Origin of the sequence: Reyranella sp., from assembly GCF_004297405.1 — a bacterium.
GTDB lineage: Bacteria > Pseudomonadota > Alphaproteobacteria > Reyranellales > Reyranellaceae > Reyranella.
In genome coordinates this window covers 1-55,606 of sequence record NZ_SCVC01000006.1, presented here as the reverse complement: position 1 = coordinate 55,606, position 55,606 = coordinate 1, and the positions used below count along the sequence as shown (strand labels likewise).

Below are 55,606 nucleotides of genomic sequence, written 5' to 3'. Positions count from 1 at the left end.
TCGGCGGTCGACCTGGCGCGGGGGATTCGCAGCGGCGCGATTTCGAGCGAGGAAGCCACGCGCTCGACCCTCGACCGCATCGCCGCCGTCAATCCGACGCTCAACGCCATCGTCGAAGTCCTGGCCGACGAATCGCTGACGGCCGCGCGCACCGCCGATGCGCAGCGCCGCAGCGGCCAGCCGCTCGGGCCGCTGCACGGCGTGCCCGTCACCGTCAAAGTGAACATCGACCAGAAGGGCCACGCGACGACCAACGGCGTCGAGGCCTTCCGCGACGTCATCGCGACCGAGGACAGCCCGCCCGTCGCCAACCTGCGCCGCGCCGGCGCAATCATCGTCGGCCGCACCAACACGCCCGCCTTCTCGCATCGCTGGTTCACCGACAACGCGCTGCATGGCGCGACGCGCAATCCGTGGAGCGCGGCGCTGACGCCGGGCGGTTCGAGCGGCGGCGCGGCCGCGGCGGTCGCCGCCGGCATGGGCGCGATCGGCCATGGCAACGATTTCGGCGGCTCGATCCGCTATCCCGCCTATGCCTGCGGCGTCGCGGGGCTCCGGCCCACGCCCGGCCGCGTGCCGGCCTACAATCCTTCGGGCAAGACCGAGCGCCCGATCACGGCGCAGATGATGTCCGTGCAGGGACCGCTTGCCCGCACCGTCGCCGATGTACGTCTCGGCCTGCTCGCCATGGCCGCGCCCGATCCGCGCGATCCCAACTGGGTGCCGGTACCGCTGCAAGGCCCCGCCCCGCCGCGACCGATCCAAGTCGCGCTGGTGCCGGATCCGTTCGGCGACACCGCACCCGAAGTAAGCGACGGCATCCGCGCTGCCGGCCGCGCTCTAGCCGATGCAGGCTATACCGTCGTCGAGACGCCACCGCCGCGGCTCGGCGAAGCCGCCGATCTCTGGCATCGCCTGGTCGTCGGTGAAGAGCGCCGTGGGCTCGCGCCGCTGATCCGCCAGTTCGGCGACAAGACCAGCCAGATCAACCTCGATGGCCATCTGCGCTATGCGCCGGAGATGGACAGCGATGCCATCCTCGATGGCTTCGGCACGCGGCTGGCCATGATGCGCGAGTGGTCGCTGTTCCTCGACCGCTTCCCCATCGTCGTGCTGCCGGTGTCGCACGTGCTGCCGTTCCGCAACGGCCTCGATCAGGAAGAGGATGAAGCGACCATTACGGCGATGATGGATGCGCAGCGCTCGCTGCTGGCGATGCCGGTGCTCGGCCTGCCCTGCGTCTCCGTGCCGACCGGCGCCGTCGGTAACGTCCCGGTCGGCGTCCAGATCGTCGCCGGCCGCTTCCGCGAAGACCTCTGCCTCGGCGCCGCCGAAATCATCGAAGCCCACACGCCGAAGCTGACGCCGATCGACCCGCGTTAGCGCTGGGGGCGCGCCGCTCTAGCGGCGCGGTTCATGACGCGCCAGTGGACTGGCGCGCCCCCAGCGAACCGAGTGCCTTGAGCGCGGTCGCGACGATCTGCGGGGCGTTGAGGCCGGCCCAGTCGTATTGCTTCGCGGGCGAAGCGTGGTCGATGAAGCGGTCGGGCAGGATCATCGGGCGGACCTTCAGCCCGTGGTCGAGCAGGCCCGCGGTCGCGAGATAGTTCAGCACGAAGCTCGAGAAGCCGCCGACCGAGCCTTCCTCGATGGTGATCAGCACCTCGTGCTCGCGCGCAAGGCGGCGTATCAGGTCGGTGTCGAGCGGCTTGGCGAAGCGCGCATCGGCCACGGTGGTGCTGAGCCCCTTGGCGCCGAGATCCTCAGCCGCCACCAGGCACTCCTGCAGGCGCGCGCCGAAGTTCAGGATGGCGATCTTGGTGCCTTCCTTCAGCACGCGGCCCTTGCCGATCTCCATCGGCGTGCCCTTGGCCGGCAGCTCGACGCCCACGCCCTCGCCGCGCGGATAGCGGAAGGCCGAGGGCCGGTCGTCGATCTGGGCGGCCGTGGCCACCATGTTCATCAGTTCGAGTTCGTCGGCCGCGGCCATGATGACGAACTCCGGCAGGCAGCCGAGATAGGCGACGTCGAAGGCGCCGGCATGCGTGGCGCCATCGGCGCCCACGAGACCCGCGCGGTCGATGGCGAAGCGCACCGGCAGCTTCTGCAGCGCCACGTCGTGGACCACCTGGTCGTAACCGCGCTGCAGGAAGGTCGAGTAGATCGTCGTGAACGGCTTGAAGCCTTCCGTCGCCAGGCCCGCGGCGAAGGTGACGCCGTGCTGTTCGGCGATCGCCACGTCGAAGGTGCGTTCGGGGAAGCGCTGGGCAAACTTGTCGAGGCCGGTGCCCGACGGCATCGCCGCGGTGATGGCCACGATCTTCTTGTCGACCTCGGCCTCGGCGATCAGCGCCTTGGCGAACACGGCCGTGTATTGCGGCGCGTTGGCCACCGGCTTGGACTGCTTGCCGGTGATGACGTCGAACTTCACGACGCCATGGTACTTGTCGTCGCTCGCCTCGGCCGGCGCGTAGCCCTTGCCCTTCTTGGTGACGACATGGACCAGGATCGGCTTGTCGAGCTTGCTGTCGCGGGCGTTCTTCAGCACCGGCAGCAGATGGTCGAGATTGTGACCGTCGACCGGGCCGACATAGTAGAAGCCCAGCTCGTCGAACAGGGTGCCGCCGGCCACGAAGCCGCGCGCGAATTCCTCGGCGCGCTTGGCTGCCAGCTCGAGCGGCTTGGGCAGGTTCTCGGCGATGCCGCGGCCGAGATTGCGCAACGTCACATAGGGCCGGCCCGAGAGCAGGCGCGAGAGATGGCCCGACAGCGCACCGACCGGCGGCGCGATCGACATGTCGTTGTCGTTCAGCACCACGATCAGCCGGCTGCGCAGCGCACCGGCATTGTTCATCGCCTCGTAGGCCATGCCGGCGCTCATCGCACCGTCACCGATCACGGCGACCACGTTGTTGTTGCCGCCCGCGAGATCGCGCGCCACCGCCATGCCGAGCCCGGCCGAGATCGAGGTCGAGGAGTGCGCCGCGCCAAACGGATCGTATTCGCTCTCGCTGCGCCGCGTGAACCCGGAGAGGCCGCCTTCCTGGCGCAAGGTGCGGATGCGGCTGCGACGCCCGGTGACGATCTTGTGCGGATAGGCCTGATGGCCGACGTCCCAGATCACGCGGTCGCGCGGCGTGTCGAACACGTAGTGCAGCGCCACGGTCAGTTCGACGACACCCAGCCCGGCGCCGAGATGGCCGCCGGTGACGGAGACGGCGGAGATCGTCTCCTGCCGCAACTCGTCGGCAAGCTGGCGCAACTGTTCGCTGCGCAGGCGGCGGATATCGGCGGGCGTGTCGACAGTGTCGAGAAGCGGCGTCGTGCTCTTGGGCGTACTCTGGCCAGTCATGCGTATTACTATACTCCCGCGCGGCGGCTTGCGTCCCCGTCTCAAGTGCGGCGGGCAACGACGAAATTAGCCGCCTGTTTTAGCAAGTCTGCGGAACCGCCGAACGGTTCGAGGTGCGCGGCTGCCTGTCGCGCCAGCAGACCGGCCTGCGCCCGCGCCCGCTCCACGCCCAAAATCGACACGAAGGTGGCCTTGCCCGCCGCGGCATCCTTGCCCGTCGCCTTGCCGACCTCTGCCGCGTCGCCCTCGACATCGAGGAGGTCGTCGACGATCTGGAAGGCGAGCCCAAGATCGTGCGCGTAGGCTGAGAGTGCCGCGCGCAGATGGTCACTTGCCTTACCGAGGATTGCACCCGCCGCGCACGAAAAGGAGATCAACGCACCGGTCTTCAACCGCTGCAGGCGCGTGATAGAGCCGATCGACAACGGCTCGCCGCCCTCCTTCGCACGCTGTTCGGCCAGCAGATCGAGCATCTGGCCGCCTACCATGCCGTGCGCGCCGGAGGCCCGCGCCAGCTCGGTCACCAGGGCGACGCGCACCGCCGGATCGCCGTGCGTGTCCTCATGCGCCAGCACCTCGAAGGCCAGCGCCTGCAGGGCATCGCCCGCCAGGATCGCCGTCGCCTCGTCGAACTGCTTGTGGCACGTCGGCTTTCCGCGGCGCAGATCGTCGTCGTCCATCGCCGGCAGATCGTCGTGGATCAGCGAATAGGCGTGCAGAAATTCGATGGCGCTGGCGGTGCGGAGCGCCGGCAGCTTGCCGACCTTGAACAGGGTCGACGAGGCCAGCACGAAGAAGGCGCGCAGCCGCTTGCCGCCGCCCAGGCTGGAATAGCGCATCGCTTCGACGACACGCGCTTCGCCGGTGGGATCGCCGCCCTGATCGAGGGGCATCAGGCGGTCCATGGTGCGCTCGACGGACTCGGCCGCGAACGACAGCGCGGCGTCGAACTGGCGGTACGATGACAGGGGCATGGACGCAGCGCTCAGCCGAGATCGGCGGGCTGCGTGGCAACCGACCCGTCGGCGGCGAAGACGATCTTCTCGACCTTCATCTTGGCCTCGGCCAGCCGCTGTTCGCAGTGGCGCTTGAGCAGCGCGCCCCGTTCGTAGGCCGAAATCGCCTCGTCGAGCTTCACCTGGCCACGCTCGAGCTGCTGGACGATGCCCTCCAGTTCCTTGAGCGCATCCTCGAACGAGAGCGCGGCAATATCCTTGGGCAGCGAGGGTTCTTTAGCCAATTTCGCCTCTCATTTTTTGGGCTCGCGTGAGGGAACTCGGGGAGCTCGGGGGACGGCCGGATCGTAGTCGCCTGCTCCGAAAGGTGCCAGCGATGTACCGAAAGGTGCGCGCCGCGTCACCAATTTCGACGAAAAATGACCCATTCCGTGCGCTTTTTCGACCTTTCACAACTCTGGATAAGCGAATCCCCCTTTTGGGACATGGCCGGTCTGCATGTTCGCACGCCAAAATCGCCGTCTCACGATTGCTACATCGGCACCGCGATGGCACGTTCCGCCCCGCAAAGAAATAAACGGCCATTTACCCGAGGAGTTAAACGCATGGGCAACGTCAGCCATCTCGTCACACGCACTGCAGCCTTCGAAAGCTCCATTGAGAACGGCCTGGCCGAGGGATCCAGCTCCAAGGACCGTCAGTTCGTTACCGCGCTCGCCCGCGGCCTGGACATCCTCCGCGCCTTCCATGCCGGTGAAGGCATGCTGGGCAACCAGGAGATCGCCCACCGCACCGGCCTGCCGAAGCCGACCGTTGCCCGCCTGACCCACACGCTGACCGAGTTGGGCTACCTCAACTACATCCGCCGCTTCCGCAAGTACGAGCTGGGCGCCTCCGTCCTGGCGCTGGGCTACGCCGCGATTTCGAGCATGGACGTCCGCCGCGCCTCGCGCGCGCCGCTCGAGCAGCTCGCCCATGCCCTCAACGCCTCGACGGCGCTGGGCGGCCGCGACCGTCACTCGATGATCTACCTCGAAGCCTGCCGCGGTCCGTCCGTGGTGGCGATCACCCACGATGTCGGCACGCGCGTGCCGATGGCGAGCACGGCGATGGGCCGCGCCTACCTCTTCTCGCTGCCCGACGTCGACCGCAACAAGCAGCTCGACGCCATTCGCCGCCGCTGGCGCGACGACTGGACCAAGGTGAAGACCGGTCTGGAGCGCTCGTTCAAGGAGCTGGCGGATCGCGGCTTCTGCGTGACCTGGGGTGAGTGGCTGCCGGAGCTGTGTGGCGTCGGCGCTCCGCTCCGCAACTCCGATGGCACGGCGGCCTATGCCGTCAACGCCTCGGCGCCGATCTACCAGATCAGCCGCGACCGTCTCGAAGCCGACTGGGGTCCGCGCCTGGTGAAGATCGCGCGCGACATCCGCACCGGCATGGCCGCGCAGCCGTCGATGGTTTCGCCGCAGGGCCCGGCCGTTCGTCCGGCAATGAGCAACGGCAACGGCCATCACATGCGGCCGCCGATGTCGGCGATGGCGCGTCGCTAAGGCGCGCCCTCTCCTTCCAGACGCGATCTTCTACAGATGGCAATTCAACGACCGGCCGGCGCTCGGCCGGTCGCTCCTTATGAGTTCCGCGGCTTCAATGGCCTGATCGGCCATGAAGTCGTGGCGTGGTGCGCCGGCTTCGTCGAGATGCGCCTCAAGGTGCGGCCGGAACTATGCAACGCCAACGGCTTGCTGCATGGCGGCGTTCTGATGACGCTGCTGGATTCCGCGAGCGGCTTCGCCTGCACCTTCAACGAGACCGCGACCGCGCGCCGCCTCTCGGTAACGCTGGCTTTCACGACGCAGTTCATCAAGGCGGCCCGCGAGGGCGACGTACTCACGATCTTCGGCGCCTGGCGTCCCTCGACCAGCCAGAGCACCTTCGCCGCCGAAACCGAGATCTACGACCAGAGCGGCGACCTGATCGCCACTGGCGCCGGCACCTTCCGCTACCTCAAGGGCGAACGCAGCGACGGCACCCTCGCCTTCCTCGACCAGAAGGCCGCGGAGTAGCTGCTGGGGCGCGCCACTCCAGTGGCGCGGTCATGAATCGCGCCAGTGGACTGGCGCGCCCCCGGCGTTACGAAGCCGTCGCGCCGAGCCTGTACCGCAGCCACATCGTGCCGCCCTCCAGCACTTCGTGGCTCACGAGCGTCATGCTTTCGATCGGCGCGGGCCCCAGATCGACATCGCCCGAATTGAACACGATCGGCCCGCCTGTGCTGCCGTCGATCACCGGGCAGATCACGAGACTCAACTCGTCGATCAACCCGGCGCGTAGCAGCGCACCGTTCGCCCCGCCGCCGCCCTCCAGCATGATGCGCTCGATGCCGAGTTCGCGATTGAGCGTTTCGAGCGCGGCGGCGAGATCAATCTCGCTCTTGCCGGCGAAGATGTAGGACACGCCGTCGGCGCGCAGCCCCGCCAAATGCCGGTCGGGCACCGCTTCCGTCAGGATCGCGAGAATGGGGTCGCCGCCGATATCCTTGCGCGCCCACACCGCCTTGCCCTTGCCGTCGAGGAAGATGCCCCACGCCTTCGCTTCGCGCTGCGCGAACCAGTTCTCGCGCGGAAACACCTGGTCGGTCGGCGGATAGTGCGGCTCCGTGCCCTTGGCGAATTCCTGCGCCGTGACGCGGCCGCACAGCCACGAGCCGCCGCCCATCTGATCGTGCAGACGCTCGAACAGGTTGGGCACGATATTGGCCTTCGGCCGCCACCGGCTTCCCCAGATGCGTCCATCGACGCTGCACACCATGTGGCAAAGAACATACGGTTTCATGCGCGGCACCTTAGCCGAAACCGGTCGATCAGGCTGTGGAGCGCCGGGCCGGCTGCCAGGGAGGCGTGATGTCTGGCCAGCTCGCGGCCGGCCCTTGGCCCTAGGTTGGCCACTCGACTCCGGGCCATGCGGGTCTCACCCTGAGGTCGACTAGGCGTCTTGTCCGACCTTTGGGCGCATGCGCGCTCTCCGGAGGCGTGCGTCCATGGCTGAAGGCGTTGACGACGACGGAAGTACGCGACCGGACGTCGACTTGGTGACACTCCAACCCGGCCAGACCATAGGCCGATACCGCGTCGTTGCGGTGCTGGGCCAGGGCGGCTTCGGCATCACCTATCGTGCCGTCGACGCCGAACTCGGCCGCCAGGTCGCCATCAAGGAATACCTGCCCACCGCGCTGGCCGTGCGCAAGGACGGCGTCACCGTCGTCCCGCGCTCGCGCAGCGCGGCGGAAGATCTGGCCTGGGGCCTGGAGCGCTTCGTGTCCGAAGGCCGCACGCTGGCCGCACTTCATCGCGCACCCGGCATCGTGAAGGTCCATGACTACCTCCAGGCCAACGGCACGGCCTATCTCGTGATGGAGCTGGTCGATGGCGAGACGCTGCACGAGCGCATCGTGCGCGCTGGCCCGCTCGATGCCGCCGCGATCGACAGTATCCTCGCGCCATTGCTCGACGGCCTGGAGCAGGTCCACGCCGCGGGCTTCCTTCACCGCGACATCAAGCCGGCCAACATCCTGCTCGACGCCAAAGGCCAGCCAACATTGATCGACTTCGGCGCCTCGCGAGCCGCCATCGCCGGCCGCACGCAGGCCATGACGGCGGTGTTCACGCCGGGCTACGCACCGGTCGAGCAGTTCACCTCGGCCCAACAGGGCGCGTGGACCGACATCTACAGCCTGGCAGCTACGCTCTATCACGCCATCACGGGGGAGCCCCCGCGCAACGCCATCGACCGCATGGTGGATGATGAGCTCGTGCCGCTGGCGGGTTCGGGGCGCGCCTTTCCCAAGGCGCTTCTCGCCGGGATCGACGCCGCCCTCGTCGTGCGTGCCGCTGGCCGGCCGCAATCCGTCGCGGCATGGCGAGCTCTGCTGGCGGGCAATGCCGCACCGCCGGCAACGGTGGTGATGGCGGCCAAGGCGCCTGCATCGCCGTCGTCGCAGTCGTTGCCGCCGTCACCGTCACCCGCCACGGCGACGCCTCCTGCTTCGCCGCATGGCTCGCGTGGTGGCGTGAAGATCGCCGCCGCTGCCGCCGTTCTGCTGCTTGTCGCGGCGGGCAGCTGGTTCGCGCTGGGTACCGGTGTGCCAACGTCGACATCGCCATCGTTGGCATCATCGTCGGCATCGCCGTCTCCGGTGGCTGCCGCGGTGCCAGTGGCGCCCGCGACGCCAGCGGTGCCATTGGTGCCCGACCGTGCCCAGGAAGAAGCGGCGCGGTTGCGTGCGGAGGCGGAAGCCCGCCGCAAGGCCGACGAGGAAGCGGCGCTCCGGGCGCGCATCGAGCAGGAATTCCGCGAGAAGGCGGCGGCCGAGGAAGCGGCACGGCAGAAGGCGGCTGCCGACGCCAAACTCCAGGCCGAGGCGCAGGCTGCGGCGGACGCTGCTGCCAAAGCAAAGGCCGACGCCGAGGCGGCCGCGAAGGCACAGGAGGAAGCCGCCGCACAGTTGCGCGCGGCGGAAGCCGATCGCAAGGGAGCCGAAGCGGCTGAGACGGCGTTGCGGCTCGGCCATTCCGACCGCCAGCGCCTTCAGGTCGCGCTCACGTCGCTGGGCTTCGCGACCGGCGGCAGCGACGGCGTTTTCGGCGCCCGATCGCGCGAGATGATCGCGGCGTGGCAGAAGAAAACCGGCCAGGCCGCGACGGGCTACCTCACGCACGACCAGCAGACGACGCTGCTGCGCGAGGCAGCGCCAGCCCTTGCGCGCTACGACGAGGAGCAGAAGAGACTCGCCCAGGCTCCGGCCCCGCCTCCCGTCGCGCCACCGGCGTCGCCGCCAGCCTCGCCACCAGTCTCCGCCCCGGCAGCTCCGCCGGCATCATCGGCATCAGCACCGGCCGCGGCCGGCTCAGCGGGACAGTGCGAAGGCACCCATCGGTCGCAATGGTGCCGCGCGGCCTACCAGGGTTTTCCGCCGAGCTGCTGGTACGCGAGCATGACCGTCCGCAACGGCGAGGTCAGCGACAGCTGGGTGTCCCAGGCCGACACCACCAAGCGCAACGTCGTCAGCGGCCGCATCGATGCGGCCGGCAACGTGTCGCTGACCTACGAGGGCGTCGGCCAGCAGACGCACATCAATCAGCGCTTCACTGCGCAGATGTCGGGCCGGGTCGTCAACGGCCTGCTGACGGCCGCCGGCCGCGCCGGGGTGGGCGGCCGGGATTTCAACGTTACCGTTCGGTGCCGGTAGGCTGTGTGCGCTATCCTGCACTCATGCAGACCGCTTCCTTTGTTTCCTGCCAGAAGTGCGGCGAGAAGTTCGGCGTGACGACGTCGACCGGGCAGCCTGTCGAGAAGCTGCCCGAGCCGTTCGAGGCGACGTGCCTCTTCTGCGGCCATCGCGGCCGCTACGAGAAAGCGTCGGTCGAAACCGTTCCGGTTGGCTGAAGAAACCTACGCAGCGACCGTGAGGTCGGCGCTGTTCAGCGACCACGTGCGCCGGTGATTGTGGATCGTCCTGCCCTGCAGGCTTTCGATCAGGACGAACTCGTCGACGCGCCACGATACCGGCTGCACCGGCTGATCGACGAGAATGTTCTCGCGATGGCGCAGCGTCACGTGCGGATCGAACGTCCAGCCCCTGACGGCGCGCATGCCGACGTGGCGCAGCGCGGCGCACAGTTTCTGCTGGAACGAGAACAGCGCGTTGCACGGCTTGTCGGCCGTCAGCGCGATCTGCGTGCCACGCCGGTTGACGGCGCGGTCGAACGACACGTCGAAGGCCGCCCCGCCGATCGAGCCGGCAGCGGCGCACGCATCGGCGACCGCACCCGGCGGCGCATCGACGAACGAGCCGAGGGGAAAGAGTGTGACGTGCAGGCGGCGGGTGATGGGTGCAGGCTGCGTGTCGAACAGCCAATCCTCACACAGGCGATCGAACAGTGTGACGGTACGCTGCTGTGCCTCTGCAGACAGACAGAGGCCAAAGAACCATAGGGGCATGTGCGCATTACGCATACGCTCTCTCCTTGTTCCGGAAAGACGAACTAATTTTTTCTGGCGGGAAGTTTTTGCGGGGATCGATACCCGCAGGATTCAGGCGAGCGGCAGATGCGCCAAATGACGGTGCGTGGTGCGGCCCAACAGGCTGTGCACGAGCACGAACTTGCGTGCCGTCCACACGATCTCGTTGATGGGCTGCAGCGGCACATGCTTCTGGTCCCGCAGCAAGGTCATGTGCGGCGTGAATCCCGAGACGCCGACGGGACGGCGAAGACCGGGAATCGTCAGCACGGCACGTAAGCGGGCGTGCAGCATTTCGAGGCCGGAAATGCCATCCTCGCCGCCCAGCACGAACGCGCCGTTGCTGAAGCTCATGGCGTGATCGAAGGCGATGCGGAACGACGGCATCTCGACATAGGCGGCGCGACGCACGAGCTTGGCGATCAGCTCGTTCGACGGCGGCCAGAAGGCATCGCCGACATGCCACAGGGTGATGTGCAGATGCTGCGGCAGGATCGGCTTGCCACCAAGCCCATGCTCCTTGCGCAAGGTTTCGCCCAGCGTCGCGATGCGCACCGCCGTCGCGGGATCAGGCAGGACGGCGAAGAACAGGCGATCGGTCGGCCGTGCAGCAGTCATCTGATCCCCCTACTTTGGCTTGATCCGCGGCGTCTCAGACGGTGTCTGCGAGCGGCGGTATGTTCATGTTATGTTCCCATCCAGGACCAAGGCAAGAAGAATCAAAACGACTCTTGCACGACGCCATATCTAGCGGTCGTCACGCCAACTTTGCGTAAAGGTAGGTCTCCTGCTGCGCGGGATCGGCGGCCGGCGCGCCATAGACCTCCCAGTTGAGGCCGGCGAGCGTCAGTTTCTCCACAGCGCACCACTCGAAGAGCTTCTGCCAGGCGCCGCCCAACCCTTCGAAGCCGCCCTTCAACACGAAGTGCGCGGCGCGGCCGGCGGGCAGCTCCGACGCAACGACATCGCCGTGCGCGGCAAAGTCCTTGGCCACGATCGTGCCCGGCTCCATCGGCATCACGCCATCGACCGGCGGCCGCCAGCGCGTGCAGGTGAGTCCCACCGGCCCGACATCGAGCTTGGACAAGGCGTCGTTGATCTTCGCCCGCGCAGACTGATGCGCCTGCATCAGCTCGTTCATCGGCGCCTCGACCTTCACCACGGCCGTGAGCTGCCGCTCGACCGTCACGATGCTGCACTCGGCTGCCATGCGCCCCCCAATATGTAACCAGTCGGTTAACTATCAGGCGACACGCCGCCCCTGTCAACCGCGCGAACGATGACGTGCGCGACTGCCGGACTTCTATCCGGCAGCGGAGATGTATCTCTTCAGGGAGGTTTGCTGGGAGTGCGCCAGTCCACTGGCGCGGTCATCATCATGAATCGCGACAGTGGACTGGCGCGCCCCCGGCGACTTACTTGACGGTGATCTCGGCGCTGCCGATGCCCTTGAATTCGGACTTGGCCTTGCCGGGGCCCGGCAGGAACTGCGGCGGGTGGACCGAGCCGGTGAGGACCGTTTCGCCGGCCTTCAGCATCTTGCCGTTGGCGATCAGGCGGTTGGCGAGCCACGCAAGCGAGATCAGCGCGCCGCCCATCACGTTGGCACCGGGACCGGCGCCCAGCTCCTTGCCCTCATGCTCGGAGCGGCCCTGCACGGTGGCGAAGTCGAGCGTCTGCCAGTCCTTGATCTCAGTGCCGACGATGCAGGCGGCCTGCAGCACGTCATCGACGATGCGGCCCGGGCCGCCCAGCTTGGAGACGTCGCCGTAGCGGTTCTCGACCACTTCCATGCCGCAGTAGAGATTGGCGATGTACGGCTTGATCGTCTCGGCGGTGTACGGCGCGCTGCCCGCGGGCGCGTCCTTGGCGATGCGCGCCACCATCTCACATTCGATACCGGCCTTCAGCGGCCAGCCCTTCTCGAAGACCTCGCCGCTCTGGCGGATGCCGCCTTCGTAGATGCCGGCGAAGGCCGGACCCGAAAGCTTCAGCGGCTCGTACTGCGCCGGCACTGCGAAGGCGACCTTCCAGCCGGCGCGCTTGCCCCAGCCGATCGCTTCCAGCCGGTCCTGCACGGCGAACTGCACCTTGTAGGCGTCGGGCTCCGACAGATTGGCTGTCGCGGCAGCGAGCCAATCCATCGTCGACTTGGAGCGCCGGCCTTCGGCAATACGGTCGGCGAGTGCGGCGATTTCCTTGGCGTCCACGGCGTCGTCTCCTCTATCGGCGTTCATCGGCCTTCGCGCCGTTGTACTTCGCCGAAGAGGAAGATCAAAGCAGTTGCTGCTGGGGGCGCGCCAGTCCACTGGCGCGATTCATGATCATGACCGCGCCACTGGAGTGGCGCGCCCCCGGCATTAACTTACGCCGCTTTCGCAGCGTGATAGTTGGCGTAGAAGCTCTGGCCCTTGGCGGCCATGTCGCGCAGGAGCTTCGGCACTTCGAACTGCGAGCCGTACTTCTTGGCGAGCGCGTCGCACTCGGCCACGAAGGTCTTGATGCCCACCTGGTCGATCAGGCTGATCGCGCCACCGGTCTGCGGCGCAAAGCCCAGGCCCATGATCGAGCCGACATCGCCGTCCTGCGGGTTGGTCAGCACGTTCGACTCCAGGCAGCGTGCTGTGTCGACCGCCTGCACATAGAGCAGGCGCTTCTTGATCTCGTCCTCCTTGGCGCGCTTCTCCTCGCCCTCGCCGTAGAGGAGCTTGGGGTCGGCCGGGAAGTGCTTCTGCAGCTCGGGCCACAGGCGCTTCTTGCCATCGGCCGGATAGTCGTAGAAGCCCTTGCCGTTCTTGCGGCCGAAGCGCTCCAGCTTCTTCACCATCAGCTCGAGGATGTCCTCGGTGCCGCTGCCCTCGTACTTCTGGCCGGCCGCCTCGGCATCGCGCCGCGTCTGGTCCATGATCTTCCACGACAGATCGATGGCGACCTCGTCGTTCAGCGACAGCGGGCCCACCGGCATGCCGGCGTAGCGCGCGCAGTTCTCGATCATCGCCGCCGGCACGCCTTCCTTCAGGAGGCGATGGCCTTCGCTGATGAAGGCGCCGCAGACGCGGGACGTGAAGAAGCCGCGGCTGTCGTTCACGACGATCGGCGTCTTGCGGATCTTCTGCACGAAGTCCATCGACCGCGCCAAGGTCTCGGGCGAGGTCTTCTTGCCGACGATGATCTCGACCAGCGGCATCTTCTCGACCGGCGAGAAGAAGTGCAGGCCGATGAAGTGATCCGGCCGCGACGAGGCTTCGGCGAGACCGGTGATCGGCAAGGTCGAGGTGTTCGACGCGAACACTGAAGTGGCCGGCAGCGACGCCTCCGCCTTCTTGGTCGCCTCGGCCTTGACGTCGCGGTTCTCGAACACCGCTTCGACGACGAGCTGGCAATCCTTCAGCGCGCCGAAGTCCGGCGTCGCCGTGACCTTGGCGAGCAGCGCGTCGCGCTTGGCCTGGTCGAGGCGGCCGCGCTTCACCAGCTTGTCGAGTTCGTCAGCGATGTGCGCCTTGCCCTTGTCGGCCGCAGCCTGGTCGCGGTCGATCAGCACGATGTCGAGGCCGGCCTGCACCGAGACGGTGGCGATGCCCGCGCCCATCAGGCCCGCACCCAGCACGCCGATCTTGGTGTATTCCTGCTTGGCCACGCCCTTCGGACGGCGCACCAGCTTGTTGGCTTCCTGCAGGCCGAAGAACAGCGTGCGGATCATGCTCTTGGCGACGGGGTCGCGCAGCAGCGAGACGAAGTAGCGCGTCTCGACTTTTAGCGCGGCATCAATGGGAAGTTGCAGGCCTTCATAAACGCAGCTCAGGATCGCCTTGGGCGCCGGATAGACGCCGTTGGTCTTGCCGCGCACCATCGCGGCGCCGCCGATGAAGGTCTGGACGCCCGGCGGGCTCCACACCTGGCCGCCGGGGAAGCCCGGCGTCTTGAAGCCCTTGCGGTCCCACGGCTGCACGGCGCGGCCGTCGATCGGCTTGGCGCCCTTGCCGGCATATTCCGGCACGACCTGTTCGGTCGCCGGTGCCGTCAGCCACGCCTTGGCGCGGGCCAGCAGCTCACCCGGCGGCACGACCTCGTTGACGAGGCCGAGGCCCTTGGCGGCATCGACGGTGAGTTCCTTGCCTTCGAGCAGGATGGGTGCTGCGTTCATCACGCCGATCAGGCGCGGGATGCGTTGCGTGCCGCCGCCGCCCGGCAGCAGGCCGATCTTCACTTCGGGCTGGCCGAGCTTGGTCTTCGGGTTGGCCGCCGCGATGCGATAGTGCGTGGCGAGGCAGATCTCGAAGCCGCCGCCCAGCGCCGTGCCGTTGATCGCCGCGACGATCGGCTTGCCGCCGGTCTCCTGGTGGCGAAACATCTTCTGGAGCTGGCTGAACTGCTCCATCAGCTTCGACGCGTCGGACGTGTCGAGGGCGAGGATCATTTCGAGATCGGCGCCGGCGATGAAGCTGTCCTTGCCCGAGGTCAGGATGATGCCCTTGACCTTGTCGTCCTTCAGGGCGGTTTCGAGCGCGCCGGCATAGGCCGTCATCGAGCCTTCGTTCAGCACGTTCATGGCGCGGCCGGGCATATCCCACGTGATGGTGGCAATGCCGTCGCTGTCGACGTTGTAGTTGATCATGGTCGCTGTTCCCTGAAGACGCTTACACGCGCTCGATGATGGTGGCGGTGCCCATGCCGCCGCCGACGCAGAGCGTGGCGAGGCCGGTCGAGAGGTTGCGGCGCTCCAGCTCGTCGAGGAGCGTGCCCAGGATCATCGCGCCGGTGGCGCCCAGCGGGTGGCCCATGGCGATGGCGCCGCCGTTCACGTTGATCTTGTCGTGCGGCATCTTGAGGATCTGCATGTAGCGCAGCACGACCGACGCGAAGGCCTCGTTCAGTTCGAACAGGTCGATGTCGTTCACCGACATGCCGGCCCGCTTCAGCGCCTTCTCCGACGCCGGCGCCGGACCGGTCAGCATGATCGCGGGCTCCGAGCCGATCGAAGCGAAGGAGCGGATGCGCGCACGCGGCTTGAGGCCGGCCTTCTCACCGAACTCCTTGGTGCCGAGCAGGATCGCGGCCGCGCCATCGACGATGCCCGACGAATTGCCGGCGTGATGGACGTGGACGATCTTCTCGACCTCGGGATAGCGCTGTTGCGCCACCGCGTTGAAGCCCGGCATCATCTCGCCCTGCATCTTGAAGCTGGGTTCGAGGGCGGCCAGCGTCTGCATGGTCGTGGTCGGACGCATCAGCTCGTCGTGGTTCAGCAGCTCGACGCCGTTCTGGTCCTTGACCGGCACGATCGACTTCTTGAAGTAGCCGGCGTCCCACGCGGCCTTGGCGCGCTTCTGCGATTCGACGGCATAGGCATCGACGTCGTCGCGGCTGATGCCATACTTGGTGGCGATCAGGTCGGCCGAGACGCCCTGCGGTACGAAGTACATCGGGATCGACACGCCAGGATCGACCGCCCAGGCGCCGCCGTCGGAGCCCATGGGCACGCGGCTCATGCTCTCGACGCCACCGCCGATCGTGGCCTGGCTCTGGCCGGACATGACCTGTGCCGCCGCCATGTTGGTGGCTTCGAGGCCCGACGCGCAGAAGCGGTTGATCTGCACGCCCGAGACGCTCTCGGCATAGCCAGCCATCACCGACGCGGTGCGCGCGATGTCCGCGCCCTGCTCGCCGATCGGCATGACGCAGCCCAGCACGATGTCGTCGACCAGGTGCGTGTCGAGCTTGTTGCGGTCGCGCACCGCCTGCAGGGCGGTGACGGCCAGACGCACCGGCGTCACTTCATGCAGCGATCCATCCTTGCGGCCCTTGCCACGCGGCGTGCGAACGGCGTCGTAGATATATGCGTCGGTCATGGCTTCTCTCCTTTTTTCGCTCCCCTCCCCATTCAAATGGGGAGGTGCCCCGAAGGGGCGGAGGGGTCATGCCCCCTCCAAATTACAAAGTGCGGCCGATCAGCTCTTTCATGATCTCGTTGGTGCCGCCGTAGATCTTCTGCACGCGCGCGTCGGCGTAGAGGCGCGCGATCGGGAATTCCCACATGTAGCCGTAGCCGCCGTGGAACTGCAGGCACTCGTCGATCAGCTCGCACTGCAGGTCGGTGGTCCAGTACTTGGCCATCGCCGCGGTGGCGACGTCGAGCTCGCCCTTGAGGTGCTTGGCGATGCAGTCGTCGACGAAGACGCGCGCGATCTTGGCCTTGGTCTTGAGCTCGGCCAGCTTGAAGCGCGTGTTCTGGAAATCGATGATCGCCTTGCCGAAGGCCTTGCGCTCCTTGACGTAGGCTAACGTGTGTTCGAGCGCGGCCTCCATCGCGGCGACCGCCTGGATGGCGATCACCAGCCGCTCCTGCGGGAGCTGCTGCATGAGCTGGATGAAGCCCATGCCCGGACCGCCCAGCAGGTGATCGGCCGGCACGCGCACATTGTCGAAGAACAGCTCCGACGTGTCCTGCGCCTTCATGCCGATCTTTTCGAGATTGCGCCCGCGGGTGAAGCCCTCGGCGCCGCGCTCGACGACGATCAGCGACGTGCCCTTGGCGCCGAGCTTGGGATCGGTCTTGGCGACGACGATCACCAGGTCGGCGAGCTGGCCGTTGGAGATGAAGGTCTTGGAGCCGTTGATGACCCAGTGGTTGCCGTCCATCACGGCGGTGGTCTTGACCGACTGCAGGTCGGAGCCGGTGCCAGGCTCGGTCATGGCGATGGCGGTGACGAGTTCGCCGCTACAGGCCTTGGAGATCCACTTCTTCTTCTGCTCCTCGTTGCCGTAGTGCAGGAGATAGGGAACCACGATGTCGTTATGCAGCGAGAAGGACGGCCCGGTCGCGAGCGCGCGGCCCTGCTCCTCGATCAGGATGGCGCTGTAGAGGAAGTCCGCGCCGGCGCCGCCATATTCTTCCGGCATGGTCATGCCGAGCAGCCCCTGCTCGCCCGCCTTGCGCCACAGCTCGCGCGGCACGACGCCCTCTTCTTCCCACTTCATGTGGAAGGGCATCACTTCCTTCTCGAAGAACCGCCGGCAGGTGTCGCGGAACATCTGGTGTTCGGGCGTGTAATGGGCGGCCAAAGCAGTCACGGACTCTTCCTCCTGAACTCTTTTCGATGTCCTTCTTATAGGGACTTTGGGCCGTCAGTGGTCCACGCGCCAGCGCTCGGGATGTAGTTTACCTTTACGTAAACGTCAACCTACCTGATGGCCCCGAACGCGATCAAGATCAGAGCCACTGAGTAGAGCATCCAGCCGGGGTGGCGGCCGCGCGTTCCCCAGAGATTGCCGAGCGCGCCATAGAGATAGAGTCCGCCGACGATCAGGCTCGTGGCCAGCCGCGCCTCCGCGCCGAACCAGCCGGCCGCCGCGATTAGCGCCAGACCGCCCACGAACCAGCTCACCGTGCTGAAATGCAGGAGCAGCGGCACCAGCCGCCGGGTCGACGCGGCCGCCCGCTTCTCCGCCTGGAGAAATGCACCGACCGGTCTGACCATGTAGCGCTGGACGAGAACGCCGTGGATCACCGCGACGGTGCTGCCGATGATCCCCGCCAATACGAGAGCCGTGTCTTGCCAGTTCATGACCATACATCTCTGTATGGAGACGACGATGGCAGCCACCGTGGTGCCGGTCAATACACCTGTGTATGGTTGATGCTGTGACCAATGACACCGGGAACGACGACCGACTGACGAAGACGGACTGGATCGACCAGGGCCTGCGCACGCTCGCGAGCGGCGGCGTCGGCGCGCTCAAGGTCGGCGCCATGGCGGAAAAGCTGACCGTGTCGCGCGGCAGCTTCTACTGGCACTTCGCCGACATCGCGGATTTCAAGTCGGCGCTTCTGCGGAGCTGGCAGGAGCGGATGACCGATCAGGTCATCCAGGACGTCGCCGGCAAGGACGAACCGGATCGTCTGAAATACCTTCTGAAGCGCGCCTTTGCTGCCAGGCCGCGGCTCGATCGCGCGATAAGGACATGGGCCACCGAGGACAGGAGCGTGGCGGCAATCGTCGCTTCCGTGGACGCCGAGCGAATCGCCTACATCGCCAGGCTGCTCGTCGCGGCCGGTGTGGCCCGCAAGCTGGCACTCGCGCGCGCGACCTTCCTCTATTGGGCGTATCTCGGCCAGGCGATCGTCATGGATCCCCGCCATGCCGCGATCCCGGCCTCGGCGCTGGACGATGTCGGCGCGCTGTTCGAAACATAAAAAATCTCGAAGTCACGGCGGCAGGAGCGAGGGCAAGGACGCGCCCCGCCCTGCCGCCGTGTGTCGAGCGGCGGACAACAACCGTTAACGGTTGTTCGCGGTCTCGACGGCCGGGGGTACCGGAATCTGCGAGCGGTTGAGCGCCGCCTTGAGCTGCTTCACGCCGACCGCGAACTCGCCCTTGCGGCAATGCTCGATGCCCATGTCGGCTTCGAGCACCCTGCCGTAGCCCGAGGTGCCGTTGTGCTTGGACCACAGGCTGTAGAGCTGCTGGCAACGCGCCATGTTTTCTTCCGACGCCTGCGCGAACGTGGCGCTCGCACCGCCGACGACGAACGCAACGCCGGCGAGGGCTGAGAGAGTCTGCTTGAACATCTGAACGCATCCCTAAAGGAACAAGAGAGATGCGGCTGAGTTGGGAATCGAATCCGGCAACGACGAACGAATTTATCTTGGAAACCACATGCGAAAAAAACGTGATGTTACGTCGAAGTGAGTAACACTCGCTCGCCGGCTACACGCAGATAGAGATCAAGCCCTCGTCACGAGGCGGGGCCGCGGGCGCGGTGCTCGTACCGGTCTTTCACGGCGCCATGCTGGCATTGCCTGCATACCTGAGACAGCCCACAACAACCTATCCGTGCAAAACGCACTGGAAGAATGCTTCGACGCCAAGAATCGCGTGACCGCATTCTTCGCTAGTTGTATTCATGGCGCCCATAAGACCTGAATGGTTGCAAACACGCGCGAGGCTCCATTACTGTCGCGCGGGTTTTAATGGGGGGAGTGGGATGACTGAGGGCGTAACGATTCCGGACGTCGCGTTGATCGACAATACGAGCCAGCGACTGCCCTGCGTGCTGGTGCTCGACGGTTCGACATCCATGGTCGGTCAACCCATCGACGAGCTCAATGCCGGCCTGAAACTGCTCGAAGCCGAACTGAAAGCCGATCCGACAGCGAGCCAGCGCGTCCAGCTCCTCGTCGTCCGGCTGGGCGGCGAAGGTGTCGCCGAGGTGGTGGTCGACTGGACCGACGCCATGGCCTTCACCGCGCCCACCATCGTCGCCAATGGCACGACGCCGCTCGGCGCCGCAGTTCGGCTGGCGATGAGCAAGATCGACGAGCAGAAGGCGCGCTACAAGGCGAACGGCATTCCCTACAACCGGCCCTGGGTGTTCGCCATCACCGACGGCAACCCCAACGACGCCGATTGGGAACTCGCGGCGCAGGCCTGCAAGACTGCGGAAGCGAGCAATCAGCTGACTTTCTTTGGCATCGGCACCGGCGAGGCCAATCTCGATCCGCTGGCCCTGTTCTCGGCCCGCGCCCCGCTCAAGCTGCAGGGCCTGAAGTTCAAGGAACTGTTCGTCTGGCTGAGCCGCAGCGCGACGTCGGCCTCGCGGGCAGCCCAGGGAACCACCGCGCAGCTCCCCTCGCCGGCCGGCTGGGCCGAAGTCCACACCTGACATAGCCCCGCGATTCACCGTGCCCAGCGCCGGGTGGAAGAGCTGTGCGGTGTCGGTGCCCGGCTTCGATCACGTCGAAGCCGGAATCCCCTGCCAGGACGCCAACAGAGTAAGGCACGTCGATGCCGACCGCTTCGTCGCGGTCGGTGCCGACGGCGCGGGATCGGCAAAGTATTCCGACCTCGGGTCGACCCTGCTCTGCGAAGAGCTTTCCTGGTGGCTTGCCGACCGTCTCTCGTCGGAAGGCGACCTCGCGATCGCCGACATGGACGAGGCGCTCCTCCGTCATTGGGTCGAGGAAGGCATCGACCTCGTCCGCGCCAAGGTGATCGACGAGGCCTGCGAGAATGGCGGCGACCTCTCGGATTACCATGCAACCGTCGTTGGTGTTCTGGTCGACAAGACCGGCGGCGCCTTCTTCCACATCGGCGATGGCGCCGGCCTGGCAGCCCAGGCGGCAGACCTCGCCAGCTTCGTCCTGTCGCCGCCCGAGAACGGCGAATATGCCAACGAGACCTACTTCTTCACGCAGGACGACTGGCGCTCGCGCCTGCGCTTCCTGCGCTTCGGACCGGAGTGCGATCTCATCGCGCTGATGAGCGATGGCGTGACGCCCTTCGCACTGGCCAAAGGTGGCCAGGCGCCGTTCGCACCCTTTCTCGAACCTGTCTCCAAGTTCCTGGATCAGAACGAACACAGCGTGGCGGAAGCGGGCCTGCTCGAACTCCTGCAGCGCGATGGGCTTCGCAAGATCTCCGGCGACGACAAGACGCTCGTTTGGGTGAAGCGCACTTATTGTGATTGAGCCCAACCGTGCCTGAGATTGTCCCGTGACTGAGGTCCTTGCCGACTTCGGCGGCCGCCGCGAAGTGCTCCGGCTCGAAAAGCGGCTGGGCGGCGGCGCTGCGGGCGACATCTACCGGGTGGCCCAGCATCCCGAGCTGGTGGCGAAGATCTACCGCACACCGGAGGATCGCCGGCAATATCAGGGCAAGGTCGAGGACATGCTTCGGCGTGCGCCCAATCTTCCGCCCATCGTCGAGGGCGGCAAAACGTACGTGCAGATCGCCTGGCCGGCGGCGATCCTGAGCGATCGTGCCGGCGACTTCCTGGGCTTCGTCATGCCGATCGTCGACTTCAAGGCAGCGACGGAGCTGGAGAACGTGCTGCAGCGCTCCAGCCGGCAAAACCTCGGCCTTCCGGAGTTCTACGGCGGCCGCCTGCTGCTGGCGGCCAATCTCGCAGCACTGATGGCCGAGCTGCACGCGCAGGCGCACTACTTCATCGACATGAAGCCGGTGAACGTGCGCTTCTATCCGGGCGCCTGGTATCTCGCGATCCTCGACACCGACGGCTTCTCGATCCAAGGCACGCAGCGCTGGCCGGCGCATCAGTTCTCGTTCGAGTACATCGCGCCCGAGGCTGCCGGAAAGAAACCGGCGCAGCTCGGCATCGAGCAGGATCTCTTCGCGTTGGCCGTGATCGTCTTCCGCCTGCTCAACAATGGTGTTCACCCCTTTCAGGGCATCGACCGGCAGGGCAACGCGCCAACCGCGATCCAGGATCGCATCTTCGCCGGCCTCTACGCCTACGGCCGCGCGCCCTCGTCCCGCGTCGCGCCGGCGCGGGCCAGCATTCACGAGTCTCTGGAAGATTCGACCCGCAGCCTGTTCGACCGCGCCTTCACCGGCCATCCGGCAGCGCGCCCCACGGCGCGCGAATGGAACGACCATCTGCGCAAGCTCATCACCAGCAAGATCTTCACCCGCTGCACGGTGCGGCCGAACGAGCACGGCCACTTCAGCAAGGGTTGCGGCCTCTGCACCCTCGACCAGCAACGCGCGCGGCAGGCAGCAGCGCCCGCCGCCCCGCGGCAGATGGGCGGCCATGTATTCGGGTCACCGCCGGCGAGCGCGCCACCCCCGCCGGTACCACCCTGGTCGCCACAGCCCGCGCCTCAACCTGCACCGACACCCTGGCAGACCCAGCCCGCGCCATCGCCGTGGCCGCCCCAGCCTGCGCCACGCACCGGCCGAGCGTCGCTCGGAAAAATCCTGATGTGGATCGCCATCGCCTGGGCCGTGCTGGCGCTCATCGCCCGATGTGCCGACGGCATGAAGACGACGACGAACACCACGACGACACCGCCCCCTGCCCCGACGCAGACCGTCACGCGCAATGCCGACGACCCGACACCTGCGCAGAGCGTCGGCGTCGATGTCTGCCGCAAGGCGACGGAAGGCAGCTTCTATGGCTGGACGAACGACAGCGATCTGGCCGACTGGGCCGAAGAGGCCTGGAAGCGGGGCTACAACGCTGCGGACTGCCACAAGCTGATCGCCGATGCCCGGCCACAACCCCCACCGCCGCCGCGGTCCGCAGGCCCCATCGCTCCGCCTGCGGCACCCATCGCCCCGCCCTCGTCGAGCGCGGCGACCGGTCCGATGGCTTCCTGTCTGGTGAACGACGTGCTCGTCGTGGAGCCCGAGGATTTCTGCCGTGCCAACGGCACCGACACGGTCGCCCCCTTCAGGGACGACGAGACCTCACCCGAGGGGGTGAAGTACCTCCAATCGGGATTGAAGAGTCTCGGTTTCGATCCCGGTCCCATCAACGGCGTTTGGGGACTGGCTACCATGGCCGCGATGTCCCGTTTCACGGCGAGCCGCAATCTCGCCATGCCCGGCGCGCCGGACGGTGTAGATCGCGAGCTTCTGCGGCACGAACTGAAGACGCGCGAGACCGCTGCGCTGAAGCGCGACGTCGGCCATCCGCGCTATCAACCGCCCGTCCCTTTCTCTCCCCGGCAGGCCGCTCCCCTAACGAGGCCCGTCGCCGATCCGCCGCGTTCCCAACCGGCTTCGCCATCGCCGCGATATATCCCCGACGTGCCGCGCCCCCGGCAGACCGCGCCCGCGACGACCTATGTCCCCGACCCGCCGCGCTCCCAGCCGGCTCCACCGCCACCGAAGCTCATCCCCGACGTGCCCCGCTATCAACCGCCGGCTGCGTCGCCACCGAAACTCGCGTCCGATCCGCCGCGGTCGGCGCCGCCGGCGCCGCGACTCATTCCTGATCTGCCGACTCCCCGCGCGGCCCCACCGCCCTCCCGGCCGCCACCGCCACCGCCACCGCCGTCGAGATCCAGCCCCAGCTCCAGCCCGTCCCGCCGCTAACGTTGACCCGGCGCAGGTGCGCTTGACCGTGCCCGGCTTCTCATTTCAGATGACGCCATGCTTTCGCGGCCTTCCACCCTCTCGCAGCGACGCCGACGCACCCTCACGGTGCGGCGCGGCGAGCTGAACGTGCGAACAGGAAGGCCAGCGGGAAGTTAGTTCCCCGCCTCGTTCGTCTGCAGCACCCCCGCCACCGCGCCCGGTCGGCGGGTTTTTTGTGTCCGTTTTCTGGAGAACAGCCATGACAAGCGATCCTCACATCAAGCTTCGACCTGCCGAACCGCAGGAGGCTGCCGCCATCGCCGGCATCGTGCGCGCCGCCTATGCGCGATGGGTGCCGGCGATCGGCCGCGAGCCGCTGCCGATGCGCGTCGACTACGACAAGGCGCTGAAGGAGCATCGCTTCGACGTCATCGTCGAGGGTGGGCAGGCCGACGGGCGGATCGTCGGCGTGATCGAGACCATGCAGCGCGACGATCATATCTGGATCGAGAATGTCGCGGTCGCGCCGGAGACCCAGGGCCGCGGCATCGGACGGCGCCTGCTCGACCATGCCGAGAGCATCGCCCGCGCAGTCGGCTGCTTCGAGGCCCGCCTGCTGACCAACGCCGCCTTCGAGGCCAACGTCGCGCTCTACCGCCGCCTCGGCTACGTCGTGGACCGCGAAGAGCCGTACCTGAACGGCATCACGGTCTATATGAGCAAGAAGCTCCCGCGATGAACTATCGTTCGTGCTCCGCATGAGAGAGGAAGCGCCGTGCTCGTAGACCGCTACACCAAGATCGTCCTGACCGTGATCGCCGCCGCCCTGGTCGTCCAGACCGGCAAGGATCTCGTGTCGCCCGCCCGCGCCAACAGCATAACGAAGGTCGACATCGTTAAGATCAATGGCCAGGAGATCGACCATAGGTACGGTCCGGTCCCTCTGCCCGTCAGAGTCGTCACCGACCGCTGAGCGTCTTTCCGCCAGCAGGCCGTATCCAAAGCTACATCCTGCAGGGATGCGCCGGCAGGCGGGTGTCGCAGAGGCTGACGCCGTCGAGGTACTTCTTCGTCTGTTCGAGCTGCGCAGGCGCCGGAACGGATCGGACGGCGCGCTGCACGACGTAGAAGCTGTCGTTGCCCTTGATCGTCTTCACCATCGTCGTCTCGGGCTTGCCCGTCGAGGCCAGCAAGGGGCAGCGCAGCAGCGTCGACGCCGAGAGATAACCGTTCACCCGGCTCGTCGCGACCGGCGTGGCGACGCTGCCCTTGCAGGCGCCGGCCCATTGCTGCTGCAGGGTCGCGAGGAACTTCACCGGATCGAGATCGGTGCGGTTCAGGAAGACCTGGACCGTGACCATTTCGGTCCAGTTCTGCACCGTCTCGTTCGACGGCACCCACTCCTGCATGTTCATGCCGTTGCGCGAGTCGCTGAAGCCCACCTTGAATCCCTGAGGCAGGCCGACCAGCAGGTTCTCGTTCTTGAGCTGCGCGGTGGCTGCCGTGCCGAAGCACAGCAGCAACGCGAGCCCGAGAACGAGTGTCCGCAAAGGCAGTCGCGGCACGACCGCCCTATTCGACCGTCGTGGCGCTGAGGCCCAGCATCGCGCGGCGGCGGAGCCACTGGCTGGGGCGGTAGCGATCGTCGCCGGTGATGGCCTGCGCCTGCACCAGGATCTCGTGGGTTTCCTTGACGCCCAGCCAATCGGCCAGCGCCAACGGCCCGCGCGGATAGTTGAGGCCCAAGGTCATCGCCGTGTCGACGTCGGCGGCCGAGGCGATGCCGATCATCGCCATCTCGCAGCCGAGGTTGGCGATCATCGCGACCATGCGTTGGGCGATGAAGCCGGGCGAGTCCTTGATCAAGGTGATCTTGGCGCCGGACTTGGCGAGCAGCGCCGCTACCGAGTCACGCACCACCGGATCGGCGCCCGGTGCGGTCATGATGGTGAGGCGCTTGGTGATGTCGCCCGTCAGGTCGACGGCAACGGTGCGCTTGGGATCGAGGCCGAGTTCGATCGCCGTCGTGGTGCAATCCTTGCCGATCGGCGCCACCAGGATCGGGCTCTTGCCGTCGTCGGCGCCCAGCATCTTGGCGCCGTCGGCGCTCACGAGGCCGACGAGCTTCTTGTTATGCGTGTCCATGATGACGACGCTCTTGGCCGCCTCGACCGACGGCAGGTGATCGCTGCCGGGATCGACCTTCGCGCCCTTGGCGTCGTAGGCGTACCAGCCGCCACCCGTCTTGCGGCCGAGCTTGCCCGCCGCGTAGAGGCTCTCGTGATAGGGGCTGGGCGTCATGCGCCGGTCATGGAAGAAGCCCTCGTAGATGATCTTGCGCGCCGGGAAGTTCACGTCGATGCCGGTGAGGTCCATCAGCTCGAACGGGCCCATGCGGAAGCCGCAGCTCTCGCGCATCACGGTGTCGATCTGCGCCGGTGTGGCGCGGCCTTCCTGATAGATGCGCAGGCCTTCGGTGCCGATGGCAGTACCGCCGAGATTCACGAGGAAGCCCGGCGTGTCGCCCACGACCACGGGCACGCGGGTCTGGCGCTTGCCCAGTGCCACCATGGCATCGACGACCCACTGCGCGGTGTCGGTGGTGCGGATCACCTCCACGAGCTTCATCAGCGGCACGGGATTGAAATAGTGCATGCCGCAGACGCGGTCACGATGCTTGAGCGCGCGTGCGATCGAGGCGATGCGGATCGACGAGGTGTTGGACGCCAGGATCGCGTCGGGCGCGATCACCGCTTCCAGCTCGCCGAACAGCTTCTGCTTCACTTCGAGGTTCTCGAACACGGCTTCCACCACGACATGGCAGCCCTTGAGGTCCTCGATCTTCTCGGCGACGCCGAGATTGGCATCGGCTTTGGCGAGGTCGGCATCGGTCAGCCGGCCCTTGGCCACGAGGCCCTTCAGCGTCTCGACGATCGCGGCCTTCGCCTTGGCAGCACCGCCGGGCGCCGCATCGAACATGATGGCCTTCATGCCGCCCTGCGCCGTCACCTGCGCAATGCCACGCCCCATGGCGCCGGTTCCGACCACGCCCACGGTGAGATCCGAGCGGTTGATATCGAGAGTCATATTGCTGTCCTTCTTCACTACAAAACCAACCTCATCCTGAGGAGCGCTCCAAAGGAGCGCGTCTCGAAGGATGGGAACGAACACCCTGTCTGTTGCCCATCCTTCGAGACGGCGCCCCATGAATGATGAGGGCGCCTCCTCAGGATGAGGGCTTTTCCTTACGCTTTGGCAAACCCCGCACCCTTCAACCCGTCCTTGATTTCGTCGAGGACGACGGGGTCTTCGATCGTTGCAGGCAAGGTCCACGGAAGATTGTCGGCCATCTTCTGCATGGTGCCGCGCAGGATCTTGCCGGAGCGGGTCTTGGGCAGGCGTTGCACGACCAGCGCGCTCTTGAAGAAGGCGACGGGGCCGATGCGGTCGCGCACCATCTGGACCACCTCGCCCTTGATCTCCTCGTGCGGGCGGTTGACGCCGGCCTTCAGCACCAGGAAGCCGAGCGGCACCTGCCCCTTCAGCTCGTCGGCTACGCCGATCACCGCACACTCGGCGACGTCGGTGTGGGCGCCCAGCACCTCTTCAATTTGGCCCGTCGAGAGACGGTGGCCCGCGACGTTGATCACGTCGTCGACCCGCGTCATCACCGAGACATAGCCATCGGCGTCGATGAAGCCCGCGTCGCCGGTTTTGTAGTAGCCGGGGAACTCGGCCATGTAGCTCTGCTTGTAGCGCTCGTCGGCATTCCAGAGCGTCGGGAAGGTGCCCGGCGGCAGCGGCAGCTTGCCTGCCAGCGCCCCCACCTCGCCCGCCTTCATCGGCTTGCCGTTCTCGTCGAGCACGTCGAGCTGCCAGCCCGGCGCCGGCATCGAGCACGAGCCGAGCTTCACCGGCATCGCCTCCACGCCCACGAAGTTGCCGCAGATCGCCCAGCCAGTCTCGGTCTGCCACCAGTGGTCGATCACCGGCACACCCAGCATCTTCTGCGCCCACTCGACGGTCGGCGGATCGCCGCGCTCGCCCGCCAGGAACAGCGTGCGGAAGTTCGAGAGATCGTAGGTCTTGAGCAGCTTGCCGTCGGGATCCTCGCGCTTGATGGCGCGGAACGCCGTCGGCGCGGTGAACAGCGCCATCGCCTTGTGCTCAGAGATCACGCGCCAGAAGGCACCGGCATCGGGCGTGCCCACCGGCTTGCCCTCGTAGAGGATGGTGGTCGCGCCATGGATCAACGGGCCATAGACGATGTAGCTGTGGCCGACGACCCAGCCGATATCCGAGGCGCACCAGTAGACCTCGCCCGGCTGCACGCCGTAGAGGTTCTTCATCGACCACGACAGCGCCACGCAGTAGCCGCCGGTGTCGCGCACCACGCCCTTGGGCTGGCCGGTCGTGCCCGACGTATAGAGAATGTAGAGCGGATCGGTGGCCTTCACGGGAACGCAGGCGTGCGGCTTGGCGGCGGCGAGCGCCTCGTTCCAGTCGAGGTCGCGGTCCTTCACCATCGTCGCCTCGGCCTGCGGCCGCTGCAGCAGGATCACCCGCGGCACCTTATGCGTGGCCTGCTCGATCGCCTGATCGATCATCGGCTTGTACTGCACGATGCGATTGGGCTCGATGCCGCACGAGGCCGTCAGGATCAGCTTGGGCGCGCAATCGTCGATGCGGCTCGCCAGCTCCTTGGCGGCGAACCCGCCGAATACCACGGAATGCACCGCTCCCAGCCGCGCGCAGGCGAGCATCGCCATCACGGCCTCGGGGATCATCGGCATGTAGAGGATGACCCGGTCGCCCTTGCCCACGCCTTGCGCGGCGATCATGCCGGCGATGCGAGCCACCTGATCGCGCATCTCGCGATAGGTGAAGTGCTTCTTCGTCCCCGTCAGCGGCGAGTCGTAGATCAGTGCGACCTGCTCGGCCCGGCCGCCATCCACATGACGATCGAGCGCATTGTGGCAGGCGTTCAGCTCGCCGCCTTCGAACCAGCGGTAGAAGGGCGGGTTGGCGCCATCGAGCACCTTGTCCCAGCGCCGCGACCAGTCGATCGCTGCCGCCTGCTCGGCCCAGAATCCCTCCGGATCGCTCAGCGAGCGCGCATGGACCGCGCGATACTTGTCCCCGACCGCCATGGTGTTTTCCTCCCCTGCCAGAGGCAGGTCTTCATTCCGTGTCGAGGGCAGGCTTAACCCCGGCCATGGACCGCTGCAATCCGGATGTGAGACTATCCGTCCTGCAGTCGGACCTGGGGGAAGACATGCATCACACGACCCTGGCATTGTGTGTAAGCGTGGCGTTAGCACTCGTGGTACCGGTTGTGGTGGAAGCCCAGACGTCGGGCACTCCCACCTGGCGCGAATATCGCCCTGCGGGCGGACGTTACCGCGTCGAAATGCCGGGCACGCCTGTGATCAAGACCGACGACATACCGACCGAAGACGGCCGCACCGTGCCGCAGATCCAGGCGATCGTCGAAGAGAACGATACGGTCTACGCCGTGGCGCATACCGACTATCCTCCCGAACTCACCCGCGGCATGTCGCCGGAGGAGATATTCCGGAGCCTGCGCCAGGGCATCGCACAGAAGCGCCGGCTGCGCCGCGATGCGCCCCTCACCATCAGCGGCGCGCCCGCCCGCGAATTCATCGTCGTCGACAGGGACGGCCGCGCGTTCATCATACGCGGCGTGTGGTGGGAGAATCGCATCTTCCAGATCATGATCGCGCGCAACGAGAGCGCCAGCAGCCTCGACTCCCGGCCCGAGACCCGCCGCTTCTTCGATTCCTTCAGCCTCGTGAGACCATGACCCGTTTTGTGATGTGGTTCGTAACGGCAACCCTGATGCTCGCCGGCCTCGCTGCCCTTGCCGGTGCGGCCAGTGCGCAGACCTACAATCCGACCCGCTGGATCGAGTACAAGCCCGACGGCGGCCGCTATCGCGTCGAGATGCCGGCGATCCCCAGGACCGCGACCGTACCCGTGCCGACCGGCGGCGGCACCACCGTGCCGATGGCGGAGGCAACCGCCGTCGTCGATCGCGTGGCCTATGTCGCCTCCTATGTCGACTATCCCGCGAGCGTGACGAAGAACGCCGCGGCCGACGTGATCCTGACGCAGGTGCGCAACGGTTCCGCCGCCGGCAACACCTGGCGCGATGAGAAGAAGCTGCAGCTCGGCCGCTCCGAGGGCCGCGAGTACACGGTCGTGCAGGCCAACGGCAACGTCGCCGTCACCCGCGTCTACTGGGTCCGTGGCCGCCTCTACCAGCTCGTCGTCGACGGCAAGGCCGGCGTCGAGACACGCCCCGATACGCGGCGATTCCTGGAGTCGTTCAACCTGGCGCAGTGAGCGCTGGCGGCGCGCCACTCCGCCCACTTTGCGTCCTTCGAGTGTCCTCACTCAGCGACGTCTAGCGCGCGCGATTCAAGACAGCCACAGCCTCCGGGTAAGAAAAGAAATACACCTTGCTGAACCCATGGAAATCAAACCTGGCTGCATCCTCAAGTAGTAGTTTGCCGCTGTTGTGGAGGCGATTCGCTACGATCAGGAGACGTACATCATCTCCAACAGTGGCCCTGTACTGAGCCAACCTGTTCGCTTTTCTCTTGATCGCGGTAGCTATGGTTGGATGTGGCTTCCGGTCTACAAATCCCACGCGATCATTCACGCTGTACCACTCTGGCCGTAGTCCCTTCGTAACATATACGTGGAGCGGAGCGCGGTCGGGATACAGAGCAGTAGTATCGTACTCGAATCGGTAGCTGATTGGCTTCGAGGGAAAATCTTGCGCCACGAGCACAGGGACCACAGTCGTCAGGTTGTCGGCTTCCATGTTGCCGACAAACCGGACCGTCAGAGGAACGCCGGCAATTGCTTCATACTGACGTCGAAGGTCGTTTACGGAGCGCTGCACAAGCGACTCCTTTTCCCTTAACGCAGAACCACCCTGACGTCGCTCACCCTGGAAAATCTCGGTCACTTCCAGGCCGAATTGCGCCCCGTCTTCAGTAGTCACAAAGTCGGGCCGTTCACTGTCATTTCCCAAATCCCATATCTTGCCTAAACGCCTTGCTGCTTCTTCGACAAAGAAGCGCTCTTGCCGTTTCATCGAAGGACGGGTCACCGCTGCTCACCTGTCATCACGCATTCTCGATACCGTATCGCAGCCTGCACAACCGCACGCTAGGGGCTGCGCCCCATGCTGAAACCCGAAGCTGTTCAGTCTCGCTCAGTAAGAGTTGGCGGCTTGTGCAATCGATTGCACGCCGTTCTGATAAGGGAAGATAAAGAAACGAGGAGGAACAAACAGATGATCGGCCGTCGTACTGTCGCTCTCGGCTCGCTTGCGGCCCTCGCCTCGCCTTCCGTCCGCGCACAAACGGCGTGGCCCACCAGGCCGATCCGGCTGATCGTGCCCTACGGTCCGGGCGGGTCGACCGATCAGGTCGGGCGGCTCTATGCCGAGAAGCTCTCCACGGTGCTGGGCCAGCAGGTCGTCGTCGAGAACAAGCCCGGCGCGACCGGCGGCATCGGCGCGCAGATCGTGGCGTCGAGCCCGCCCGACGGCTACACGCTGATGGTGGCGCCCACCTCGGTGCTCTCGATCGCGCCGGTCGCGCGCAAGGTGCCGTTCGATCCCGAGGCGCTGGTCGGCGTGGCGCGGCTGTCGACGCCGATCCTCGTGGTCACGATCACCAACGCACTCGGCGTCAAGACATGGCCCGAGTTCGTGGCGCTCGTTAAGCAGAACCCCGGCAAATACTGGTACGGCTCCTCGGGCCTCGGCACGATCAGCCATCTCACCGGCGAGGTACTGACACGCACCGCCGGCATCCAGATGCAGCATGCGCCGTACAAGACCATCGTCGACGCCACCGCCGACATCTTCGACGGCCGCATCCAGATGGTGTTCGACACCTCGTTCATGCCCTACGCCAAGGGCGGCAAGGTGCGCGCCGTCTTCGTCGACGGCTCGACGCGGCTCGCCGACCTGCCCGACGTGCCGACCGCGGCGGAGGTCGGCCTCGACCTGACCAGCTTCCGCTCGCGCGGCTGGTTCGGCCTGTTTGCGCCCAAGGGAACGCCGGAGCCGGTGCTGAAGCGGTTGTCCGAGGCCTGCGCCCAGGTGGCCGCCCTGCCCGACATGAAGGAAAAGCTCCTGATGGTGGCGCAGAATGTCGAGCACCAGCCCTACGCCGCGTTCGACGCCCAGGTCCGCGACGACCGCGCCTACTTCGCGAAGCTGCTGAAGGAGCTGGATATCAAGCTGGAGTGAAGTCTTTCTTGTCATCCTGAGCAGGGCGCATTCACATGCGCCTTTAGCGAAGGATCTCATGCCGGTTGCAAGCGGCGATGAGGTCCTTCGCTTCGCTCAGGACGACAGTAGGGCTACTTCGGGGCGCGTTTGCTGCCGTAGAGGTTGGCCAGCCGCGCGACCAGGAAGGCGACGTACATCACGCCGACGATCTGTTCGAGGATGATCAGGCTGCGCGCCATGCCGGTGCGCGGCGTGATCTCGCCGAAGCCGGTCGAGGTCAGCACGGTGAACGAGAAGTACATCATGTCGATCCACGACAGGTGGCCGTCGGGCTCGACGTAGGCGAAGGCGTGCGCCTCGAAGACCTGCAGCAGCGAGAACAGGCTCGCAAAGGTGAAGGCGATCAGCACATAGGCCGAGATCGCGCCGAACACCTTGTCGACCGTGATGACATGCCAGTCGAGCACGTATCTCAGCAGGGCGATGGTGACGATGATCAGGGTGACGGTCATCGCCACGATCGAGACGTTGACGAGGAGCGATCCGCCGATGCCGCGCAGCGCCACCGCGTCGACGGCGATGAAGCCCAGCAACGCCGCACTGAGCACCGCCCGGCGGCGCACGCGCAACGCCCAGAGCGCAACCACCAGAATGGAGACCAGGGCCGCGACGAGGACGGCGCCGCCGACCGCCGAACCGCCGATCAGCGGGCTGAGCACAATGAGCAGGCAAAGCATGCCGAGCAGCACGCTGCAGCGGTTGCGGCGGACGTAGGCGATCCGCCGCAGCATCCCGCGGTTTCGATTCAGTTTCCCCGAACCGGCCGGAACCGGCGCGTCGATCGTCATACTCTTTGCCCCCAACTCTCGGCCGCAAAAATCCGCCAAACCCGTTCGCTCGGCAAGCCCTGTGCTGGAGTTGCACACGCCCAGCGGCACCAAGACTGTCGCGGGCCTTCGCAGCATGTGAGAAAGTGCCCGTCCTCGAGGAGGCAGACGGAAGCGATCATGGCAAAGCGTAAGACGGGTAAGGGCAGCGGCACGACCAGGCGTCCCGCCGGCAGCAAGAAGAAGGCTGCGAAGGCGAAGAAAGCAAGGACAGCGGCGACCCCGAAGCGGAAGGTCGCGCCGAAGAAGGCTGCGCCCCGGAAAGCCAAGCCCGCCGCCCGGAAAGTGGCCGCCCCCAAGGCGACGGTCAAAGCGACCGCCAAGGCCGCGCCGAAGTCGCTCACCCGTCCCGGCCTGCGCCGCTCGGTCAAGAGCCGGCCTTCCGTCGCGCGGCTGGCGACGCCGCGGCTGGTCTCGCACAAGACCGCGCTGGCCGCCCACAACATCTACGAGCGCGACCTCGACAAGACACCGGCCAACTACGCACCCCTCACCCCGCTGCAGTTCATCGAGCGCACCGCCAGCGTCTATCCCGACCATGTCGCTCTGATCCACGGCGAGCGCCGCCAGACCTGGTCCGAGACCTATGCGCGCTGCCGCCGGCTCGCTTCGGCGCTGGTGAAGGTCGGCATCGGCACCGGCGACACCGTGGCGATCATGGCGCCCAACATCCCCGAGATGTACGAGGCCCACTTCGGCGTGCCGATGACCGGCGGCGTGCTGAACTCGCTGAACACCCGCCTCGATGCGGCGATGATCGCCTTCATCCTCGACCACAGCGAGACCAAAGTGCTGCTGGTCGACCGCGAGTTCCATCGCGTCGTCACCGAGGCGCTGGCAATCGCCAAGGTCCAGCCGCTGGTCGTCGACATCGACGATCCCGAATGCGAGGACCGCGCGCAGATCGGCGACACGACCTGGGAGGAATTCCTCGACACCGGCCGCGATGATTTCGTCTGGACCTATCCGGCCGACGAATGGAACGCCATCTCGCTCAACTACACGTCGGGCACGACGGGCAACCCCAAGGGCGTCGTCTACAGCCATCGCGGCGCCACGCTCTCGGCCTATGGCAACGCCACGCAATGGCCGACGGGCCTGCATCCGGTCTATCTCTGGACGCTGCCGATGTTCCATTGCAACGGCTGGTGCTTCCCGTGGACCCTCGCCCTGGTCGGCGGCACCAGCGTCTGCCTGCGCCGCGCCGCGGCCAAGCCGATCTTCGATGCGCTGGCCGACCACGATGTCAGCCACATGTGCGGCGCGCCGATCATCATGCAGTTCATCATCGGCGCCGGGCCGGCAGAGCGCCGGCCGCTGAAGCGCAAGGTGGAGTTCATGACCGCGGCCGCCCCGCCGCCCGCCGCTGTGCTGGAAGCGCTGGAGAAGGAGAACTTCCGCGTCACGCACGTCTATGGGCTGACCGAAGTCTACGGCCCGGCGACGATCTGCTCCTGGCACGAGGAGTGGAACGAGCTGCCGGCACACGAGCGTGCCGCGCTCAAGGCCCGGCAGGGCGTGCGCTACACCGCGCAGGATGGCGTGACGGTGATGGATCCCATGACCATGAAGGAGGTGCCGCGCGACGGCACGACCATGGGCGAGGTGATGTTCCGCGGCAACCTCACCATGAAGGGCTATCTCAAGAACCCCGCCGCCACGAAGGATGCCTTCGCGCAGGGCTGGTTCCATTCCGGCGATCTCGGCGTGCTGCACGAGGACGGCTACATCGAGCTGCGCGACCGCTCGAAGGACATCATCATCTCGGGCGGCGAGAACATCTCGACCATCGAGGTCGAGGGCGTGATCATGGCGCATCCCGCCGTCGCCAACGTCGCCGTCGTCGCCAAGCCCGACGAGAAATGGGGCGAGACGCCCTGCGCCTTCGTGGTGCTGAAGCCCGGCGCCAAGGCCGCGGCCGAGGAGATCATCGCCCACTGCCGCGCCAACCTCGCGACCTTCAAGTGCCCGCGCTATGTCGTCTTCCGCGACCTGCCGATGACCTCAACCGGCAAGGTCCAGAAGTTCGTCCTGCGCGACTGGGCGAAGGCGGTCTGAGGTCTTAATCCTGCCGCCGACATCTTATAAGGGATAATCCAGGAAGAGATACAATCCATCCGGGTGGAACGATGCTGCGATTGATCCTGCCGCTGGTGCTGGCCGCGTCTCTGTTGGGCGCACCGGCGCGCGCCGACGTGCTCAGAGGGCCGATCGTCTTTCTCGGTTTCACGCTCGGCGACACGCTCGAGGAGGTTCGCAGAAAGGGAGTCCCCGACAGCGAACCGGGCGACGTCCGGCTGGTCTGCAGCGGCGACAGGCTGGCCAGGGAAACGGGCCAGGAGATGGGCCCGCCGGACGACCTGCGGAAGGTCGGCGTCAAGGCCTGCCACTTCATTCGGAACACCGGGAGCGGGCAATGGCAACCCGCCCGCTTCAAGTTCGGCCGGCACAAACACACCAGTCTTTTCTACTTCACGCCGAAGGCGAACGATCCGGCGCTATCGGAGCGGCTCTATCTCATGGCCCTGATCGTCGAGCCGACGACCTTCGACGACCTGGCCGCTTCTCTCAGGAAGCAATACGGCAAGCCGGAAGACGAGATCGTCCGTTCCATCCGAACCAAGTCGGGCACGCCTCGCGAGGTGAAGATGATTGCATGGTATGGACCGCGCTACGCCATCCACCTCCAGGAACAGGGCGACGAGCTGGATGTCGGTGGCGTCACCTACATCGATCACCAGACGAACAGCGCACTCAGACGTCTGGCGAAAGCGGCCGCGACCACACCGTCCCCTCGCCCCTGACGGACGCCGCCTCAACCCGCATCCGGCTTCGGCGGCATCCTGTCGAACGTCGGCAGGGCGGGATCGAGCTTGTCCCAGGCGTAGCCGCTCGCCTTGTAGAAGACCATCTGCGGCTTGTAGCGGCCGGGATCGTCGAGGCTCGCGGCGTGCACGGTGAAGTGGTCGGGCATGGCCGCGGAGGTGAGATAGACCGGCGATCCGCAGGTCGGGCAGAAGGCACGCGTCTTCATGTTGCCGCTGTCGCCGGCGAGGTCCCAGTGCGTCGCCTTGCCGGTGAGCTTCACCGACGCCCGCCCCGGAAAGGCGAGATAAGAACCGTGGCCGGTGCCGCTCTTCCTCTGGCAGTCGCGGCACTGGCAATCGACCATCACCATCGGCTCGCCGGGGATTTCGTAGCGGATGGCGCCGCAGGCGCAGCCGCCGGTATAGGGCCCGCTCGTGTTTTCTTTCATACCTTCTCTCCTCTTCCGGCGGTGCCGGCGATCAACTTCAGCCACGGCGCCGCATGGAAGGCGCTCATCAGGACGTACATCAGCACCATGCCGCTGAAGGGTGACGCGCCCTGCCCTGAGCAGAGCGCGCCCATCGCGCCGCCGCCGGATGCCGCCGTCAGCAGCGCCATCACGGCAAAGGTCGGTGCAGCCGCGAGGCCGAGCCAGTTGGCCATGGCTCAGGCCTTGTCGTACTTGTCGTGGTGGCGCCACCACACGCCGCCCGCCTCGTTGCGGCCCTTCGGTGCGCGATCGAGCCAGTGGTACATGCCCCAGATGCCATCCATGCCGCGCGCGTAGCTCGAATAGGTGTGATAGATCGCGCCGCCCTCGCGCACGAAGGCGCTGAGCCCGGGCCGGTCGCGCGCAAAGGTCGGCACGTCGACGCCGGTCATCGCCGCGGTCTGCACGACGGGCAGCGGCGGCTCGCCCGCATCCATCGAGTGGCCGGCGCGCTCGAAGTTGTAGTCGATCGTCCCGTCGCGCTGCTGCTGCTCGGTGAACGACACGTTGAAGTCGAAGTTGAAGTCGCCGCCGAGCGAAGAGGCCCAGGGGAAGGTCCAGCCCATGCGCCGCTTGAAGGCCTGCAGCGTCGCCAGCGGTGCGCGCGACACCGCCGAGAAGGCGACGTCGTGGTTTTCCAGATGGACGACGATGCCGTTGAAGCCGTCGGCGATCGACGAGCAGGACGGGCAGCCCGCCACGTAATCCGGCCCGTACATGAAGTGATAGACGAGAAGCTGCGAGCGCCCCTTGAAGAGGTCTTCCAGTGACGCCGCGCCCTGCTCCGTCTCGAACAGATACTCCTTGTCGACCCGCACCCACGGCAGCGCCTGCCGCTGCTGTGCCAGCACGTCGCCCTGCCGCGTGTGTTCCTTCTCCGCCTTGAGCAGCTCGACCCGTGCCGCCAGCCACTCCTCGCGCGTTCCCGTGCGTGCCTTGGTCTTGTGTGTCGTCGTCATTGCTCTCACTCCGTTGAAGTCTCGATGGGTGAGAGATTGGGACCGCCCCGCCGAGGGCGGGAGTGACAAGTGTGTCGGGATTAGATCGGGCGCCGATGGCAACGACAGGGGGCGGCGTGATACCAGACGGGATGCATCTCGAAGAGGACGAGCTGAGGCAGGTCACGCTCTACGCGGCAGCCTGCGCCCGCCGGGTGTTGCCGGTCTTCGAGGCAACCCATCCGCACGATTCTCGCCCGCGCGACGCCATCACCGAGGCGGAAGCCTTTGCCGCCGGCAGGAAACGCACGGCGGCCCTGCGCACGGCGGCATGGTCGGCCTACACCGCCGCGCGCGAAGCCCAGGAGGCTCCCGCCGCCAACGCCGCTCATGCCGCCAGTCACGCCGCCGCAGCGGCATTCCTCCATCCCCTCGCCAGCCCGCACCAGGTCAAACACGTTCTCGGGGCAGCGGTTCATCAGGCGCTTGCCCTCGAACTCGATGCGGCAAACGACACCAGCGTAGGCCGCGAACACCTCGATTGGGCCGCAGACCTCGCCTCCCCGGCCGTCCGAAGCGTCCTGCAGCGCCTGCCCGCCCCGCGTCGTGGACGCGGACGCTTCAGCGAGCTGCTGAGCGACCTCGACACCGAGCTGCGCAAATGAAGACGGAGCCGTTCAGGACCGCGAGGCTGATCGCCGAAAGGCTGCGCGAGGATCACCTCGCGGACCTGGTCGCGCTGCATCTCGATCCCGATGTGTCCCGCTATCTGGGCGGCGTGCGCTCGCCCGAGGCCACGAAGGCATACCTGGCAACCAACATGGCCCATTGGGAGCAGCATGGTTTCGGGCTTTGGGTGTTGAGAACACTGACGGGTGAGTTCGCCGGGCGGGCGGGACTCCGGCAGGTCGTCGTCGATGACCAAGAAGAAATCGAGGTTGCCTACACGTTCAAACGCGCTCTTTGGGGCCAGGGGCTGGCGAGCGAGATCACCCCAGCGCTGACGAGCCTCGGGCTGGTGCAACTCAAGCTGCCGTCCCTCGTCGGCCTGGTTTCTGTCGAGAACGTCGCCTCCCGCCGCGTGCTTGAGAAAGCGAATTTCACGCTCGAACGCGGCACGATCTATCGTGGCGAGAAGATCGTGATCTACCGCTCGCCGAAGCTGCCATCGAGGGCGGTGTCGCCCCTCTCGTAGAGACATTGCGAGATGTATTCGTTTCGCGGCCGGGAAAAGAGTTCGACGGTGTTGAGGCGCCTGAATCCCAGCTTGGCAAGGACCCGTCCGGAGGCCGGATTGTCGTGGGCATGTCCGGCTATCAGTTTGAGGAGTCCAAGCTCGCCGCAAGCAAAGCGCGTGACGGCACGTGCGGCCTCGAACGCATAACCCTGTCCCCACGCGGCGCGGTCGAACCAGTAGCCCAGGCTTCCGCAGCCTTCGCCGATCCCGTCTACATCGACCAGGCCCACCATCTTCCCGTCGAGCAGGACGGCAAAGCGATAGGCGTCCCCCGCCGCCCATTCGTTCGGGTGATCGGCAAACCACCGCTCGATCTCCTGCCGGTTGGGCGGGAACGACGCTAACGCCAGCATGCGCGTCACTTCCCAGTCCGATTGAATCTCGAAGGCGCGCTCCGCATCGGTGGCACTGGTCGGTCGAAGCAGCAACCGATCGGTTTTCAGGGGCTCGCGAGGAATGCGCGTTGTCATGCGATTGTCAGTCCGGGTGGCGCTCGAAAGGTTCCACGGGATTGGGATCCACTCTACCGTCTCCCGATGAACCTTTGTACGGACGCCGACCTCGGATACGCCTCTCAGCGAACACGCTTTTCATCCGGCCAGGCGCTCCTCCTCGATCAGCAGTATCGCCTCGCCCATCTGCCGCTGGTCGCGCCCTCTCACCCCAAGATCATCGCCAGCAAGGCAGGCACGCCGTACCTCATGGGTCTGCATGACACCGTGACCTCTCTCGTGCTGCCGGTTCCGGCGGCGCTGTATGACGCGCCCGCCCTCCTTGAACTCGTCCGCGAGCTGAGAACGGCATCGTTCGCCCCGAAGATTGCCTGGGGCATTCTCGAAGCCCGGCGCTCGCGGCTGCACGCAACCCTGTGCAGCAGCCCCGCGCGCGATGAGCGGTTCACCGCGCTCGCCCAACTGGGCAAGCTAAGGATCGAACTGCGAGGGCTGTTCTCCGGCTCCCTCAATCACGGCCGCCTGTATCTCAAGACCTATCCCGAGCGCATCGGCGCCGAGAACGCACTCGTCCGGATACAAAGAGCGTTGAACGCCCGCGTCACCGACCTCTATCCCGTCGGTCTCTTCAATCTCCTCGACGATCTGACCGTCGCGGAAACCGCCGATCTCGCGCGCCTGATCGACCGATGGTGGGACCAGCCGATCCTGCGATTTGACGTCGACCGTCTCTGGCTGCTGTCCGCGCGCGACGATCTCGTGCTGGATGCGGAAATCGTCGATACGATCCCCCTCAGTACTGATCGTTGCGGCGCACCCACTCCATCGTGAAGCGCAGGCGGTCCTCGTCGCGGCCCTTCGGGACCAGGTCGAGGAACTGGTAGGCGCCGTTCACCATGTCGATGCCGCGGGTGTAGCAGGAATAGGTGTGGAACACCTGGCCCGCCTCGTCCTTGGCGAAGACGCTGATGCCCGGCTGGTCGCTGCCGGTGTCCGACTGGATCTCGTAGTTGTAATAGGCCTTGTCCGCTTCCATCTCGGCCGGCGTGAACGAGACGTGATAGTCGTAGTTGAAGTCGCTGCCCTGCGAGGAGACCCACGCGAAGCTCCAGCCCAGGCGCCGGCGATAGGCGTCGAGCTTGGCGAACGGCGCGCGCGAGATCGCGGTGAAAGCGACATCTCGATGCGCGAGATGGATCGGTATGCCGTCGAACGTATCGGCCCAGAAGGAGCAGGACTTGCAGCCTTCGTCCCAGTCGGGCGCGAACATGAAGTGATAGACGACGAGCTGGGAGCGGCCGTCGAAGAGATCGGGAAGCGAGAGCGTGCCGTTCGGCCCCTCGAACCGGTAGTCCTTCTCCACCCGCTCCCAGGGCATTTCCCGGCGGCGGCGGGTCAGCGCATCGCGCCGGTGGGTGAATTCCTTCTCGGCGGCCAGCAGATCGAGGCGCGCCTTCAGCCAGTCCTCGTGCGAAACGACTTGATTGCGCATGGCCAACTCCTGTTTCTTGAGGGGACCCGAAGAGTCTAGGCACTGAGGACAACGGGCGAGAGTGACAATCGTGGCGGGCTTCTGGATGGCAATCTCGTGGACTCGCTGATCACGGCCGCAGCGCGCGCGCTGGCGGCGGGCGATCCGCTGGGCGCGCTCAATCGCGTCGCACTCCGCGAGGACGCACCGGCGCTGGCGCTGCGCGGCATCGCGATGGCCCAGCTCGGCGACTTCGCGCGCGCCAAGGCCCTGCTGCGCAGCGCCGCCCGCGCCTTCGGCCCGAAGGAAGCGATGGCCCGCGCCCGCTGCGTCGTGGCCGAAGCCGAAGTGGCCTTGGTCTCGCGCGATCTCGGCTGGCCGGAGAAGGCGCTCGATGCCGCCCGCGCGACGCTCGACGCGCACGGCGACAAAGTGAACGCCGCACAGGCGCGCTATCTCGACATCCGCCGCCTGCTGCTGATCGGCAGCCTCGACGAGGCCGAGCGCCGGCTCGACGGAATCGATCCCGCGCCCCTGCCGCCGGCGTCACGCACGGTCCACGAGCTGGTGGCGGCGGGCATCGCCATGCGCCGTCTCTCGACGAAAGCCGCGCGCGGCGCTCTCGCCCGCGCGCGCGACGCTGCCCGCGAAGCGCGCATCCCCGCGCTGACGGCGGAGGTCGAGAGCGCCGCCCTCGTGCTCGACACGCCCGCGGCGCGGCTGATCGAATGCGGCCGCGAACGCCCGCTGCTCCTCGAAGAGGTCGAAGCCCTGCTCGCGTCGAACGCGCTGGTCGTCGATGCCTGCCGCCATGTGGTGCGCGCCGGCGACACGGTGGTCTCGCTCGCCACGCGGCCGGTGCTGTTTGCGCTGGCCCGCGCACTCGCCGAAGCCTGGCCCGGCGACGCCTCGCGAGATGCGCTGGTCTCGAAAGCCTTCCGCGCCAAGGCCGCCGACGAATCGCATCGCGCGCGGCTCAGGGTCGAGATCGGACGACTGCGGGCGGAACTGCGGCCGCTCGCCGAGGTGAACGCGACCGAGCGCGGCTTCGAGCTGGCGCCGCATGACGGCCGCGAGATCGTCGTGTTGGCGCGGCCCGCCGACGACGCGCATGCCGAGGTGCTGGCCTTCCTCAACGACGGCGAATCCTGGTCGAGTTCGGCGCTCGCCCTGGCCTTGGGCGCCAGCCAGCGTACCGTGCAGCGCGCGCTCGACGCGCTGGCGGCGGCCGGCAAGGTCCAATCGTTCGGTCGCGGACGGTCGCTGCGCTGGATGACGCCGCCGGTGCCCGGATTCACGACGACCTTGTTACTCCCGGCCCCGCTGCCCGGTGGTTAGGTAAGGACCATCGTAACCCTCGACGAGGACAGTCACATGAAACCGCAGGCAGCAGAGATCGTCCAAGAGTATGGCCCCTTCCCCGGCGTCGATCAGGTCGCTGGCGTCACGTTCGACGGCAAGAACGTCTGGTTCGCGTCGGGCGAAAAACTGAACGCGCTCGATCCCGCGAACGGCAAGGTCGAGCGCTCGATCGACGTCGCGGCCCATGCCGGCACGGCCTTCGACGGCCAGCATCTCTTCCAGATCGCCGAGAAGCGCATCCAGAAGATCGACCCCAAGACCGGCCGCGTGCTGGCCACCATCCCCGCGCCGGGCGATGGCGGCGACTCCGGCATGGCCTGGGCTGAAGGCGCGCTGTGGGTCGGCCAGTATCGCGAGCGCAAGATCCACCAGATCGATCCCGAGACCGGCAAGATCCTGCGCACCATCGAGTCCAACCGCTTCGTCACCGGCGTCACCTGGGTCGACGGCGAGCTGTGGCACGCGACGTGGGAAGCCGACCAGAGCGACATCCGCCGCATCGATCCCAAGACCGGCGAGACCCTGGAACAGCTCGACATGCCGGCCGGCGTCGGTGTGTCGGGCCTGGAATCCGACGGCGCCGACCGCTTCTACTGCGGCGACGGCAGCGGCGCGAAGGTCCGCGCCGTGCGACGTCCGAAGCGCGCGAAGTAGCACGCCTGCCCTGTCATCCACCTCCCCCATCATCGGGGGAGGTGCCGCGTCTGACGCGGCGGAGGGGGCATGCGCGACGCTTGTGACCCCTCCGTCGGCGTAGGGCGCCGACACCTCCCCATTTGAATGGGGAGGTACTCATCAAGAGGCCTTATGCACCGGCGGGCGCCAGGCGATGACGCCTTCGGTGCGGGCGCGGACGTCGGGGGGAGCGAGGCAGGTGGCGACGGCTTCGTAGCCGGGCGCGCCGGGATAGGGAGAGACACGCATCGGCGGGCTGTGGTTGGCCGGGCAAAGAAGGATTGCCTCGTCAGCTCCCACCTCGGCGAGATCGAGGATCGACGAGGAGCGCGTCATCAGGAACAGCGGGCGCTCCTTCGATCCACGACGCCGCAGGTGCGCGATCAACGCCTCCTGCGTCGCCTGATCCAGCCCCTGCTCCACCATGTCGATCACCAGCACTGCCGGCGTCTCTGCTTCGAGTGGAACGAGCAGCGTCGTCAACGCGTCCGAGGGCGACGCGCCGTCTTCGATCAGCCACGCCATCGTCCGATCGACCCGCGCCTTCAGCGCCGGATCGGCGTCGAGCCGCACGCGCGCCGCTGCGCCGCCATCGGCCATGCGGTCGAGACCGATGAAGGCCGCGTCGGGAAGAGTCTCGGCAAGCCGCATCGCCAGCCGCGTCTTGCCGCTGCCCAGCGGACCGATGATGTAGCTGAGCGCGCGGATGTCGCTGAGCTCAAAGCGCTCGCCGCCCCATGGCCACGGCAGATCGAACGCCACCTCGATTTCGGCGGCGGACTGCAGCAGGCGCACCAGTTCGCCGGCCTCGGGCGCCCTGCCGCGCGCGAGATCGGCGCGCAGTTGGCGCACCTTGGCCACCGTGCCGGCGAGATCGCGCCCGCGCGCTTCCAGCGCCGCCTGATGCCGAGCCAGTGCGGGCTCCAGCGCATCGGCATCGCCGCCCTGCACGCGCGCGATCTCGGCGAGGCTGAGGCCCAGCGCGCGCAAGGCCGCGACCTCGCCCGCGCGCACCATCTCAGCCGTCCCATAGGCCCGCCATCCCGCGGCGGTACGGACAGGCGTCACCAGCCCGCGCTGCTCCCAGAGGCGCAGCGCCTTGATGGAAACGCCGAGACGCTTTGCGGCTTCGGACGGATTCAGGAACGGACCGGAAGGAGAAAAAGAGTTCACGGATCACCTCGTTGTTGCCCAGGGGCTGGGGTTGACCGTTCTCCTTGTCGAGGCGGCCCCTGGGTCCAGGTCAAGAGGTGATGTGCGTCTAGCGACCGCCGGCCAGCCGCTTGGAGTATTCCAGCAACGACTGCAACGACGGCAGGGTCTCCTGCGCGTAGCGGCGCAACGGCCCGCTCTTGCCGTTCTGCGAATAGGCGCCGTACTGCTCGTTCGCCGCGGTCTGCACGCGCAACTGAATGTTGGCGTAGGCGGTGTCGAACTGCGCGCCCTGAAGCGTGTTGAGCTGGTTCAGCGCATCGTTGGTCATGCGGGCGGTTGCGTCGTGCGGCGCCATGGACACGCCGGCTTCGGAGCGGTTGCGGCTCAGCGACTGCGCGGCCTTGGTGTGCTCGGCAATGGAACGCGTGGCGAAGCCACGGACGAGTTCGTTGTTGGACTTGGAAAGCGCCAGCTGGCCCGACTTGATCTCGAAGTCGTTGATCGTTTCGGCGAAGCCGACGAACCGCGCGTCGGGCAGCGCATCCACGGCATGCACCGCCGCGGCATACGAGACGGGCGCGACGGCAGCGGCTGCAAGAAAAGTGCGACGAAGAATCGTGGTCATATGCATCTCCCTATGGGACGCACGACCCTACCTTACTTCGTCACGATCAACCATCAGTTGCCCTGACTTTTCAGATCCGGGATGACTTCAAATGCCTGGAGGAGAGCGGCTTGCCGGAGGGTGCCGGCATCACGGCTCGAAGCTAGCAAATTCGCACAGCGCTTCGACATCCAGTACCGTCACCTGGTCACCGGCGAACGCTATCAGTCCCCGCTTCCGGAGCTTGCCGACCGAACGACTGACCGTTTCGAGCGTAAGGCCGAGGTAGCTGGCGATCTCACTGCGGCTCAGCGCCAGAGGAAAGGATTCACTGTCCCCGAAGCGTTCTCGATACAGCGCGTGGAGGTCAGAAAAGAAGTAGGCGACACGTTCCGTCGACCTGAGCTGCCCGATCGCCGTCACAGATCGCGCCGTCTGCTTCTGGGCACTGGCGAGCGCCTCGACCGTCGCAGCGGCCAACACCGGATATTGCCTGGCGAGAGCGTCGAAGCGGCGCCGACTGAAGGCGCAGGCTTCGACGTCGGTAAGAGCGTAGCCCTCGAATGTGTAGCGGCCTTCGGTCTCAAGGTATCCGACACAATCGCCAGCGATCCGAAGGGCCACGATCTGGCGCCGGCCGTCGTCGATGGTGCGCGAGACGACGGCAACGACGCCACTCGTGATCTTGAAGAAGGCCGACATGGGATCGCCGGCACGAAACAGGATATCACGCTTGCGCCAGCGTCGGCGGTTGCCCAGGGCACCGAGTTCGAGGAGTTGTCCGTCGTCCAGCGCCCCGCAGAGGTTCAACATGCGGCCGATACAGCGCGTGCAGGAGGCCGTCGAAATCCGGTCCTCGACGTACTGCCTTCCTCGCAGCGGGGCGATCGACGTCACGCAGCGATGCTAGTTCGATGACCGCACGACACCACCCACAATCGAGTGATCGGCCGGTCTGATACAACCGGAATGGATGCATTCGAGTTGGCCGCTGCCCAAATTTCCGGCAGCGCGAAACCCTCCGTCAAAACGAAGCCAGAAACTTGATCTCATGTCTCAGCCACGCCGGAACGCTGCTTCGCTCCGGCGTGAGATGATCGATCCCTTTTCGGCTCCGCTGTTAGCGGCCGCCCGCGAGCCGCCGGGCGTACTCCAGCAACGACTGCAGGTCCGGCAGCGTCTCCTGCGCGTAGCGGCGCAACGGGCCGCTCTTGCCGTTCTGCGAATAGGCGCCGTACTGATCGACCGCCGCGGTCTGCACGCGCACCTGTGCGTTGGCGTAGGCAGTGTCGAACTCCGCGCCCTGGACCGCATTCAGGCGAGCCATCGCCTCGTCTGCAATCTTCCGGACATCCTCGTCGGGCGCCATGGACACGCCGGCTTCAGTGCGATTCCTCGCCAGCGACGTCGCGGCCTTCGTGTGTTCGGCAACGGAGCGCGTGGCAAAGCCGCGAACGAGTTCGTTCGTGGACTTGGTGAGCGCCAATTGGCCCGACTTGATCTCGAAGTCGTTGACCGTTTCGGCGAAGCCGACAAATCGTGCGTCGGGCAGAGCGTCCACGGCATGCACCAACGCGGCGTGCGCGATTGGCGCGACGGCAACAGCTGCAAGAAAAGTGCGACGATTGATCGTGGTCATATGCGTCTCCTTGCTTTCAGAGGAAAACAACTCGAGAACGCGATGGTCGCCCATAGGGAAAAGGCTGATGGGCGGGTTACCCTACTCCTCTTCTTTGCGATCAACCATCCGTCGCTGCATAAAGGAAGACCTGCCAATCCCCCGGAGAACGGAACCCTCATGAGCCTGGGCGACATCCGCAACCTCGACTACACGGTCCTGCTCTGCACGAAGTTGCAGGAAACCAAGGCATTCTACCGCGACGTGATGGGCTTCACGCTCGTCCGCGACGGCGAGCGCTGGGTGGAATTCCAGGTCGGCGCCGCGGTGCTGGCGCTGAAGCTGCGCGGCCCCGGCCTCGCCTGGGACGACGGCCCGCTGCCCGCCGGCTCGGCCGCCCTCCAGCTCGCCTTCCGCGTTGCGCCGCGCCTGCTCGACGGCTGCCACGACACGCTCAAGGCAAAGGGCGTCGAGATCCTGAGCCCGCCGCGCGACATCCCCGCCTACCACCACCGCGCCCTCTTCTTTCGCGATCCCGAGGGCAATGTCGTGGAACTCTATGCGGAGGTTTGAGTCCGAACCGACATCTGTCTCACCAACGGGTACGACGTGGCTGCTTGCCCCTGCCGCCGTCGCGGCGGCCTGAACTTCCGACAGCTTGCGTGATGTCGAGCAGGGTTCCCCACGTCACCAGAACCGGAGGCGAATAAGACCTCTTCTGCGATGCCGGCTCGGCCAGAGGCGAAACGTTCTTGACCTGCTCGTTTCGCGATGAGCTGATCCGGTCCTCGCTGTCTTTCATTCCCACGCTCCCAGTTTGCGCGATCGAGTTCCCGCCCGATCGACGCGACGACCATTCTCTGGATTGGACGAGTTCCGTCAACCTGCGTCGGTATCCGGCTTCAAAGCGAAAGGACACGTGATGGCCAAGAACACGATCTGCATCTGGTACGACAAGGATGCCGAGGCGGCTGCCCGCTTCTACGCCGAGACCTTTCCCGACAGTAAGGTGCACGCCGTCCACCGCGCGCCCAGCGACTACCCGTCCGGCAAGAAGGGCGACGTGCTGACGGTCGACTTCACGGTGGCCGGCGTCAGATGTATCGGCCTCAACGGCGGAACGGCGTTCAAGCAGACCGAAGCCTTCTCGTTCCAGATCGCCACCGACGACCAGCATGAGACCGACCGCTACTGGAATGCCATCGTCGGCAATGGCGGCCAGGAGAGCGCGTGCGGCTGGTGCAAGGACAAATGGGGCGTCTCCTGGCAGATCACGCCGCGCACGCTCACCGAAGCAATGGCCGCCGGCGGCGACGAAGCCAAGCGCGCGTTCGAAGCGATGATGGACATGAAGAAGATCGACGTCGCCACCATCGACAAAGCGCGGCGCGGGTGAGGCCTTCTCTCGCGACGCTCTGACCCCACCGTCAGCGTAAGACGCTGACACCTCCCCATCTGAATGGGGAGGCGAATGATCTGTCGTCCTTCGCTACGCTCAGGATGACAGATTAGAGACTCCTCCCCGTTCAGATGGGGAGGTGCCGCGTCATACGCGGCGGAGGGGTCATGCGCTTTGGCGATGCTAGACCAACCACCCGCTGCCTGAGGCGCTGGTGAAGTCGAGTTGGACGACCAGATCGTTGAAGTCGTGGTCGCCGCCGCCTCTCGTGTCTTCCCAGCCCCAGGTGTTGAGGCCGTAGTTCCAGAGGTGGCCGACCGACTGACCGCCCACGGACTCGTTGGCCTGCGAGAAGGCCCAGTAGGTGTTGCCGCTCGACTGGTTCGTGAGCGACATGGCCACGTAGTCGCTGGCGTCGACGCCCTGCAACATCCCCTGCGCGTAGTTGCCGTAGCCCGGCCCCGATAGCGACGCGCCCGTCGTGCTGCCACTCACGATCTGATAGGCGCGGCCCTGCACCGCCGTGGCGTAGCCCGCCTCGCCGGGCTGCAGGCCATTGATGGTGCCGTTGAAATCGTCGACCCGATAGAAGGTGAGCGACAGCGAATCCTCGCCGTTCTGGCGTACGCGCACCACCGCCTGCTGGTTGTCGGCGCCGCCCGCCGTCTCGGCCAGCGCGACGGGACGTGCGAGGCGCACGGCGGCATCGCCACCACCCCCGCCGCTTCCAGATGCGAAATCGACGAAGCCGAACGGTGTGGTCATCGTCACCTGCGGCGCCCCGGCTTCCGCGCCGTCGACGAAGACCGCGAGCGCATCGCCCGTCGCGGTCTGCACCTGGCCCAGCGCGCCCTGCCCCTGCTTGTCGAACAGGCGCACCAGGTTGGGGTCGAAGTCCGACTGCAGCGACTGCTGCGCCAGCAGGCTGGTCCAGGCGTAAGAGGCCGACGCCGCGCTGTCGAAGCTCTCGATGCCGCTGCCCGCGACCACGTTGACCGTCGTCGCGGCCGTCGAACTCGTCTGGATCAGCAGCGTTTCCGACAGCGTGACCAAGAAGTCGCCAGCCGCATCGACCTGCACCACATGGGGGGCGGCCCCGAACGACACCTGCTCGTGCGCGATGGCCGTCAGCGCACGCGCCAGCAGCAGGCCGTTGGGCGTGCCGAGTCCGGTCGTCAGGTCGTAGCCGGTGTCGGCCGAGTAGCCGTAGCCGGTCGGCGTCACATGGACGGTCGCCGGGCCGTTGCCAACTGGCGGCATCACGAAGCTCCCACCCAGGACGAACGAGGAGGTGTTGTTGCCGATGGTCACGTCGTTGAACGAAGCCGGCGCGATCGCCGCGGCCATATAGAGGAGATCGTTCATGTAGCCGAGGTTCGGCAGGCCCTGATCGGCGAAGATGGCGTCGAACTGCGCCGTGAGCGCCGACCAGAGCGGCGCAACGGCGCTGGTGCCGCTGCCGCCGCGCAGCCCGCCCATGTCTGCCTGTGGCACCTTGTAGTTGAGGTTGCCGCCCGACGCCCCGGACACGTCCGGCACGCCGCGGCCGGTCAGCGCCAATGGATCGGGCGTCGTGAGATGGAGGCCGAAGTCGGTCTGGTACGAGGGCTGCGGCTGACTGGGATCGACGCCGCCCGCGCCGAGGGAATTGTTGAGGAACCCGCCGCGATCGCCGCCCTGATCGATGATCTTGTTGTCGACCAGGTAGTTGTCGTTCCAGACGGTTTCGATCAGCCGCTGGGTCGCCTCGGGATTGGCGGCGGACGGCAGGCTCGTCAGACCGCTCGCGACCAGGTTCCAGAGCGTCGGCAGATTGCCTTGCATCGCCAGAAGCGCCACGACGCCCAGCGTCGGATCGCCCAGCGCGATCGGCAGGCTGCTGAGCGACGTGCCGCCGGTGACGAGGGTGTAAGGGCTGGCGTGCATCGTATCGACGTTCGTCAGCCCGTTGGCGTACTGGTCGCCCGAGCCGCCGTCGCCGACCGCGTTGACCATCGTGATGTTGCGCAGCGCCGCGTCGGTGAAGAGTTCGCGGTAGGCGAAGTCGAAGGGCGAGCCCGGCGCGATGTGGGGATAGTCGCGGAAGGACGAGCTGACCACCGCGGGCTTGTTTACCTCGTCCCAGAAGGCGGCCTGGTAGGCGGTGAAGGTGATGCCGCTCGCGTTGAACGCATTGCCCGACCCGGCATAGAGGACGAGGGTCGAGGTCGGGCTCGCCGTCGTGGCGACGCCCACGTCGAGCGTGCGTTCGTTGCTGGAGTCCTGCGGGGCGCCGCCGGGCGACACGTCGACATAGGTGCCCTTCGTCGTGACGCCGGCCTTCGTCCTGTACTCGTCCGCCCGCGTCGCGAAGAGCGTGGAGTCGCCGCCCAGGTTCGTGCCCAGGTTGGGTTCGATCAGCCCGATCGTCGCGGCCTGCACCGTCTGCCACAGATCGGGCGTCGTGGCCGAGTTGAAGGGAAAATCGTAGAGAGCCGCGATCTCGTTGGGGAAGAGCTGGTTCCCGCTCGGGCCGGAGTTGCCGGGACTGAGCGGGCCCTGGGGCAGTTCGGCCGCCGTCCCGGTGCCGGGATCGGCCAGGATCGGCAGGAACATGCTCGTGTCGAACATCAGGCCCTTGACGCCGAGCGAGGTCAGCGTGTCGGGCAGGCTGAGATTGCCTTGCCAGAAGGAGACCTGAGTATTCGACTGGTCGACGCCCGTGAGCAGGTCGGTCCCGAACAGCGTCGAGAAATTGCTCTGGTCGACCTTCACCCAGATCGTGCGCGACTCGGCCGACGAGACATATTGGGTGGCGGTGCCTTCGGCAAACAGCGAGAAACCCAGATTGGTCAGCTCGGTGCGCGCCTGCTGGTAGGCCGCCGCATCGGCGCCGTAGGTCGACCACAGCGTGTTGTTGGCGTTCAGCGTTTCCAGTTGCGCCTGTCGCGCGCCCCAGTCGGCCTCCAGCAGCGCCGTCGGATCGTTGGCCCGCTCGAACACCAGCGCGACGTTGAACGCGAACGACGGGTTCGAGCCCGTGCTGCTCGGCAGCGGGGCATTGCCGCGATAGCTCGTCAGATCGAGATAGGTCGAGTTCTGAAGTTCGACGAAGGCCACTATTCAAACTCCCTGCTTCCCGCCCGACGCCGCGGCGCGTGCCGCTTCCGACCCCTCCACCCCTTCGGGGCACCTCCCCATTTGAATGGGGAGGAGGATGATCTTTCTCTGTCATCCTGAGCGCAGCGAAGGATCTCATCACCAGTTGCCGAGGGCATGAGATCCTTCGCTGCGCTCAGGATGACAAGAAGCCTCCCCAATTGAACGGGCGCTACACCAGCCAGCCGCTGCCCGAGGCGCTGGTGAAATCGAGTTGCACCACGAGGTCGTTGAAGTCGTTGTCGCCGACGCCTTTGGTATCCTCCCAGCCCCACGTATTGAGGCCGTAGTTCCAGAGATGGCCAGTCGGTTGGCCGCTTGGGGACTCGTTGGCCTGCGCGAAAGCCCAGAAGGTGTTGCCGCTCGACTGATTGGTCAGCGACATCGCCACGTAGTCGCCGGCGTCGACGTTCTGCAGCATCGCCTGCGCGTAGTTGCCGTAGCCCGGCCCCGCGAGCGACGTGGCGCCGCCTGAAAATTGATACGCACGGCCCTGCGCCGCTGCCGCATAGCCGGCATCGCCGGGATCCAGGCCGCCGATCGTGCCGTTGAAGTCGTCGACCCGGTAGAAAGTGAGCGACAGCGAATCCTCGCCGTTCTGGCGCACGCGCACCACGGCCTGCTGGTCGTTGGCGCCGCTCGCCGTCTCCGCCACCGCGACGGGACGCGCCACGCGCACGCCGCCGCCTTCTGAGGCGAAGTCGACGAAGCCGAACGGCGTGGTCATCGTCACCTGCGGCGCCGCGGCCTGCGTGCCGTCGACGAAGACCGCGAGCGCATCGCCCGTCGCGGTCTGCACCTGCCCCAGCGTGCCCTGCGCCTGCTTGTCGAACAGCCGCACCAGATCGGGATCGAAGTTGGACTGCAGCGACTGTTGCGCCAGCAGGCTCGTCCAAGCATAGGCCGCCGACGGGCCGCTGGCGAAGCTCTGCGTGTCGCCGCCCGCGAGCACCTCGACCGTAGTCGCGGCCGTCGAATTCGTCTGGACCAGCAGCGTTTCCGACAGCGTGGTCGTGAGGTCGCCCGACGCACCGACATCCACGATATGATGGACGCTGCCGAACGACACCTGCTCGTGCGCGATGGCGGTCAGCGCGCGCGCCAGCAGCAGGCCGTTGGGCGTGCCCAGCCCGGTCGTCAGGTCGTAGCCCGGACCGGCCTCGTAGCCGTAGCCGGTCGGCGTCACGAAGGCGGAGATGTTGCCCTGCGGCGTCGTATAGGTCCCGTCCAGAGCGAACGAGGAGGTGTTGTTGCCGATTGTGATGTCACCGAACGAGCCCGGCGCGATCGCCGCGGCGATGTAGAGGAGATCGTTCATGTAGCCCAGGTCGGACAGGCCCTGGTCGCGGAATATGGCATCGAACTGCGCCACAAGGGCCGCCCACATCGGCGAGGTGGCGCTGGTTCCCGCCCCGCTCCCGATCCCCGTCATGTCGGCGCCCGGCACGACGTAGCGCGTATTGCCGCCCGCGAGCGCGGCCACGTCCGGCACGCCGCGGCCGGGCAGCGCCGACGGATCGGACGTCGCGAGATCGAGGCCGAAGTCGGTCTGGTACGCCGGCTGCGGCTTGCTGGGATCGACGCCGCCCCCGCCGGTATTGTTGTCGAAGTAGCCACCGTCGCTGATATTCTTGGCGACGATGTTCGTGCCGTCGACCACGTAGGTGTTCCAGACGGTCTCGATCAGCCGATCGGTCGCTTCGGGATCGGCCGCAGAGGGAATCGTCTTCAGGCCGCCGGCCACCAGTTGCCAGATCGCGGCGAGATTGCCGGCCGTCGCCGCCGCCACGATGCCCTGCAAGGTCGGGTCCCCGGTCGCGATCTCCAGGCTGCTGAGCGACGTGCCGCCGCTCACGATGGCGTAGGGACTGGAATGCATCCCCTCGATGTTGGTCAGGCCGTTGGCATACTGGTCGCCCGAACCGCCGTCGCCGACGGCATTGACCATCGTGATGTTGCGCAGCACCGCGTCGATGTAGAGTTCCTGCTGCACGAACGCGAATGGCGAGTCCGGCGCCACGTTGCCGAAGTCGTGCCATGACGAGCTGACGACGTGCGGCTGGTTCGTGTCGTCCCAGATGGCGGCCTGATAGGCCGTGAAGGCGAGCGACTCCGCGCCCTCCCTGTCGCCCGACCCGGCATAGAGGACGGTCTTGGACTTCGGACTCACCGTCGCGACGATGCCCACGTCCATCGCACGCTCGCCGCTGCTGTCGTTCGCGGCGCCGCCGGGTTGCCAGCCGATGTAGGTGCCGCGATCGTCGTGGAGGTCGGCGACGTTCTTCCTGTACTCGATCGTCAGAGCCTCGAAGGTCTCTTTGGAATCGGCGGGAAGCTTCGTGCCGTAATTGGGTTCGATCAGCCCGATCGTCGCGGTCTCGACCGTCTTCCACAGCTCCTTCGTCGTGCCCGAATTGAACGGGTAGTTGTAGATCACCGCGAGATCGTTGGGATTGATCTGGTCCACCTGGGGCACGGAATTGCCCGGACTCTGCGCGCCCTGGGGCAGCACGACGCCCGTCGCGCCGGGGTCGGCGGCGAGAAGCTGCGCAAAGTCGTTGGTGTCGAAGAACACGCCCTTGACGCCGCGCGAGGTCAGGGAGTCAGGCAGGTTGAGATTGTCCAGCCAGAAGGTGACGTCTTTGCCCTGCTCGTCCTTGCCCTTGTGGAGGAAGTTGTTGAACAGCGTGTGGAAGTTGGTCTGGTCGACCTTCAGCCAGATGGTGCGCGACTCGGCCGACGAGACATATTGCGGGTTGTCTTCGGCGAAGAGCGTGAAGCCCAGATTGGTCAGCTCCGTGCGCACCTCCTGATAGGCCGTCGGGTCCGCACCGTAGGTCGACCACAGCGTGTTGTTCGCCTTCATCTCTGCAAGCTGCGCCTGCCGCGCGCCCCAGTCGGCTTCCAGCAGCGCCGTCGGCTCGTTGGCCCGCTCCATCACCAGCGCGACGTTGAACGAGAACGAATCGTTCAGGCTGGTGGGGGTCGGCAGCGGGGCGTTGCCGCGATAGCTCGTCAGGTCGAGATAAGACGAATTCTGAAGCTCAGCCATGCCTCCTGCTCCGTGGCTCTGTCTTGCCCGAGAGTCCGTTCGACATCAGACATTATCGCGATCGGCGATGCAATCGGGGCGAGAACTCGGTGCTCGTGCCCACCCTTCGAGTAAGGCGCATGTGAATGCGCCCAGCCACGCTTCGCGCGGCTCCTCAGGGTGAGGTCTTCAAGTCAACGTCCTCATCCTGAGGAGGCGCGTAGCGCCGTCTCGAAGGATGGGCCTCAGGCGTGGTGCTCGTGCCCAACCTTCGAGACGCATCCCATTCCGGCTTCGACAGCACGCACGCCGGGGGCCTAGACTGCCTGCCGCACAGTTGCGGTCGGGGTCTTCTCGATGAAACTGCTCTGCGTCGCCCGAGCCTTGGTGCTCCCTTTGGGTCTGTTGACCGGCGCCTGTCAAAGCACGCCGCCTCCTCCGCCCGCCTCTCTGCGCGAGCCGTCCGCCTGGGTGATTTACTTCGACGACGGCAGTGTCGCCCTCAAGGATCCGGGCCGCCAGACCCTCGACCAGGCCGCCAAGTGGTCAGGCACACTCTTCGGAAGTCCAGCGCCGCCGGTTTGGCAGCTCTGCCTCGTCGGCCATACCGACAATACCGGCAGCGACGCGAGCAACCTCGCTTTGTCGCGCCGCCGCAGCGAGGTCGTGAAAGCGTATCTCGTCGAACGTGGATTGCCGCGGGAACGCCTGGCAGTGTCCGCGGTGGGCAGCACCAGGCCCCTGGTGACGACGCCGCCCAATACGCACGAAGCACAGAATCGCCGGGTCGAGCTGGCGTTCCAGCGACGTCAGTCCGCAGAGGCCCGCGAGGCGGCCTGCAATCGGTGATTGGGAACGAGCGGCTGAGCGAGCGTCTCGAAGGGTGAGGTCATCAAGTCAACGCCCTCATCCTGAGGAGCGAACGCAGTGAGCGTCTCGAAGGATGGGCCTCAGGCGTGGTGCTCGTTCCCACCCTTCGAGACGCCGCGCTTCGCGCGGCTCCTCAGGGTGAGGGCTTTGTTGTTAGACGAGCCAGCCGCTGCCGGAGGCGCTGGTGAAGTCGAGTTGGACGACGAGGTCGTTGAAGTCGTGGTCGCCGCCGCCGAGTTTGTCTTCCCAGCCCCAGGTGTTGAGGCCGTAGTTCCAGATGTGGCCGACCGACTGGCCGCCCACCGCCTCGTTGGCCTGCGAGAAGGCCCAGAAGGTGTTGCCGCTCGACTGGTTGGTGAGCGTCATCGCCACGAAGTCGCCGGCATCGACATCCTGCAGCATCGCTTGCGCATAGTTGCCGTAGCCCGGCCCCGACAGTGACGTGGCACCTCCCGCGAGCTGGTAGGCGTTGGCCTGCGCCGCGGCGGCAAGGTCTCGTGGACTGGGATGCGTTGCTGCTCGGTGAACCCGTAAGCCGCCGGTACCGTCGTCTCTGTGGTAATGCGATAGCCGGAGAAATCGAGATAGGTCGAATTTTCGATAGCAGTATAAGTAATCGCCACCACCACGCTCCCGAACTAGGGTCAAAACCCATAAAAGTCTGCTACGACACGTCTGCTTCTGACCCGCTTTCAAACATCGGTGAACGTCAATCGGTTCGTAGAGATTGACCCGCAACGGACATCAAACGTGCCTGCCACGCGCCCCTGTTTGCCGTTACAATAGCTCCACTTTGGGGTTGAGGACATGACGGAGAATGAAGTTCGCAGACATTGAAGGCCAACGTCGCGAGGCTGAACCTGGGCTTTCCGCTACATGCCCATCTTGCGGGGCTCCCGTGATTGCCAAGTGCGGCGATCACAGAGTCCGGCACTGGGCGCACCGAGGTGTTCGCGTCTGCGATCCGTGGTGGGAGCCGGAAACAGAATGGCATAGAGCTTGGAAGAATGAATTTCCGGCAGACTGGCAAGAAACTGTCCATTTCGCGCGGAGCGGAGAGAAGCACGTCGCCGACGTGAAGACGCAAAGCGGGGTAGTCATTGAGTTTCAGCACTCGTTCCTCAAAGCGGAGGAACGCGCGGCGCGAGAGTCGTTCTATCGCAGGATGGTTTGGGTGGTAGACGGGCGCAGACGCAAGCGCGATGCCGCGCAGCTATTGAAGTGTATCGGCCCATGCGTGTGGGGCCAGCCACCGTTCATTCTTTATGTCGCCAATCACCACGAAGAATGCGCGCCGTTGCGCGATTGGAATTCTAGCCCCGTGCCCGTCTATTTTGATTTAGGCAATGGAGATGGAACGCCCGTCCTTTGGCGGCGCGATCCCATCAGCCGAAGTGGCAGAGTGTATTTAACGCCTGTGTCGCGCGAGTCCTTCCTACGCACACATCACCAAGGACTCGACGCCGAGGACCAATTTTCGGTGGGCGTTGGCGTGATTGTCGAGGAGCTTCATCGCGCGGCGCAACGACCCCAGCCGTTGCCGGGATTCCAGCAGTACCTCGCAAGAAGGCGTCCTCTTTAGCGTAGCTCGGCCTACCATCGTAATGTCAGCTTTTGGCCCGTCTCCGACGAACCGCAGAACTTGGCCGACGTCTGAAAGCAGGTCAGAAGCAGACGCGGCGGCGCTCTACTTTATGGGTTTTGGCCCTAACTCCACTTCTCCTTTCCTACCGCAGGCAAAGCCATTCGCCAACGCCGCGGCCTGAGTCCCACCCTTCGACTTCGCTCAGGACAGGCCCTTCGAGACGCCGCACTTCGTGCGGCTCCTTAGGGTGAGGGCTTCACGTCAACATCCTCACCCCGCGATTCATGACCGCGCCAGTTCGCGCGGAGTAACCTCCGCGCTTGACTGGCGCGCCCCAGCTAGACGAGCCAGCCGTGGCCGGAGGCGCTGGTGAAGTCGAGTTGGACGACGAGGTCGTTGAAGTCGTGGTCGCCGCCGCCGAGTTTGTCTTCCCAGCCCCAGGTGTTGAGGCCGTAGTTCCAGAT

57 protein-coding genes (1 of these 57 cut by a window edge) are annotated in these 55,606 nt (G+C 66.2%); 25 read left to right on the top strand and 32 right to left on the bottom strand.

Annotated features, from left to right (window positions below):
* Positions 1-1,383, top strand: the 3' portion of a protein-coding gene (locus EPO50_RS02510) for an amidase family protein (protein WP_296341070.1). Its footprint begins 24 nt before the window's first position; the window shows 1,383 of its 1,407 coding nt (coding positions 25-1,407); its start codon lies off the left edge, out of view; it ends in the stop codon at positions 1,381-1,383.
* Between the two features lie 31 nt (positions 1,384-1,414).
* Here the strand turns inward: EPO50_RS02510 and dxs are convergent, their stop codons facing one another.
* Genes dxs through EPO50_RS02495 form a run of 3 tightly spaced genes read right to left on the bottom strand, consistent with a single transcriptional unit; the run spans position 1,415 to position 4,592 of the window.
* Positions 1,415-3,352, bottom strand: coding sequence for a 1-deoxy-D-xylulose-5-phosphate synthase (gene dxs / locus EPO50_RS02505; protein ID WP_296341069.1), 1,938 nt, complete (start codon positions 3,350-3,352; stop codon positions 1,415-1,417).
* A 41-nt stretch (positions 3,353-3,393) separates the two neighbouring features.
* Positions 3,394-4,326: a polyprenyl synthetase family protein gene (locus EPO50_RS02500; protein ID WP_296341068.1), complete on the bottom strand. Its 933-nt coding sequence runs from the start codon at positions 4,324-4,326 to the stop codon at positions 3,394-3,396.
* Positions 4,327-4,337: 11 nt separating this feature from the next.
* The gene (locus EPO50_RS02495; RefSeq protein WP_296341067.1) at positions 4,338-4,592 is read right to left on the bottom strand and encodes an exodeoxyribonuclease VII small subunit; all 255 of its coding nucleotides are present in this window, start codon (positions 4,590-4,592) and stop codon (positions 4,338-4,340) included.
* A 321-nt stretch (positions 4,593-4,913) separates the two neighbouring features.
* Here EPO50_RS02495 and EPO50_RS02490 point away from each other — a divergent pair, with 321 nt between their 5' ends.
* Both EPO50_RS02490 and EPO50_RS02485 read left to right on the top strand, forming a co-directional pair.
* A complete protein-coding gene (locus EPO50_RS02490; protein WP_296341066.1) occupies positions 4,914-5,858 on the top strand; it encodes an IclR family transcriptional regulator in 945 nt (314 codons plus the stop codon).
* Between the two features lie 36 nt (positions 5,859-5,894).
* The gene (locus EPO50_RS02485) at positions 5,895-6,371 is read left to right on the top strand and encodes a PaaI family thioesterase (protein ID WP_296341065.1); all 477 of its coding nucleotides are present in this window, start codon (positions 5,895-5,897) and stop codon (positions 6,369-6,371) included.
* A 67-nt stretch (positions 6,372-6,438) separates the two neighbouring features.
* On the opposite strand, the gene EPO50_RS02480 is transcribed toward EPO50_RS02485, so the two are convergent.
* Complete coding sequence (locus tag EPO50_RS02480; RefSeq protein WP_296341064.1) at positions 6,439-7,140, bottom strand: dihydrofolate reductase family protein; 702 nt, start codon at positions 7,138-7,140, stop codon at positions 6,439-6,441.
* A 205-nt stretch (positions 7,141-7,345) separates the two neighbouring features.
* Here EPO50_RS02480 and EPO50_RS02475 point away from each other — a divergent pair, with 205 nt between their 5' ends.
* Complete coding sequence (locus EPO50_RS02475) at positions 7,346-9,553, top strand: serine/threonine-protein kinase (RefSeq protein WP_296341063.1); 2,208 nt, start codon at positions 7,346-7,348, stop codon at positions 9,551-9,553.
* Positions 9,554-9,576: 23 nt separating this feature from the next.
* On the top strand, positions 9,577-9,750 hold the full coding sequence (locus tag EPO50_RS02470) for a hypothetical protein (protein ID WP_296341062.1): 174 nt from the start codon (positions 9,577-9,579) through the stop codon (positions 9,748-9,750).
* 6 nt (positions 9,751-9,756) lie between these two features.
* Here the strand turns inward: EPO50_RS02470 and EPO50_RS02465 are convergent, their stop codons facing one another.
* The 8 genes from EPO50_RS02465 to EPO50_RS02430 form a co-directional block, all read right to left on the bottom strand.
* Positions 9,757-10,320 (bottom strand): 2'-5' RNA ligase family protein, encoded by a 564-nt coding sequence (locus EPO50_RS02465; protein ID WP_296341061.1) that lies wholly within the window; start codon positions 10,318-10,320, stop codon positions 9,757-9,759.
* 78 nt (positions 10,321-10,398) lie between these two features.
* Entirely contained in the window at positions 10,399-10,944 is a 546-nt protein-coding gene (locus EPO50_RS02460) for a 2'-5' RNA ligase family protein (protein ID WP_296341060.1), read from the bottom strand.
* A gap of 139 nt (positions 10,945-11,083) precedes the next feature.
* Positions 11,084-11,536, bottom strand: coding sequence for a GyrI-like domain-containing protein (locus tag EPO50_RS02455; RefSeq protein WP_296341059.1), 453 nt, complete (start codon positions 11,534-11,536; stop codon positions 11,084-11,086).
* Between the two features lie 205 nt (positions 11,537-11,741).
* A complete protein-coding gene (locus tag EPO50_RS02450) occupies positions 11,742-12,536 on the bottom strand; it encodes a hypothetical protein (protein ID WP_296341058.1) in 795 nt (264 codons plus the stop codon).
* Between the two features lie 155 nt (positions 12,537-12,691).
* On the bottom strand, positions 12,692-14,941 hold the full coding sequence (locus EPO50_RS02445; RefSeq protein WP_296341057.1) for a 3-hydroxyacyl-CoA dehydrogenase NAD-binding domain-containing protein: 2,250 nt from the start codon (positions 14,939-14,941) through the stop codon (positions 12,692-12,694).
* Between the two features lie 22 nt (positions 14,942-14,963).
* Positions 14,964-16,175, bottom strand: a complete 1,212-nt coding sequence (locus EPO50_RS02440) for an acetyl-CoA C-acetyltransferase (protein WP_296341056.1) — start codon at positions 16,173-16,175, stop codon at positions 14,964-14,966.
* A gap of 82 nt (positions 16,176-16,257) precedes the next feature.
* Positions 16,258-17,397, bottom strand: coding sequence for an acyl-CoA dehydrogenase family protein (locus EPO50_RS02435; protein WP_296341055.1), 1,140 nt, complete (start codon positions 17,395-17,397; stop codon positions 16,258-16,260).
* 110 nt (positions 17,398-17,507) lie between these two features.
* Positions 17,508-17,891: a hypothetical protein gene (locus EPO50_RS02430; protein WP_296341054.1), complete on the bottom strand. Its 384-nt coding sequence runs from the start codon at positions 17,889-17,891 to the stop codon at positions 17,508-17,510.
* Between the two features lie 77 nt (positions 17,892-17,968).
* Here EPO50_RS02430 and EPO50_RS02425 point away from each other — a divergent pair, with 77 nt between their 5' ends.
* On the top strand, positions 17,969-18,520 hold the full coding sequence (locus EPO50_RS02425) for a TetR/AcrR family transcriptional regulator (protein WP_296341053.1): 552 nt from the start codon (positions 17,969-17,971) through the stop codon (positions 18,518-18,520).
* Positions 18,521-18,604: 84 nt separating this feature from the next.
* On the opposite strand, the gene EPO50_RS02420 is transcribed toward EPO50_RS02425, so the two are convergent.
* Positions 18,605-18,895, bottom strand: coding sequence for a hypothetical protein (locus EPO50_RS02420; RefSeq protein ID WP_296341052.1), 291 nt, complete (start codon positions 18,893-18,895; stop codon positions 18,605-18,607).
* Between the two features lie 416 nt (positions 18,896-19,311).
* Here EPO50_RS02420 and EPO50_RS02415 point away from each other — a divergent pair, with 416 nt between their 5' ends.
* From EPO50_RS02415 to EPO50_RS02395, 5 genes are all read left to right on the top strand, one after another.
* The gene (locus EPO50_RS02415) at positions 19,312-19,989 is read left to right on the top strand and encodes a VWA domain-containing protein (protein ID WP_296341051.1); all 678 of its coding nucleotides are present in this window, start codon (positions 19,312-19,314) and stop codon (positions 19,987-19,989) included.
* Positions 19,990-20,008: 19 nt separating this feature from the next.
* Positions 20,009-20,794, top strand: a complete 786-nt coding sequence (locus EPO50_RS02410) for a PP2C family serine/threonine-protein phosphatase (protein WP_296341050.1) — start codon at positions 20,009-20,011, stop codon at positions 20,792-20,794.
* A 25-nt stretch (positions 20,795-20,819) separates the two neighbouring features.
* Positions 20,820-23,165 (top strand): hypothetical protein, encoded by a 2,346-nt coding sequence (locus EPO50_RS02405; RefSeq protein ID WP_296341049.1) that lies wholly within the window; start codon positions 20,820-20,822, stop codon positions 23,163-23,165.
* A 241-nt stretch (positions 23,166-23,406) separates the two neighbouring features.
* A complete protein-coding gene (locus tag EPO50_RS02400) occupies positions 23,407-23,886 on the top strand; it encodes a GNAT family N-acetyltransferase (RefSeq protein WP_296341048.1) in 480 nt (159 codons plus the stop codon).
* Between the two features lie 36 nt (positions 23,887-23,922).
* The gene (locus tag EPO50_RS02395; RefSeq protein WP_296341047.1) at positions 23,923-24,120 is read left to right on the top strand and encodes a hypothetical protein; all 198 of its coding nucleotides are present in this window, start codon (positions 23,923-23,925) and stop codon (positions 24,118-24,120) included.
* 31 nt (positions 24,121-24,151) lie between these two features.
* Here the strand turns inward: EPO50_RS02395 and EPO50_RS02390 are convergent, their stop codons facing one another.
* The 3 genes from EPO50_RS02390 to EPO50_RS02380 form a co-directional block, all read right to left on the bottom strand.
* Positions 24,152-24,712 (bottom strand): hypothetical protein, encoded by a 561-nt coding sequence (locus EPO50_RS02390; protein WP_296341046.1) that lies wholly within the window; start codon positions 24,710-24,712, stop codon positions 24,152-24,154.
* Positions 24,713-24,719: 7 nt separating this feature from the next.
* On the bottom strand, positions 24,720-26,234 hold the full coding sequence (locus EPO50_RS02385; protein WP_296341045.1) for a 3-hydroxyacyl-CoA dehydrogenase: 1,515 nt from the start codon (positions 26,232-26,234) through the stop codon (positions 24,720-24,722).
* Positions 26,235-26,392: 158 nt separating this feature from the next.
* A complete protein-coding gene (locus EPO50_RS02380) occupies positions 26,393-28,297 on the bottom strand; it encodes a propionyl-CoA synthetase (protein WP_296341044.1) in 1,905 nt (634 codons plus the stop codon).
* Positions 28,298-28,422: 125 nt separating this feature from the next.
* On the opposite strand from EPO50_RS02380, the gene EPO50_RS02375 reads away from it, so the two are divergent.
* Entirely contained in the window at positions 28,423-28,971 is a 549-nt protein-coding gene (locus EPO50_RS02375) for a hypothetical protein (protein ID WP_296341043.1), read from the top strand.
* Entirely contained in the window at positions 28,968-29,513 is a 546-nt protein-coding gene (locus tag EPO50_RS02370; RefSeq protein WP_296341042.1) for a hypothetical protein, read from the top strand. The genes EPO50_RS02375 and EPO50_RS02370 overlap by 4 nt, the downstream gene beginning before the upstream one ends.
* A 61-nt stretch (positions 29,514-29,574) precedes the next feature.
* On the opposite strand, the gene EPO50_RS02365 is transcribed toward EPO50_RS02370, so the two are convergent.
* Entirely contained in the window at positions 29,575-30,288 is a 714-nt protein-coding gene (locus tag EPO50_RS02365; RefSeq protein WP_296341041.1) for a hypothetical protein, read from the bottom strand.
* A gap of 186 nt (positions 30,289-30,474) precedes the next feature.
* Between EPO50_RS02365 and EPO50_RS02360 the strand changes: the two genes are divergently transcribed.
* Positions 30,475-31,440, top strand: a complete 966-nt coding sequence (locus tag EPO50_RS02360; RefSeq protein ID WP_296341040.1) for a tripartite tricarboxylate transporter substrate binding protein — start codon at positions 30,475-30,477, stop codon at positions 31,438-31,440.
* Between the two features lie 113 nt (positions 31,441-31,553).
* Here the strand turns inward: EPO50_RS02360 and EPO50_RS02355 are convergent, their stop codons facing one another.
* Positions 31,554-32,213 (bottom strand): ion channel, encoded by a 660-nt coding sequence (locus EPO50_RS02355; protein ID WP_296341039.1) that lies wholly within the window; start codon positions 32,211-32,213, stop codon positions 31,554-31,556.
* A 525-nt stretch (positions 32,214-32,738) separates the two neighbouring features.
* On the opposite strand from EPO50_RS02355, the gene EPO50_RS02350 reads away from it, so the two are divergent.
* Entirely contained in the window at positions 32,739-34,367 is a 1,629-nt protein-coding gene (locus EPO50_RS02350; protein WP_296342320.1) for an acyl-CoA synthetase, read from the top strand.
* An 80-nt stretch (positions 34,368-34,447) separates the two neighbouring features.
* Positions 34,448-35,113, top strand: coding sequence for a hypothetical protein (locus tag EPO50_RS02345; RefSeq protein WP_296341038.1), 666 nt, complete (start codon positions 34,448-34,450; stop codon positions 35,111-35,113).
* An 11-nt stretch (positions 35,114-35,124) separates the two neighbouring features.
* Here EPO50_RS02345 and EPO50_RS02340 read toward each other — a convergent pair whose 3' ends face one another.
* The 3 genes from EPO50_RS02340 to EPO50_RS02330 are packed head-to-tail and all read right to left on the bottom strand — an operon-like array spanning position 35,125 to position 36,566.
* Positions 35,125-35,565 carry a GFA family protein gene (locus tag EPO50_RS02340; protein ID WP_296341037.1) on the bottom strand — a complete coding sequence of 147 codons (441 nt, stop codon included), beginning with the start codon at positions 35,563-35,565 and terminating at the stop codon, positions 35,125-35,127.
* Positions 35,562-35,780 (bottom strand): hypothetical protein, encoded by a 219-nt coding sequence (locus EPO50_RS02335; protein WP_296341036.1) that lies wholly within the window; start codon positions 35,778-35,780, stop codon positions 35,562-35,564. The genes EPO50_RS02340 and EPO50_RS02335 overlap by 4 nt, the downstream gene beginning before the upstream one ends.
* A 3-nt stretch (positions 35,781-35,783) precedes the next feature.
* Positions 35,784-36,566: a DUF899 domain-containing protein gene (locus tag EPO50_RS02330; protein WP_296341035.1), complete on the bottom strand. Its 783-nt coding sequence runs from the start codon at positions 36,564-36,566 to the stop codon at positions 35,784-35,786.
* 131 nt (positions 36,567-36,697) lie between these two features.
* Between EPO50_RS02330 and EPO50_RS02325 the strand changes: the two genes are divergently transcribed.
* Complete coding sequence (locus EPO50_RS02325) at positions 36,698-37,210, top strand: putative immunity protein (RefSeq protein ID WP_296341034.1); 513 nt, start codon at positions 36,698-36,700, stop codon at positions 37,208-37,210.
* A complete protein-coding gene (locus EPO50_RS02320) occupies positions 37,207-37,740 on the top strand; it encodes a GNAT family N-acetyltransferase (protein WP_296341033.1) in 534 nt (177 codons plus the stop codon). Before EPO50_RS02325 ends, EPO50_RS02320 begins: the two co-directional genes overlap by 4 nt.
* On the opposite strand, the gene EPO50_RS02315 is transcribed toward EPO50_RS02320, so the two are convergent.
* Positions 37,692-38,252, bottom strand: coding sequence for a GNAT family N-acetyltransferase (locus EPO50_RS02315; protein ID WP_296341032.1), 561 nt, complete (start codon positions 38,250-38,252; stop codon positions 37,692-37,694). The genes EPO50_RS02320 and EPO50_RS02315 overlap by 49 nt on opposite strands.
* Here EPO50_RS02315 and EPO50_RS02310 point away from each other — a divergent pair.
* Complete coding sequence (locus EPO50_RS02310; RefSeq protein WP_296342346.1) at positions 38,157-39,065, top strand: hypothetical protein; 909 nt, start codon at positions 38,157-38,159, stop codon at positions 39,063-39,065. The genes EPO50_RS02315 and EPO50_RS02310 overlap by 96 nt on opposite strands.
* Here EPO50_RS02310 and EPO50_RS02305 read toward each other — a convergent pair.
* Positions 39,028-39,726 carry a thioredoxin family protein gene (locus EPO50_RS02305; protein ID WP_296341031.1) on the bottom strand — a complete coding sequence of 233 codons (699 nt, stop codon included), beginning with the start codon at positions 39,724-39,726 and terminating at the stop codon, positions 39,028-39,030. The two genes, EPO50_RS02310 and EPO50_RS02305, sit on opposite strands and share 38 nt — an antisense overlap.
* A gap of 96 nt (positions 39,727-39,822) precedes the next feature.
* On the opposite strand from EPO50_RS02305, the gene EPO50_RS02300 reads away from it, so the two are divergent.
* Together EPO50_RS02300 and EPO50_RS02295 are read left to right on the top strand one after the other, a co-directional pair.
* Positions 39,823-41,043, top strand: coding sequence for a helix-turn-helix domain-containing protein (locus tag EPO50_RS02300; protein WP_296341030.1), 1,221 nt, complete (start codon positions 39,823-39,825; stop codon positions 41,041-41,043).
* A gap of 36 nt (positions 41,044-41,079) precedes the next feature.
* The gene (locus EPO50_RS02295; RefSeq protein ID WP_296341029.1) at positions 41,080-41,721 is read left to right on the top strand and encodes a DUF5074 domain-containing protein; all 642 of its coding nucleotides are present in this window, start codon (positions 41,080-41,082) and stop codon (positions 41,719-41,721) included.
* Between the two features lie 141 nt (positions 41,722-41,862).
* Here the strand turns inward: EPO50_RS02295 and EPO50_RS02290 are convergent, their stop codons facing one another.
* The 4 genes from EPO50_RS02290 to EPO50_RS02275 form a co-directional block, all read right to left on the bottom strand.
* On the bottom strand, positions 41,863-42,915 hold the full coding sequence (locus EPO50_RS02290; RefSeq protein WP_296341028.1) for a MerR family transcriptional regulator: 1,053 nt from the start codon (positions 42,913-42,915) through the stop codon (positions 41,863-41,865).
* A gap of 88 nt (positions 42,916-43,003) precedes the next feature.
* The gene (locus EPO50_RS02285) at positions 43,004-43,522 is read right to left on the bottom strand and encodes a DUF4142 domain-containing protein (RefSeq protein ID WP_296341027.1); all 519 of its coding nucleotides are present in this window, start codon (positions 43,520-43,522) and stop codon (positions 43,004-43,006) included.
* Between the two features lie 129 nt (positions 43,523-43,651).
* Positions 43,652-44,398, bottom strand: coding sequence for a Crp/Fnr family transcriptional regulator (locus EPO50_RS02280; RefSeq protein ID WP_296341026.1), 747 nt, complete (start codon positions 44,396-44,398; stop codon positions 43,652-43,654).
* Between the two features lie 223 nt (positions 44,399-44,621).
* Complete coding sequence (locus EPO50_RS02275) at positions 44,622-45,140, bottom strand: DUF4142 domain-containing protein (protein WP_296341025.1); 519 nt, start codon at positions 45,138-45,140, stop codon at positions 44,622-44,624.
* A gap of 159 nt (positions 45,141-45,299) precedes the next feature.
* Between EPO50_RS02275 and EPO50_RS02270 the strand changes: the two genes are divergently transcribed.
* Complete coding sequence (locus tag EPO50_RS02270; protein WP_296341024.1) at positions 45,300-45,692, top strand: VOC family protein; 393 nt, start codon at positions 45,300-45,302, stop codon at positions 45,690-45,692.
* A gap of 19 nt (positions 45,693-45,711) precedes the next feature.
* Here the strand turns inward: EPO50_RS02270 and EPO50_RS02265 are convergent, their stop codons facing one another.
* On the bottom strand, positions 45,712-45,921 hold the full coding sequence (locus EPO50_RS02265; protein ID WP_296341023.1) for a hypothetical protein: 210 nt from the start codon (positions 45,919-45,921) through the stop codon (positions 45,712-45,714).
* A 120-nt stretch (positions 45,922-46,041) separates the two neighbouring features.
* On the opposite strand from EPO50_RS02265, the gene EPO50_RS02260 reads away from it, so the two are divergent.
* Positions 46,042-46,515: a VOC family protein gene (locus EPO50_RS02260; protein WP_296341022.1), complete on the top strand. Its 474-nt coding sequence runs from the start codon at positions 46,042-46,044 to the stop codon at positions 46,513-46,515.
* A 186-nt stretch (positions 46,516-46,701) separates the two neighbouring features.
* Here the strand turns inward: EPO50_RS02260 and EPO50_RS02255 are convergent, their stop codons facing one another.
* Together EPO50_RS02255 and EPO50_RS02250 are read right to left on the bottom strand one after the other, a co-directional pair.
* Positions 46,702-49,617, bottom strand: a complete 2,916-nt coding sequence (locus EPO50_RS02255; protein ID WP_296341021.1) for a DUF4114 domain-containing protein — start codon at positions 49,615-49,617, stop codon at positions 46,702-46,704.
* A 211-nt stretch (positions 49,618-49,828) separates the two neighbouring features.
* Positions 49,829-52,708, bottom strand: coding sequence for a hypothetical protein (locus EPO50_RS02250; RefSeq protein WP_296341020.1), 2,880 nt, complete (start codon positions 52,706-52,708; stop codon positions 49,829-49,831).
* Positions 52,709-53,044: 336 nt separating this feature from the next.
* Between EPO50_RS02250 and EPO50_RS02245 the strand changes: the two genes are divergently transcribed.
* Entirely contained in the window at positions 53,045-53,536 is a 492-nt protein-coding gene (locus EPO50_RS02245; protein ID WP_296341019.1) for an OmpA family protein, read from the top strand.
* A 174-nt stretch (positions 53,537-53,710) separates the two neighbouring features.
* Here the strand turns inward: EPO50_RS02245 and EPO50_RS02240 are convergent, their stop codons facing one another.
* Positions 53,711-53,959, bottom strand: coding sequence for a DUF4114 domain-containing protein (locus EPO50_RS02240; protein WP_296341018.1), 249 nt, complete (start codon positions 53,957-53,959; stop codon positions 53,711-53,713).
* 415 nt (positions 53,960-54,374) lie between these two features.
* Here EPO50_RS02240 and EPO50_RS02235 point away from each other — a divergent pair, with 415 nt between their 5' ends.
* On the top strand, positions 54,375-55,139 hold the full coding sequence (locus EPO50_RS02235; protein WP_296341017.1) for a competence protein CoiA family protein: 765 nt from the start codon (positions 54,375-54,377) through the stop codon (positions 55,137-55,139).
* A 341-nt stretch (positions 55,140-55,480) separates the two neighbouring features.
* Here the strand turns inward: EPO50_RS02235 and EPO50_RS31490 are convergent, their stop codons facing one another.
* Positions 55,481-55,606, bottom strand: a complete 126-nt coding sequence (locus EPO50_RS31490; RefSeq protein ID WP_367268028.1) for a DUF4114 domain-containing protein — start codon at positions 55,604-55,606, stop codon at positions 55,481-55,483.

Coding starts and splice junctions, on each gene's coding strand:
- dxs (WP_296341069.1), bottom strand. CDS start 3,352: ATGACTGGCCAGAGTACGCCCAAGAGCACGACGCCGCTTCTCGACACT.
- EPO50_RS02500 (WP_296341068.1), bottom strand. CDS start 4,326: ATGCCCCTGTCATCGTACCGCCAGTTCGACGCCGCGCTGTCGTTCGCG.
- EPO50_RS02490 (WP_296341066.1), top strand. CDS start 4,914: ATGGGCAACGTCAGCCATCTCGTCACACGCACTGCAGCCTTCGAAAGC.
- EPO50_RS02485 (WP_296341065.1), top strand. CDS start 5,895: ATGGCAATTCAACGACCGGCCGGCGCTCGGCCGGTCGCTCCTTATGAG.
- EPO50_RS02480 (WP_296341064.1), bottom strand. CDS start 7,140: ATGAAACCGTATGTTCTTTGCCACATGGTGTGCAGCGTCGATGGACGC.
- EPO50_RS02475 (WP_296341063.1), top strand. CDS start 7,346: ATGGCTGAAGGCGTTGACGACGACGGAAGTACGCGACCGGACGTCGAC.
- EPO50_RS02470 (WP_296341062.1), top strand. CDS start 9,577: ATGCAGACCGCTTCCTTTGTTTCCTGCCAGAAGTGCGGCGAGAAGTTC.
- EPO50_RS02465 (WP_296341061.1), bottom strand. CDS start 10,320: ATGCGTAATGCGCACATGCCCCTATGGTTCTTTGGCCTCTGTCTGTCT.
- EPO50_RS02460 (WP_296341060.1), bottom strand. CDS start 10,944: ATGACTGCTGCACGGCCGACCGATCGCCTGTTCTTCGCCGTCCTGCCT.
- EPO50_RS02455 (WP_296341059.1), bottom strand. CDS start 11,536: ATGGCAGCCGAGTGCAGCATCGTGACGGTCGAGCGGCAGCTCACGGCC.
- EPO50_RS02445 (WP_296341057.1), bottom strand. CDS start 14,941: ATGATCAACTACAACGTCGACAGCGACGGCATTGCCACCATCACGTGG.
- EPO50_RS02440 (WP_296341056.1), bottom strand. CDS start 16,175: ATGACCGACGCATATATCTACGACGCCGTTCGCACGCCGCGTGGCAAG.
- EPO50_RS02430 (WP_296341054.1), bottom strand. CDS start 17,891: ATGAACTGGCAAGACACGGCTCTCGTATTGGCGGGGATCATCGGCAGC.
- EPO50_RS02420 (WP_296341052.1), bottom strand. CDS start 18,895: ATGTTCAAGCAGACTCTCTCAGCCCTCGCCGGCGTTGCGTTCGTCGTC.
- EPO50_RS02415 (WP_296341051.1), top strand. CDS start 19,312: ATGACTGAGGGCGTAACGATTCCGGACGTCGCGTTGATCGACAATACG.
- EPO50_RS02400 (WP_296341048.1), top strand. CDS start 23,407: ATGACAAGCGATCCTCACATCAAGCTTCGACCTGCCGAACCGCAGGAG.
- EPO50_RS02385 (WP_296341045.1), bottom strand. CDS start 26,234: ATGACTCTCGATATCAACCGCTCGGATCTCACCGTGGGCGTGGTCGGA.
- EPO50_RS02380 (WP_296341044.1), bottom strand. CDS start 28,297: ATGGCGGTCGGGGACAAGTATCGCGCGGTCCATGCGCGCTCGCTGAGC.
- EPO50_RS02375 (WP_296341043.1), top strand. CDS start 28,423: ATGCATCACACGACCCTGGCATTGTGTGTAAGCGTGGCGTTAGCACTC.
- EPO50_RS02370 (WP_296341042.1), top strand. CDS start 28,968: ATGACCCGTTTTGTGATGTGGTTCGTAACGGCAACCCTGATGCTCGCC.
- EPO50_RS02360 (WP_296341040.1), top strand. CDS start 30,475: ATGATCGGCCGTCGTACTGTCGCTCTCGGCTCGCTTGCGGCCCTCGCC.
- EPO50_RS02355 (WP_296341039.1), bottom strand. CDS start 32,213: ATGCTGCGGCGGATCGCCTACGTCCGCCGCAACCGCTGCAGCGTGCTG.
- EPO50_RS02340 (WP_296341037.1), bottom strand. CDS start 35,565: ATGAAAGAAAACACGAGCGGGCCCTATACCGGCGGCTGCGCCTGCGGC.
- EPO50_RS02335 (WP_296341036.1), bottom strand. CDS start 35,780: ATGGCCAACTGGCTCGGCCTCGCGGCTGCACCGACCTTTGCCGTGATG.
- EPO50_RS02330 (WP_296341035.1), bottom strand. CDS start 36,566: ATGACGACGACACACAAGACCAAGGCACGCACGGGAACGCGCGAGGAG.
- EPO50_RS02325 (WP_296341034.1), top strand. CDS start 36,698: ATGCATCTCGAAGAGGACGAGCTGAGGCAGGTCACGCTCTACGCGGCA.
- EPO50_RS02320 (WP_296341033.1), top strand. CDS start 37,207: ATGAAGACGGAGCCGTTCAGGACCGCGAGGCTGATCGCCGAAAGGCTG.
- EPO50_RS02315 (WP_296341032.1), bottom strand. CDS start 38,252: ATGACAACGCGCATTCCTCGCGAGCCCCTGAAAACCGATCGGTTGCTG.
- EPO50_RS02305 (WP_296341031.1), bottom strand. CDS start 39,726: ATGCGCAATCAAGTCGTTTCGCACGAGGACTGGCTGAAGGCGCGCCTC.
- EPO50_RS02295 (WP_296341029.1), top strand. CDS start 41,080: ATGAAACCGCAGGCAGCAGAGATCGTCCAAGAGTATGGCCCCTTCCCC.
- EPO50_RS02285 (WP_296341027.1), bottom strand. CDS start 43,522: ATGACCACGATTCTTCGTCGCACTTTTCTTGCAGCCGCTGCCGTCGCG.
- EPO50_RS02275 (WP_296341025.1), bottom strand. CDS start 45,140: ATGACCACGATCAATCGTCGCACTTTTCTTGCAGCTGTTGCCGTCGCG.
- EPO50_RS02270 (WP_296341024.1), top strand. CDS start 45,300: ATGAGCCTGGGCGACATCCGCAACCTCGACTACACGGTCCTGCTCTGC.
- EPO50_RS02265 (WP_296341023.1), bottom strand. CDS start 45,921: ATGAAAGACAGCGAGGACCGGATCAGCTCATCGCGAAACGAGCAGGTC.
- EPO50_RS02260 (WP_296341022.1), top strand. CDS start 46,042: ATGGCCAAGAACACGATCTGCATCTGGTACGACAAGGATGCCGAGGCG.
- EPO50_RS02250 (WP_296341020.1), bottom strand. CDS start 52,708: ATGGCTGAGCTTCAGAATTCGTCTTATCTCGACCTGACGAGCTATCGC.
- EPO50_RS02245 (WP_296341019.1), top strand. CDS start 53,045: ATGAAACTGCTCTGCGTCGCCCGAGCCTTGGTGCTCCCTTTGGGTCTG.
- EPO50_RS02240 (WP_296341018.1), bottom strand. CDS start 53,959: ATGCTGCAGGATGTCGATGCCGGCGACTTCGTGGCGATGACGCTCACC.
- EPO50_RS02235 (WP_296341017.1), top strand. CDS start 54,375: ATGAAGTTCGCAGACATTGAAGGCCAACGTCGCGAGGCTGAACCTGGG.